This is a genomic window from Burkholderia sp. NFPP32, from assembly GCF_900119325.1.
Lineage (GTDB): Bacteria > Pseudomonadota > Gammaproteobacteria > Burkholderiales > Burkholderiaceae > Burkholderia > Burkholderia pyrrocinia_C.
This window is the reverse complement of sequence record NZ_FPJP01000021.1, coordinates 55,853-108,337: the sequence shown is the minus strand read 5'-3', so window position 1 is coordinate 108,337 and position 52,485 is coordinate 55,853. Positions and strand designations below refer to the sequence as shown.

Here is a 52,485-nt window from a genome sequence, read left to right as displayed (position 1 = left end):
GGCTCGCGCTCGTACAGCTCACGGCCCATCCCCGCGTATTGCGAGCCCTGGCCCGTGAACAGCATCGCCACCCGCGGCCGGCGGTTCCGGTACACCCCGCGCAGCAGCGCCGGCTGCTCACCACCCTCGCCGAATGCGCGCAGCCGCGACACCAGCTCCGAGCGCTCGCGCACGACCCACGCAGCGCGCTGCTCGAACGCGCTGCGTCCCGTGTTCGCCGTGTAGCAGATCGACGCCAGATCCGCCGAACCCTGCTCCACGAACGACGCATAGCGCGTCGACAGCGCGCGCAATGCCTCCTCGCCGCGCGCCGACAGCGTCAGCACCTGCGCGCCGCGACCCGCGACCGCCGCTTCGCGCGCCACCTCCGGCGCCGATTCCAGAATCGCGTGCGCATTCGTGCCGCCGATCCCGATCGAACTCACGCCGGCCACCCGCACGCCGCCCTCGGGGCGCCACGCGCGCAACTGCGTATTGACGAAGAACGGGCTTGCGTCGAACGGAATGTCCGGATTGGTCTGCGTGCAGTGCAGGCTCGGCGGGATCTCGCCGTGAAATACCGTGAGGACCGCCTTGATCAGCCCGGCGACGCCCGCCGCCTGATCGAGGTGTCCGATGTTGGTCTTGACCGAGCCGATCGCGCAGAAGCCGGTGTCCGCGGTCGACGCGCGGAATGCCTGCGTCAGCGCGGCGATCTCGATCGGATCGCCGAGCGGCGTCGCCGTGCCGTGCGCCTCGACGTAGCCGATCGCACGCGGATCGATGCCGGCCGCCGCGTGCGCCTCCATGATCGCTGCCGCCTGGCCGTCGACGCTCGGCGCGGTGTACCCGACCTTGCCCGAGCCGTCGTTGTTGATCGCGGTCCCCTTCACCACCGCGTAGATGCGGTCCCCGGCCGTGAGCGCGTCGTCGAGCCGCTTCAGCAAGACCACGCCGGCTCCGCTGCCGAACACCGTGCCCGCGCCCTGCCGGTCGAAGGCGCGGCAGTGGCCGTCCGGCGACGCGACCATCCCTTCCTGGTACAGGTAGCCGATGCGATGCGGAACGTGGATGCTGACGCCGCCGGCGAGCGCCGCGTCGCACTCGCCGCGCAGCAGGCTTTGCGCGGCCAGATGCACGGCGACCAGCGAAGTCGAGCAGGCTGTCTGCACGTTGACGCTCGGGCCGTGCAGGTTCAGCCGGTAGCTGACGCGCGTCGGCAGGTGATCCTTCTCGTTGCTGATGCGGATCTGGAAGGCCGCCGCGGGCGCCGAGTCCGATTCGAGCGGCGCGAGAACCGACTTGTGATAGCCGCTCGCGTCCGTGCCCGCAAATACGCCGATCCCGTCGCCCTCCTTCTGCGGATCGACGCCCGCATCCTCGAGCGCCTGCCACGCGCATTCGAGGAAGATCCGCTGCTGCGGATCGAGCAGCTCGGCTTCGCGCGGGCTCATGCCGAAGAAGGTCGCGTCGAACGCGTCGATGTCGTCGAGCACGAAGCCCGCGCGCACGTAGTTCGGATCGGCGAGCAGCGCGGGCGAGACGCCGGCCGCGCGCAGCTCGGCTTCGCTGAATTCCGTGCGCGATTCGACGCCTTCGCGCAGGTTGCGCCAGAACGCGTCGACGCTCGACGCGCCCGGCACCCGCACCCCGATCCCCACCACCGCGACGCTCGCCGGGCGCGCCGGCGTCTCGCCCCGGCTGCGTCCGCGCGGCCGGCCGGCGGCGCCGGCCGGCTGGCCGTGCGCGTCGAGATGGGCGGCCAGCCCGGCCACCGTCGGATTGCGGAAGAACTCGACGCGCGGCACGCGCATCCCGAACGCCTGCTCGATCTTCTGCTGCATCTGCAGCAGCAGCATCGAATGGCCGCCGAGATCGAAGAAATTGACGTCGACGCCCACCTCGGGCGTGCGCAGCACGTCCCGCCAGATCGCCTGCACACGTTCGAGCGTCGAGCCGGCCGCCGCGGCCTGCGGCGCGGGCGACGCCGCACGTGCGAGCGCCGGCAGCGCGTTGCGGTCGACCTTGCCGTTGTCGGTCAGCGGCACCCGCTCGATGGACACGAACGCCGCCGGCATCATGTAGTCGGGCAGCGTGCGGCGCAACGCGTCGCGCAATGGCGCCGAGCGGTCCGTGGCTGCGCCGTCGTCGTGCACCACGTAGGCGACGAGCCGCTGGTCTTGCTCGTCGACGCGCTCGACGATGGCCACCGCCTGGCGTACGCCCGGCAGCGCGGTCAACGCGGCCTCGACGTCGCCCAGCTCGATCCGGAAGCCGCGCAGCTTCACCTGGTTGTCGAGCCGCGCGAGCCAGCGGATCGCGCCGCTCGCGCTCGCCCGCACCAGGTCGCCGGTGCGATACAGCCGAACCTTGCGGCCACCGTCGAGCGTCGCTTCGACGAAACGCTCCCGCGTCAGCGAATCGCGGCCGTGGTAGCCGTCGGCAAGGCCCGCGCCGCCGATATACAGCTCGCCCGCCACGCCGGGCGGCACCGGTGCGCCATGCGTGTCGAGGATATGCAGGTGCACGTTGCGCAGCGGCGCGCCGATCGCCACGAAACCGTGATCCCGTACCTCGTGCCAGGTCGCCCACACGGTTGCCTCCGTCGGCCCGTAGACGTTGCACAGGCGGCCCACCAGCGGCCGCAGCGCGCGCGCGAGCGGTTCGTCGAGCGCTTCGCCGCCGCACACGGCGGTCAGGTCGGGCTTGCCGCGCCATTGCGCGGCCACCAGCATCCGCCAGGTCGCCGGCGTTGCTTGCAGCACGCGTGCCTGCGCCGCGTCGATCCGGCTCGCCAACGCCAGCGGGTCCGCCGTTTCGTCGCGGCTCGCGAGCCACACGCGCCCGCCGGCGACGAGCGGCACGAACAGCTCCGCGAACGCGATGTCGAACATCGGCGTGGTCACGGCCAGCCACGTCTCGCCGGCCTGCAGGCCGCTGCGCTCGTGCATCGCGAGCAGCAGGTTGACGGCCGCGCGATGCGCGACGCGCACGCCCTTGGGCTGCCCCGTCGAACCCGACGTGTAGATCACGTAGGCGATCGCGGACGGATCGTCATCGCTGAAATCAGTGCCCGCGGCGTCGCCGGGCGCGCCTTCCAGCAGCGTGTCCAGCGCCACCTGCGGACGCGCCGGCGCACCGTCGGCCGCCGCCTCGGCGATCACGAGCCGGACGTCGGCGTTCTCGAGGATGAAATCGCGTCGCGCGGCCGGGTAACCGGGGTCCAGCGGGACGTACGCGCAGCCGGCCGTCATCACGCCGAGCAGCGCGCCGAGCAAATCGACGCGACGCTCCACGCACACCGCCACGCGCTCGCCCGGCTGGACGCCTCGCGCGCGAATCTCGCGGGCGACCCGCGCCGCCCGCTGCAGCAGTTCGCGATAGCTCAGCCGCTGCGTCGCCGTCTCGACCGCGATCGCGTCCGGCGTGCGCGCGGCGGCCGCCCGGATCAACGCGCTGACCGTCAGATCGGGGATCTCCGCCACCGGGCCGCGCAGCGTGTCGCGCCACGCGGCGAGCGCAGGCGCCGGCCACAGCGGCAGCTCGCCGACCGGCGCGGCCTCCGCATCCGACAGCGCCGTGGCCGCACCAAGCCAGCTCGTCAGCATGCCTGCGATCGTCGCGGCTTCGTAGCGATCCTCGTCGTACTCGCACTCGAGCGACAGGCCCTCCGCGCGGCGGATCAGCATGAAATTGAGCTCGCTGTCGACGAACAGCGCGCCGGCGTCATCCAGCGCCGCCTCGGACAACGCCGCCTCGGGAAGATCGGCGGGCAAACCGGCGAACGACACCGTCACCGGAGCAGGCACGCGCTCGGCGTCGTGCAGCGCGCGCTGGTCGAGCGCGCCACGGGTCGCGCGCAGCAACACATCGGCCGGCGCCTCCGGCGCGACGTCGAGCGTCAGTCGCGTGCGCGCCGGTTCGTCCTGCGCGTCGGCGTGCGTGATCAGGTCGAGCGGCACGCTGCGCTGGTCCGCGTAGCGGGCGAGCGTCATGCCGAGCCCCGCGAGCCAGAGTGTCGTCTCCGCGTAGCCGTCCTGTCGCGCGCGCTTGCCGGCCGCCTCCGCCGCCGCGGCGGGCACGGGCATGTCGTGACGCATCCTGCGGTAGCGGGGCGTGACCGGCGCGGGATAGTCGCGCGGCAGGTCGAGCGGTACGGGCGCGTGCGTCGCGGGCGTCGTCGTGTGTGCGTTCATGGTCGTGTCGTCGTTATCTTCAAGCCTTCAGCACTGCCAGGTAATTACCGATCACCAGCGCGTCGAGGCGCGCTTCGCGGAACGTCTCGACTGCCTCCTCCGCGGTGCGGACGATCGGCTGGCCGCGCACGTTGAAGGAGGTGTTCAGCAGGATCGGGATGCCCGCCGCATGCTCGAACGCTTCGAGCAACTGATAAAAGCGCTGGTTGCGGTCGGCGAACACCGTCTGCACCCGCGCGGAGCCGTCGCAATGCGTGACGGCCGGCAACGCGTCCCGGTGCGCGGCCTTCACGCCGGTCACGTAAAGCATGTGCGCGAAGGTATCCACTTCGCCCGCCCTGACGTCGAAGAATTCCGGCGCGCGGTGGGCCAGCACGGCCGGCGCGAACGGCCGGAAATCCTCGCGCTTCTTCACCAGCGCGTTGACGCGCGCGCGCATCGACGGCGAGCGCGGATCGGCGAGGATGCTGCGATTGCCGAGCGCGCGCGGACCGAATTCCATCGCGCCCTGGAACCAGCCGACGATCTGCTCGCGCGCGAGCAGGTCCGCCGTCACGCTCGCCAGTTCCGCCGCGTCGTCGAAGCGGCGCACGTCGAGCCACGGCTTGTCGAGCGCCGCGCGGATCGCGTCGTCGTCCTCGTGCGTGCCCCAGAACGGCATGCTCATCGGCTGCATCACCGCATCCGGGTCGTGCTCGCTCTGCACGTAGAGCGCCGCGCCGAGCGCCGTGCCGTCGTCGCCCGAAGCGGGCTGCACGAAGGTGCGCCTGAACAGCCGGCTGCGCAGCACGACGCCGTTCGCGGTGCAGTTGAGCGCGACGCCGCCCGCCATGCACAGGTGGCGCGCGCCGGTGCTCGCCTTGAAGGTCCGCAGCGTATGCAGCGTCGTGTTCTGCAGCACGGCCTGCAGCGCGGCCGCGAGATCCATGTGAGCCTGGGTGATCGGCTCGTCCGGCAGGCGCGGCTTGCCGAACAGCTCCTCGATGATGCGCGACGACGCGCGATAGGTCGCCATCTCGAGCGGCGTCTCGTTCAGCTGCAGGACCGGAATCGTGTAGAAGCCATCGTCCTGCAGGCGCACCAGCTCGCTCAGCTTCGCGAAGTACGGGCGCGGGTCGCCATACGGCGCCAGTCCCATCACCTTGTATTCGCCCGAGTTGAAACGGAACCCGAGGTGCAGCGTGAACAGCCCGTACAGCACGCCGAGCGAATGCCGGTGCGACACGCTCGCGACCCGGGTGAGGCGGCCGTTGCGGCCGGTCCAGATCGACGCGCTCTCGGTCTCGCCCATTCCGTCGGAGACGAACACCAGCGCGTCGTCCATGCCGCTCGGGTAGTAGGCGCTGGCCGCGTGCGCGAGATGGTGAGGCACCTGCACGAACTTCTCGTCCCACGGCCCGTCGCCCCAGCGTTCGCGCAGCACGCTCAGTTGCGCGTCGCGCGACTGGACCTGCTCGAACTCCACGCGTGCATCGCCCGACTGCGCCAGCGATGCGGCGACGGCATCGTAGGCAAAGCCGTGCGCGATGCGATCGACCTGGTCGAGCCGCAGGCCCGCCTGGGCCAGCACCGCGTCGATCGCGCCGGCCGGAAAGCGCTCGGTGCCCTTGTGACCCGTGAAGCGCTCTTCCGCCGCCGCGCCGACGATGCCGTCCGGGCCGACGAGCGCCGCGGCAGCGTCCAGCCCTTGCGTGATGCGCAATTCGCGGCGCTGGATATCCGGGTAGTGCTGCTCGCGAAACGCAATGGCGCGGTCCAGCCCGCTAATCCCAAGGACATGCATGACGGCCCCTCGTAAAGTGATTCGAATGGTGTCGGGTCGACACGGACGCCGGGTCAGCGCGCGCCCAGTCTCGTGATCAGATGCTCGTCCCTCTCGAGCGTCGGGTTCTGCGTCGTCAACAGCCGGTCGCCGACGAATACCGATCCGGCGCCTGCCAGGAAGCACAGCGCCTGCAGTTCGTCGCTCATGTGCTCCCGGCCGGCCGACAGGCGGACCACCGATTCCGGCATCAGGATCCGCGCGACCGCGATGGTGCGAACGAACTCCAGCCCGTCGACGCCGTCGGCGTCGGCCAGCGCGGTGCCGGGAATCCGCATCAGCGAGTTGATCGGCACGGACTCGGGATGGACCGGCAGGTTCGCGAGGGTCTGCAGCATGCCGATGCGGTCGTAGCGGGTCTCGCCCATGCCGACAATGCCGCCGCAGCACACCTTGAGGCCCGCGCCGCGCACGTGATCGAGAGTCTCGAGGCGATCGTCGAGCGTGCGCGTACTCGCCACCGTCGGGTAATACGCCGGCCCGGTGTCGATGTTGTGGTTGTAGAAATCCAGCCCGGCTTCCGCCAGCCGCTCGGCCTGCGGCCCGGTCAGCATGCCGAGCGTCACGCAGGTCTCGAGGCCGAGCGCCTTCACGCCCTTGACCATGTCGCACACGCGCTCGAGATCCCGCTCGCGCGGGCTGCGCCACGCCGCGCCCATGCAGAACCGCTGCACGCCGGCCGCCTTCGCGGACGCCGCGGCAGCCAGCACCGCATCGAGATCCATCAGCTTGCTGGCCGGCAGCATCGTGTCGGCATGCACCGACTGGCTGCAATAGCCGCAGTCTTCCGGACATCCGCCGGTCTTGATCGACAGCAGCTGCGAAATCTGCAGCGGACGTCCCGCATGGAAGCGGCGCTGGATCGTCTGCGCGTCGTACAGGAGATCCGTCAGCGGCGCGGCGAACAGCGCCGCGATCTGTTCGTGCGTCCAGTCGTGCCGGACGGCCGCGTCGGCGCTCCGCCCGCCTGCGCACGCGCGAACGCCGTCCGACGACGTGTCATGACTCATGTGAACGATTCCGTTGATTGAAATGAAAATCGGACGGCAGTCAGTTCCGCCCGGTGCTCAGCACCACCTTTCCGGCTACCTTGCGCTGGCGCAGCAGCTCGATTGCGTCCGCCGCCTCCGACAGTTCCATGACGCGCGACACGTGCGGTGCGAGCTTGCCGGCCTCGAACCAGCCGAACAGCGTGGCGAACGCCTTGCGCACCCAGTCCGGCCGGTTCGCCCGGTAGTGCCCCCAGTAGAAACCCATCACGTCGCAGTTCTTGACCAGCAGCAGGTTCGCCGGCACGCGCGGGATCTCGCCGCTCGCGAAACCGATGACGACGATGCGCGCCTCGGGCGCGACCACCCGCAGGCTGGTGTCGAACGCGGCCCCGCCGACCGGGTCGTACACGACGTTCACGCCCTTCCCGCCGGTCAGCGCCTTCACCTGCTCGCGGAAATCGTCCCGGCCGACCTCGATCACGTGGTGCGCGCCGTGGCGACGGGCGGCCGCCCGCTTGTCCTCCGAGCTCGCCACCGCGATCACCGTGGCACCGAGCGCCCGGCCCACTTCGACAGCGGTCAGGCCGGTGCCGCTGCCCGCGCCGTGCACCAGCAGCGTCTCGCCCGCCTGCAGCTTTGCGCGCCACGTGAGCGCGCCGTACGACGTGCCGTAGGCGATGGCGAAGCCTGCGCCGGTCGTGAAATCCATCGACGCCGGTATCCTGAACAGGTTTGCGGCAGGCAGCACGACCTCGTCCGCGAAGCCGCCCCACGCGAGGATGCCCATGACCCGCTCGCCGACCGACACCGACGTCACGCCGGGCGCCGTCTCGACGACCGTGCCCGCGATTTCGAAACCCGGCACGAACGGCAGCGCCGGCTTGGTCTGGTAGCGCCCCTCGACGATCAGCGTGTCCGCGAAATTGATGCCGCACGCATGCACGTCGACCCGCGCCTCGCCCGCCCCGAGCGGCGCCGGCGTCACGTCCCGCAGCGCGAGCGCCCCGGTGCCGTCATAGGCTTCACATACGATCGCGCGCATGATCAAGCCCCCGCCGGCACGTCGTCGGCGCGCGCGCCCTGACGGCCATCCTGCTCGATGCCGGCCGACCCGGCCGACAGCATCTGCTCGACCCGTTCCGCAGCCTCGAGCGCGCATCCCCACGACAACGTCACACCGGCCCCACCGTGCGCGTAGTTGTGCAGGATGTGCGTGCCCGCCACTGCTTCGAGCCGCACGTTGCCGTGCCTGAACGGCCGCAGCCCGGCCCGCACCGGCTCGTCCGGATCGATCTCGACGTTCGCGAGTGCGGGCATGAACTCGATGCCACGCCGGTACATCCGCCGGATCGGCTCGTGATTGTCGAACCCGATGTCGGTGCTCCATTCGTCGGCTTCCGCGATCGCGCCGAGCACGATACGGTCCTCGCCGCGCGGCACGAGGAACACGATCTCGTCGACGCCCGTCACGTGGTCATGAGACACGCAGTGCGCCTGATCAAGGCGCGGCATCTTGCTGCCGTCGTTCACGAGGCGGATCACGGCGCCGCGCAGCGGATACATCGGCTCGCCGCTCAGCTCGGCCGCCCCGAGGCCCGCGCAGTTGACGATCGCATCGACGCCGAAGTCCGCCTTCAGGCGCGCCTCGTTCGCCTGCAGGTCGCCTTCGATCCGCTGCTGGATGACCCGGATGCCCTTTGCGATCACCTGGCCCAGCAGCCAGGCCATGTAGACGTCCGTATCGACCATCGGCGCGAGATGGCAATACGCGTCGACGAGTCCGATGTCCGGATTCACGCCGTTTTCGCGGATCAGCGACGGGTCGCGCCGGAAGCCCGGCACGTGCTCGCGGATCTCGTTCATCTTCTCGAGATGGAGCGCGTGCTCCTCGATCCTGTTGCGGAAATAGAAATTGACCGGGCGGATGTAGACGCCCGTCGCCGGATCAGCCGCGAGCGTCTCGAACTTGCGGAACGACACCATGCACCAGTGCTTCGAGCGCTCCAGCGAAACCTCGTCGTCGTGATAGCCGCAGACGGCGGGCGGCCATTCCCACAGGGCGCCGGCCACCACGGACGTGATGTTCGGCGCGAATTTCTCGCCGACGACCGTCACGCGGATGCCGTGCGCGTGCAGGCACAGCGCTGTCGTCAGGCCGGCCACGCCCGCGCCTATGACGAGCGCGTGCCCCTTCTCTCCAGATACCCTCATGTCTTCTCCATGAATCGGTCGCTCCACGCGACCCCGAGGCGGCCGACAGGAAGCAGCACTGCCGGGCGCGCCGCGCCCGCCGCACGCACTACTGCGGATGATCAGCTGCCGGGCGCGCGTCCGCGCGCGCAACGCGCTGCCGGATCACCGTCGCGAGGCGCTCGATCTCGTCGTCGGGATGGCCCGCGGTGATCAGGACGCGCAGGCGGGCCGTGCCGCGCGGCACCGTGGGCGGACGGATCGCGGTCACGAAGAAGCCTTCGTCGGCAAGCATGCGCGATGCGTCCAGCGTGGCCCTCTCGTCGCCGATGATGATCGGCACGATCGGCGTCTGCGGCTCCGGAATGCCCAGCGACGCCGCGAACGCCTTCGCTTTCGCGAGCGGCCGTCCGACCAGCGCCGGATCGGTCGCGATGATCTCGAGCGACGCGATGGTCGCCGCGACCGTCGCCGGGGGTTGGCCCGTCGTCAGCCCATAGGTACGCGCGCGGTTGCGGATCAGGTCGATCACTGGGGCCGACGCCGCCAGGTAGCCGCCGTAGCTGCCCACCGCCTTGCCTAGCGTGCCCATCTTCAGGGGTACGCGCGCGTCGCGCCCGGTCGCGAAGGTCGCGCCGCGCCCTTGCCCCACCACACCGATGCCGTGCGCGTCGTCGGACATCACCCATGTGTCGAAACGATCGCCAAGCGCGACCAGCGCCTCGAGCGGCGCGATGTCGCCGTCCTGCGAGAACACGCCATCGGTCAACAGGATCGCTTTGCCATGTGCGCGCCGGTGCTCGTCCAGCAGCGCCTCGACGTGGGCGAGGTCGTTATGCCGGAACGCGACGGTCCGGCCGCGCGACAACTGCGCGCCCGCCCACAGGCAGCCGTGCGCAAGCTCGTCGATGAGGATCAGGTCCTCCTTGCCGACGAGGGCCGGAACGATGCCCGAGTTGGCGAGGTAGCCCGAGCCGAACACGCAGGCGGCCTCCGTGCCCATCAGGCCGGCGAGCCGCGCTTCGAGATCGGCGAACAACGGGTGATTGCCCGTCACGAGCCGCGACGCGCCGGCACCGGCCCCATAGCGGCGAATCGCGGCGATCGCCGCTTCCTTCACCGCCGGATGCTGGGTGAGATTGAGGTAGTCGTTGCACGAGAACGAAAGCAACCGGCGTCCGTCCCGGCGGATCCAGATCCCTTCACTTCGATCCGTTTCCGTGAGGACGCGACGCAAGTTCGCTGCGCTCAGTTCCGCGAGCTTTTGCTCTGCAAATGAATCAAGCGAATGAGTCACTGGGCCCCTCTCTTCCCGAAGTTCGGTTCAATGGACATGTGCGCCGCGGTGCCCGTGCGTCCGGCCACAGGTGACGCAGTGCACGCCCCGGCGCCTCGCTGCCACGGAAAAAAACACGGGATATTTCGATGAACACGGATACGTATACACATCGGTGCAAAGCCCCTTCCATCTCTTATTCATTTGCAACTGGCGCATCGACCCCGCAAGTCAACTCATACAGAGGTGCCTTGTTTGCTTTGCGTCGGCAACTTTCGCGCAATAAAAAATTTCGGATTCGATCGTTTTACGACGCATCCTGACGAAAAGCGCTTTTGCAACAAAACAAGATACCGGCAAGACGTCAGGCACTCACCAGCGCTCCGTGGAATCGTGCTTGTCGATGATGTCAGTGTCACATCACTCGGCAATTTTGCTTTTGATATCTCTCAGATTATTGTTTTTTGAATAATTTTTTACGAGTGAACCGGTACCAGCAAGCCACAAACTGCGTTGCCCGGTCACCGTCCCCTGCTCTGTTTAGCGAATTGAAAAACGGGAAATGCACACCAGAACGGCGCGCACCAAAACGCCGACCGATAGACTCCGGGAGTTCTTCAACGGAACATAGCAATAATGAAGCGACCCTCTGGCGATATTTTAAATCTTATTGAACTGCAAACTCATCGAGACGACAAGGTAGTACACAGCGTTTTCAAAGTCAATCTCATTATTAATCTTCATGTCGCGCGCACGAGCGCGAACATTAAACTCAATATTTAGGGGATTTGATTTGAGTTTGTTTTCAATCCTGCATGGCGAAATTACAATTCGACAAGCCCTGCGATAAATAACAGGCAATTGACTTGAAATTCGATTCAAACAGCATGATTGACACCGTCATACGATTCACTTCTTTCCCGCATTGGCCCCGGCGCTCGGCGCCAACAGGCATGTCCGTAGTTCTCGATCGTTGCCTTCGCGCAGCCCCCCCGGTCACGTTCGCGCGTCGTGGGCTGCAAAAGGGCTGACTGTTCTCCGATACGGTCGCCGGCGCGACGGCCAGTCAACCTGTACTCCCTCGTCGAGACCTGCAAAGCGAACAATGTCGAGCCGCACCGCTATCTCGCCTGGCTGTTCGCAACGTTGCCGCTTGCCACGACCGTCGACGGCTACGCATGCACTCATGCGTTGGGTAATGCCCGCCGGCCCCGAACTCCGAGGGACGTCGTTAAAAGAAGTCTACTTCCAGACCAGGACGTCTCAAACGGCTCGCATACCTAAACATCCATGCTTTACAAAAACAAACATCCTCAAGCATCCGGATCCGGAATCCGCGCCGACTGAATCACGACCAGCGTGTCCCCCGCCTCGATCCGGCATGGCGGATCTTCATAAAACGACTGGATCTTCCCGCAGCGATCGAGCCCGACCACGATCGCGCCCGGCACGACATTCGTCATGCAGCCGATCTCGTGCGGCAGCGCCTCGCGTTCGATCAGCGTCGCGCGCCCGCGCGTCGACAGCATGTCGTTCACGAACGGCACGATATAGCGGCTGTGCACCGCATCCGCGAGCAGCAACGCGCCGATCTTCGTCGACGACACGATCACGTCCGCACCGGCCTGCCGCAGTTGCCGCTGGTACAGGTTCTCCTGGATCCGCACGACGATCTTCGTGTCGGGCGCGATGCTGCGCACCGACAGCGTCAGCAGGATCGCGGTCGGATCGTCGGTCACCGAGATGATCACGGCCTTCGCCGCGCGCACCTGGGCCTGCTGGAGCAGATCCTCGTGCGCGGGATCGCCGAGCAGCCCCGTCACGCCGAGCGACGTCGCGGCCTCGAGCGCCTGCTGCTGCGCATCGATCACGATGATCGTCGCGGCATCGACGCCGCTCTCGAGCAGCTCGCGCACGGCGATCGACCCCGACAGGCCGTAACCGCACACGACGATGTGATCGGACAATTGCTTTTGCAGGCGTTTCATGCGGAATTCCTCGATGACGCGCTGGATCACGAACTGATACGCCGTGCCCAGGAAAATGAACCATATGACGATGCGGATCGGCACGATGAAGAACGCATCGATCAGGCGGGCACGCGCGGTGACGGGCACGATGTCGCCGTAGCCGACCGTCGCGACGGTGACCATCGTGAAGTACACGAGATCGGCGACAGTCATCGGCGTGCTCTTGGTCGAGTCGCGCAGGCCGTCGCGATCGAGATACAGCACGAGGAACGCGAGCATGCACAACAGCGCGACCGCGCCGACACGAAACAGCAGCGTGCGCCGCGGCGACGTCGCGGGACGCGTGAACAGCATGCGCGCACGCGGCGCCTGCCACGGGTTGCGGGCGCGACGCAGGCGTGAGCGCAACGAACGGCGCTGGGCGGAAGGCGAGGCCAACGGGGAATCTCCTGAAGGATGCGGGCTCGATTCTACGACGGGAAGGCGGCGATCCGGCCCGACATCATTGCATCGATTCGTCCGCTACAGCATGCTGCGCGGCCGCACCATCGTCCCGTCGACGAAACGCTGCGCACGAAACGCCGACAGGTCGAGCGACGGCGCACCCGTGTCGATCCATTCGGCGAGCAGCCGGCCGACGATCGGCCCCATCGCGAAACCGTGACCGCAGAACCCCGTCGCGATCGCGAGCCCCGACGGCGCGCCCGGTGCATCGATCACCGGAATGCCGTCGGGCAGCACGTCGATCAGGCCGGCCCACGCCTCGACGATCTGCGCATCCTTCAGCGCGGGGAAGATCGCCTTGAGCTTCGCGAGCGCGCGCGGCGCATGCGCGCGATTCGGCTGCGGCTGCGGATCGCGCGGCTCGATCGGCTCGGCCGCGCCGTTGATGCGCGCAAGCACATCGCGCCACGCGGCCGAATTCACGTGCAGCCGGAATTTGTCGCGCTGCGACCAGAACTCCGGCCAGAACAGGCTCAACCCGCGCAGGTGGCCGAGCGTCAGGTCGACGTCGACCTGCATGTCGTCGGCGAGGTTGATCGCGCCGTTCTTGCGCTGCCGGATGCCGAGGCCGTGCCCCCACACCGTCGACGCCGATACCGGCGGCACCACGTTGGTGCGCATGCAGGTGCCGCGCACGGCCTGCTGCGGCAGCCGGATGCCGACGCCGTCGAGCAGCCGGAAGCTGGTCGCGCCGGCCGCGCAGATCACGCGCCGCGTGCGGATCGTGCCGCGCTCGGTCGCGACGCCGACGACCGCGCCGCCGGCCGTCTCGATCGCCGTCACGCCGCAGCCTTCGAAGAAGCGCGCACCGGCCTCGGTTGCACGCGCGGCGAACGCCGCGGCCACGCGGCGCGGCTCGGCCTGCCCGTCGGTCGCGGTATACAGCCCGCCGAGCGTGCGCGCCTGCGGCGAAAGGCCGCTGACGCGCTCGTCGATCTGCGCGCGCGTCAGCGTGCGCGTATCGAGGCCGTGCTCGCGCGCGACGGAGAGCCACGCGTTGAACGACGCCCAGTCCGTTTCGTTGTCCGCAATATAGAGACAGCCGCCCTGCCGCCATTCGAGATCGAAACCGAGGGTTTCCTCTAACCCCTCCCAGATCCGCATGCCGGCCATCATCAGCGGCACTTCGGCGGCTTCGCGCCCCTGCTGCCGCACGAAGCCCCACGCGCGTGTCGACTGCTGTCCGGCGATGCGCGACTTGTCGAGCACGACGGCCTTCAGGCCGCGCAGGCCCAGGTAATAGGCGGCCGCGCAGCCCATGATGCCGGCCCCGGCGATCACGACGTCGGCTTCGGCCGGAAGCGCCGTTTCGGCGCGGGTCAACGCATCGTGCAGCGGATAGGTTGTCGTCATTGTTTCCTGTCGGGCGTTAATACATTCGAGATACGGGCTGCCGCGGTAACGTCGTGACACACCTTTCACACAAACGCACCTTTCGCGACACTGAATGACGCCCATTTTGCGGTAAAGTTATCTTTTCCGCGCGTGGCCGGTCGGCTCGCCACTGGACGTCATGAAGACTGTCCGTCGAGACTGCCGCAAGGCGTCGTTCTGAACGTCACGATCCGTTCCCGTAGCATGACCACTGAAGCAATCACCACGGATTCCCTCGCGGTTGCCGAGCGCGTGCGCGAGCTGATGACCCGCAACGGCATCGGCAAGCGCCAGCAGACCACCGAGCTGTGCCGCATCCTCGACCTGAGTTTCTCGCAAGGCCATCGTAAGCTGCGTGGCAGCAGCCCCTGGACGCTCGCGCAAATCAAGAAAGTCGCCGAAGCATACGGCGAACCCGCCGCCCAGCTGTTCGGCGCGCAAACGCTCGACCCCGGCATGGTCGGCGCCTGTTCGCAGGAAGCCGTACTTTATGCGGGCGTCGCCGAGATTCCGTGCACCGCATGGATCGGCGCGCCGCTCGAAGCCGGCGCGCGCCCCGAGTTCGTCGCGTACGAACAGAACGGCCGCTGGCGCGTGCTGCGCCACACGGGCGTGCTGTACCAGAACGCGTACGACGTGCACAAGATCGAAATCTATCCGCGCCGCGCGGAGAGCGACAAGCTCGTCGTCGCCGTGATCGATCCCGATCGCGTCAGCGCGACCGAGCTGTGCCGCTATCTCGAACGGCAGGGTTTCGCGACGGCCGCGTTCGACGGCCTCGCGCCGTTCGTCGACGCGCTGCAGGGCCAGGCTTTCGATGCGGTGCTGACCGAATGGCTGTTCGACGACGGCACGGCCGCGACCGCGATCAAGGCGGTGCGTACGTCCGACAACCCGGGCGCGCCGATTTTCGTGCTGACGGGCGACCTGCTCACCGGCCGCGCGAGCGAAGTCGACATCAGCGAAGTGATCCGCACGTTCGACGTCGTCTGCTACGAAAAACCCGCGCGCATGGCGATCCTCAGCGCCGATCTCGCGAAACGGCTCGCGCGCGGGTAGCTTCCGTCCCTCTCCCGGACGGCCAGCGTCCGTGCGGCCGTGAACAGGTTCCTCAGTACAATAGCCGCACCTGTTCACGCCTACGCCGCCCGACTCCATGGCCCGCCTCATTCCCGACGACTGGAAAAGCCTCGCCGCGACCGGTGCGGCCGAACGCGAGCGCGAAACGCTCGCCGCGCTCGAACACGCGCTGCCCGACACCTACACCGTGTATCACGGCGTGCACTGGACGCGCGCCGACCAGGCCTTCTCGGTGTTCGGCGAAGCCGCGTTCGTCGTCGTGAGCCCGGCCGGCCGCGTGCTGCTGATCGAGCAGAAGGCCGGCTTCCTGCGCGAAACGCCGAAGGGGCTCGTGAAGGTCTACCTGCAGACCGAGCGCAACGTCGCGATCCAGCTCGCGCGCACGCAGGAAACGCTGCACCGGCGCCTGACGGCCGCGCTCGGCGCGGGCGTCTACGGCGTCGAGGCGCTGCTGTACTGCCCCGACTATTCGATCCGGCAGGCATCGATCGCCGGCGTCGCGGCCGACCGCATCGTCGACGCGTCGCGCAAGGCGCAGCTCGCGCAGGTGATCCTGCAGATCCTGCCCGAGGACGACGAACGTCTCCCGAACGCGCCGAAGCTCCACCATTTCCTCGCGGACGAGCTCGCGCTCACGCCTGACACGAGCGCGCTCGTCGGGCAGGCCGGCACGCTCGTCACGCGGCTGTCGGGCGGCCTCGCCGCGTGGGCGCGCCAGCTCGAATTCGCGCCGTTCCGGCTGCGCGTCACCGGCACGGCCGGCTCGGGCAAGACGCAGCTCGCGGTGCAGGCGATGCGCGATGCGGTCGCGGCCGGCAAGCGCGTGCTCTACGTGTGCTTCAACCGGCCGCTCGCCGACTACATCGCGCGTATCGCGCCGCCCGGCGCGAAGATCGCGAACTACCACCAGCTGTGCGACTGGGTCGCGCGCGACGGCGGCTATACGCCCGACTTCCAGGTTCCCGGCGAATTCGAGCGCCTCGAGACGCGCTTCGCACAGGCGCCGATCGCCGAACGCTGGCGCTTCGACGTGCTGGTCGTCGACGAAGGGCAGGATTTCCATGCGCCGTGGGCGGCCGCACTGGAGCGTTTGCTGGCGCCGGACGGCGCGTGGTGGTGGCTCGAAGATCCGCTGCAGAACCTGTACATGCGCGAGCCCGTCGCGCTGCCCGGCTGGGTGACGCTGAAGGCACTGACGAACTACCGCAGCCCGCGCGACCTGCTCGACTTCGTGCGCGACGTCGTCGGGCGCATCGAGCCGCTTGCCGCCGAGCTGCGCTCGGGCAGCCCGTTCGACGGGTCCGATCCGTCGGTGTCGGCATACGGGGAAGAAGGCATGTCGGGCGACGCATTGGCGCAAGCCTGCATCGACGCGACCAAGCGTGCGATCACGCACGCGCTGTCGCTCGGCTTCCGCAAGCAGGACATCGCGGTGCTGTCGTATCGCGGCCGCGAAGGCTCGGTGCTCGCGCCGCTCGACCAGCTCGGCCCGCACCGGGTCAAGAGCTTCACCGGCAAGTACGACCTGTTCGGCAACCCCGAATATCGCGAGGGCGATGTGCTGCTCGATTCGATCTACCGCTTCAAGGGCCAGTCGGCGCCGTGCGTGATCCTCACCGAAGTCGACTTCGACACGCTCGACGCGCGTGCTGCGCGCAAGCTGTTCGTCGGCGCGACGCGCGCGACGATGAAGCTGCTGATCGTCGCGTCGTCACGGGCGGCTGGGCAGCTCGCGACGGGTTGACGCAACGGGCGGGCAGCCGGCAAGCAAGCGCCCGCCGCGTCGCCGCCCGTTATCCATCAAGCCACCCGGAACGCCCCCACCGCACGACGCAACCCGTCCGCCTGCTCCTCCAGCGACGACGCCGCAGCCGCGGCCTGCTCGACGAGCGCCGCATTCTGCTGCGACACCTGGTCCATCTGCGACACCGCGCGGTTCACCTGCTCGATCCCGTCGCGCTGCTCGTTCGACGCGGCCGCGATCTCGGTCATGATCCCCGTCACGCGCCCGATCGCCTGCTGGATGTCCTGCATCGTCGTGCCGGCCACGCCGACGAGCCGCGAGCCGTTCGCGACGCGCTCGACCGATTCGCCGATCAGCGTGCGGATCTCCTTCGCGGCGGACGCCGAGCGTTGCGCGAGCGTGCGCACCTCGCCCGCGACCACCGCGAAGCCGCGGCCCTGCTCGCCCGCGCGTGCGGCTTCGACCGCCGCATTCAGCGCGAGGATGTTGGTCTGGAACGCGATCCCCTCGATCGTGCCGATGATGTCTGCGACCTTCTGCGAGCTCTGGTCGATCTCGTTCATCGTGCCGATCACCTCGCCGACCACCGTCGCGCCGCGCGTCGCAATTTCGCTCGCGCTGTCCGCGCACGCCTGCGCCTCGAGCGCATGGTCGGCGTTCTGCTTCACGGTCGCGGTCAGTTGCTCCATGCTCGCGGCCGTCTCCTGCAGCGCGGACGCCTGTTCCTCGGTGCGCTGCGAAAGATCGGTGTTGCCGGCCGCGATCTGGTGCGTCGCCGTCGAGATCGCTTCCGAACCCTGGCTGACCTGGCGCACCGTGTCCGCAAGGCTGCGCTGCATGCCGGTCACGCCATTGACCAGTTCGGCCATCTCGTCGCGCGACGACCAGCGCACTTCCGACGTCAGGTCGCCGTCCGACAGGCGGCGGAAATGCGACAGCAGCCGGTTCACCGGCTGCGTGATCGCGTAATGCAGGCCGATCGCGCAGCCGAGGCACGCGGCCAGGCCGAACGCGATGCCCGCGATCGCGCCGGCGCGCATCCAGCCGTAATAGGTCTGCGCGGTGTCGTAGACATCCTTGCCGCGCGCCGCCTGGTACGTATCGAGCGCATCGGTCGCCTGCGTCAGCGCGACCGATAGCGGCGGCGCGACCTGCATCAGCAAGCGGTCGGCCTCGTCGCGCCGGCCGTCGCGGATCGCGTCGATCAGCGGCTTCAGCGCCTGCCCGATCAGCGCCTGGCGCGCGGCGTCGAGACGGCTCGCAAGCGGGCCTTCGTCGCCGTCGTGCGGCATCGCCGCGTAGCCGCGCCATGCGGTGTCGGCCTTCGCGAGATAGCCCTCGGCCTTCTTGACGAGATCGGGCACTTCCGCCGCTTCCGGATGCAGCAGCGCGCGGTCGAGCGTCGTGCGCACGATCGTCAGGTTCAGGCTCGCCGCGGACAGCGCGGTCTTCGCAGCCAGTTGCTGCGTATAGGCCTCGTCGAGCGCGTGGTTCGAGCTCTGCATCCCGGCGAGGCCGATCAGCCCGGACACGACGAGCAGCGCGGCAACGAGACCGAGCGTGGAGAAGATCCGCGTACGGATCGAGAAACGGGAAAACAGGGCGTTCAGGTTCATGGCGGCACGTGAGCGATGAAAAGTGCCGCGGCAATCGGTCCGCGGCACTCTGGATTACGGTTTGCCTGCAGAAAACTTGAGTCCGGCCCCGCTTTCTGTCTGATCCCGATCAATTTTTCGCACCGGCAATCTCCCGTTACGGTTGCAACATATCGAGGCTGGGCAGAAATTGACTAGTCAATCACTGGTCGTTATATTTCGACCAATTCCCTGCCATGGCAGATATCTCGATGACAACCGACACCTTCCTTACTCCGCCGGCCGCCGAGACGGCCCGCCGCGACGCGCCGACCGGGCTGATCGTCGCCGCGCTGCTGCTCGTCATGCTGCTGTCCGCGCTCGACCAGACGATCGTGTCGACCGCGCTGCCGACGATCGTCGGCGAACTCGGCGGGCTCGACCAGTTGTCGTGGGTCGTCACCGCGTACCTGCTGTCGTCCACCGTCGTGCTGCCGCTGTACGGCAAGCTCGGCGACCTGTACGGCCGCAAGATCGTGCTGCAGGCCGCGATCGTGCTGTTCCTCGCGGGCTCGGCGCTGTGCGGCGTTGCGCAGGACATGACGCAGCTGATCGTGCTACGCGCGCTGCAGGGGCTCGGCGGCGGTGGCCTGATGGTCGTCACGATGGCCGCGATCGGCGATCTGGTCCCGCCCGATCGCCGGGCGCGCTACCAGGGGATGTTCGGCGGCGTGTACGGCCTCGCGACGATCGTCGGCCCGCTGCTCGGCGGCTTCCTGGTCGAGCATCTGTCGTGGCGCTGGATCTTCACGATCAACCTGCCGCTCGGTTTTCTCGCGCTCGCGGTGATCGGCATCGCGTTCCGGCCGCACAGCGCACACGTGAAGCACCGGATCGACTACATGGGCGCCACGTTCCTGGCGACGGCCCTCACCTGCGTGATCCTGTTCACCAGTGAAGGCGGCTCGCTGCTGCCGTGGACGTCGCCGCAACTGTGGATGACGCTCGTGCTCGGCCTCGTCGCGATCGGCGGGTTCATCTACGAAGAACGGCTCGCGGCCGAGCCGATCGTCCCGCTCGAACTGTTCCGTCATCGCACGTTCGTGCTGGTCAGCCTGATCGGCTTCGTGGTCGGCACCGCGCTGTTCGGCTCGGTCACGTTCATTCCGCTCTACCTGCAGGTCGTGAAGGGCTCGACGCCGTCGCAGGCCGGGATGCAGTTGCTGCCGATGATGGGTGGGATGCTCGCGATGTCGGTGATCAGCGGCCGGCTGATCTCGCGGCTCGGCTCGTACCGGATCTTTCCGATCGCCGGCACGCTGATCGGTGGGATCGCGCTGGCGCTGCTGTCGACGCTGTCGCTCGATACGCCGCTGCATACGATGTACGCGTACATGGCGCTGCTCGGGATCGGCCTCGGGATGGTGATGCCCGTGCTCACGCTCGCGGTGCAGAACACGGTCGAGTTCCGGCACATGGGCGTCGCGGCGTTCGGCGCGCTGTTTTCGCACGGGCTGCAGGCGCGGATGCTGCGGGCGCTGCCGGCCGGCACGGAGCTGCCGCCCGCGCTCGGCCCCGGTGCCGTGCACCAGTTGCCGGACGCGGTGCGCGACGCGTACCTGCATGCGTTCGCGGGCTCGCTGCACGTCGTATATCTCGCGGCGGCCACCGTGGTCGCGATCGCGTTCGTACTCGCGTGGTTCGTCGAGGATGCGCCGCTGCGCACGCACAACTGATCGGCATGCGAGCCGCACCGCGGCCGGCACCGGAAGCGCGCCACGCCGCGGCCTTCAGGCCTTCGACCCGCATCGCGCCCCATCCGCAGTGGCCCATCTTTACGGCACCAGCACGACCGCGCCCGTCGTCGCGCGCGACTCCAGCAGCCGGTGCGCATCGGCCGCCTGTTCGAGCGGCAGCCGCGCGCCGATCTCGACGTGCATTCCGCCCGCCAGCCGTTCGAGCGTCGCGCGCGCGGCTTCGCGATACCCCGCGACGTCGCGCGCGATGAAACCGAGCACGCTCGGCCGCGCGAGCGCGATCGAGCGGGCCGGCCCCAGTTCGTCGAGATCGACCGTCTGCCGCGTGCCGATCGCGGCAACCTGCCCGATGCTCGCGACCATCCCGAACGGACGGATCGCGCCGAGCGTGCGCGTCAGCACGTCGCCGCCGATCCCGTCGATCGCGTAATCGACACCCGCGCCGCCGCCGAACGCGCGTGCAGCCGCGACGAAATCTTCCTCGCGATAATCGACGACCTCGTCGGCGCCATGCGTACGCACGAGCGCGGCTTTCGCGGCCGACCCGACCGTGCCGATCACCCGCGCGCCGAGCGCGCGCGCCCACTGCGTCGCCAGCAGCCCGACGCCGCCGGCCGCCGCATGCACGAGCACCGTGTCGCCGGCGCCGACCTGCCGGACGCGATGCAGCAGCATGTAGACGGTGATCCCTTTCAGCAGCCCGGCGGCGACCGCGTCGTCGCTCAGGCCGTCGGGTATCGGCAGCACGCGCCCGGCCGGTATCGTGCGCAGGCTCGCATAACTGCCGGTCGGCATGCCCGCATACGCGACCCGCTGGCCCGGCGCGAGATCCGTCACGCCGGGCCCGACCGCGTCGATCACGCCGGCCGCCTCGACGCCGAGCGCGTCCGGCAGCGCGGGCAATGCGTGCGCCCCCGTCCTGAAATAGATGTCGACGAAATTCACGCCGACGGCGGTCTGGCGAATCCGCACCTCGCCGGCGCCGGGCGGCGCGACGGGCGCATCGACGCGGCGCAGCACACCTGCGTCGCCGTAGCGGTCGATCCCGATCCGGATGGCGGTGGCAGTTTGGATCATGACGTTCCTCGCAATCGAATGAAGTGACACGATCATCCCATCGTGCATAATCGATCGGAATTCCCGTTTATCGCCCATCTACTGTGCAAAATTCGACCGATCCTGATTCCGTTCCCGCGTCCGCACTGCCGATGAGCTGGGACGACATCCGCACCTTCCTCGCGGTGATGCGCGGCGGCAGCCTGTCGGCCGCCGCACGCGCGCTGCAGGTCCAGCATTCGACGGTCGCACGGCGCATCGACGCGCTGGAGTCCGCGCTCGGCATCCGGCTGTTCGACCGCCTGCCGCGCGGCTGGCCGCCGACCGACGAAGGGCTGCACCTCGCCGAGCACGCCGCGCGCCTCGAAACCGATGCGCATGCGTTCGCGCGTGCCGCGCAGGGTGCGGCGGCGCTCGACGGCGTGGTGCGCGTGTCGGCGTCGCCGGTGTTCGCCAGCCATTTCCTCGCGCCGCGGCTTGCCCGCGCGCAGCGCGCATGGCCGGCGCTGCGGATCGACCTGATGGGCGAGATGCATGCGGCGAACCTGTATGCGCGCGAAGCCGATCTCGCGGTGCGGCTGTCGCGGCCGAGCGAGCCGGGGCTCGCCGCGCGCCGGCTCGGCACGATGCGCTTCGCGCTGTGCGCGTCGCCGGAATGGGCGGCCGCGCCGCCCGACACCTGGCCGTTCGTCGGCTACGACGACGCGCTCGCGCAGACGCCGCAGCAGCAATGGCTCGAACGCTTCGCGGCCGGGCGCCGTTTCGCGTTCGTCGCGAACGACCTCGCGGCGCTGCACCGCGCGTGCGTCGCCGGCGCGGGGGTCGCGCTGTTGCCGCGGTTTCTCGTCGACGATTCGCTCGCCGCAGCCGGTGCGGCACACTCGTCCGCACCCGCGCTGCTCGTCGAGCTGACTTCCGCGCCGCGCTGCGACATCGAGCGCGAGATCTGGCTCGTCGTCCATCCGGACGTGCGCCGCTCGCCGCGCGTGCAGCGCGTCGCGGACGCGATCGCAGATGCGGTGCGCGCGGCGGACGGGCGGCTCTGACACCGCCGCCCCTTCGGAACCGCCGTTGCGGGCCGGCCGTGATCCCCGCCCCGGTTGCGCCCCGCCGATGCGCCGCTCAGGACTGCCGGACAGGCGACGCCTGACGCTCGCCGGTACTGGCCGGATGATCGCGATGCGACGCCGAGCGCCGATGATCGATCAGGCCGACCGCGACGGCCGCCGCCAGCGCGGGCAGCCCGATCGCCATGAAGTTCTGTTCCAGCGGCAGATCGATGCCCACCAGCAAACCGATGACGATCGGCGCCAGGATCGCGCCGCTGCGACCCACGCCCAGCGTCCAGCCGATGCCGGTCGAGCGGATCGCCATCGGATAGAACTGCCCCGCATACGCGCAATTGACGATCTGCGTGCCGATCGTCGACGCGCCCGCGAGGCCGACCAGCACGAACAGCAGCGCGGTCGGCATCTTGTAGCCGAGCAGCGTGATCGACACCGCGGCAAGCAGATACATCGACACGAGCACCGTCTTGATCGGAAAGCGATCGGCCAGCCAGCCGCCGCCGATCGCGCCGACCATCGCGCCGGCGTTCAGCACCAGCACGAACGTCAGCGCGGAGCCGAGGCTGTAGCCGGCGCTCGCCATCAGCCTCGTCAGCCACGAGCTGAGCGCATACACCATGAACAGGCACATGAAGCACGCGATCCAGAACATGACCGTGCTGAATCCGCGACCGTCGTCGAACAGCTGGCGAACCGGCGCGCTGCCGGCGTTGCCTTCGCGCGGGACGACATAGCAGTCGCCCGGTTGACGCCGGTATGCGGGATCGAGCCGGCGCGCGATGCGCGCGAGCTCGTCCGTCCTGCCGCGCCGGATCAGGAACGGCAGCGATTCCGGCATCCATTTCACGAGCAGCGGAACGAGCAGCACCGGCGCACCCGCGGCGACGAACACGGACTGCCATCCGTATGCCTCGATCATCCCCTTGCCCATCACGGCCGCGAGCATGCCGCCGACCGAATAGCCGCTGAACATCAGCGTCACCAACGTGCTGCGCAAGCGTCTCGGCGCGTACTCGGTCATGTGGGCGATCACGTTCGGCATCACGCCGCCGATGCCGATGCCCGCCAGGAAGCGGGCGGCGCCGAACAGCGCGGGCGTCGGCGCCAACCCGGCCGCCGCGGTAAAGACGCTGAACAGCGTCAGGCAGGCCGCGATGGCCCAGCGGCGCCCGATCCGCTCGGCGACGGTCCCGAACACGATGTTGCCGAACATCATGCCGAACAGCGCCGAGCTGACCATGAAGCCGGCCTGCGCCGGATTGACGCCCATCTCCTTCATGATCGCCGGCAGCGCGATGCCGGCCACCGCGAGGTCGTAGCCGTCGAACACGATGATCAGCGCACACCAGCACAGCACGACGCCGTGCAGCGGACCCAGCCGCGCATCGTCGGAGAGCGCCTGCAGGTTGATTTGACGCATGGAGCTTCGTTCCTTTTTCCAGAGGGGATTCGGCCCGGCGGTAGCCGTCGCATCACACGCGTTCGAAGTAATACGATCGCTCAGCCCATCGATTTAGTAGCTGTACGAAATTTCATCGTGAAATGCGCCGCTTTCCGTCCGGATGCCGGCGCAGTGTAGGAAGCCACAATGATTCTCACTATCCGGAATTTGCACGTGACTCGCGAACTCAGTCCGCTTTTTTTCTGGTGCCGCGTGCCGCGGGCCGCGCGCTATCCGGATTTTTCCCTGGCGGGAGCGGGACTATCCGATTCTTGCGATACTTTCGACAAGTCTGACGAAGATCAATATCATCCTTTCAGGATATCTCGCTCACAAGAGAAACCGATGTGGCACGACGCGCATCCGCGGCCCGCTGGATGCGCTGCACGAAAAACGCCACGCAGGAGACGCCCCCCATGCCCCTCACCCCGAATGCGGAAGTGCTGTCCGCGCTGTACCGGAATTGCGTGTTCCGATCCGGATTGCGCGCGGATGCGCACGAGCAGGTCTCGCTGGAGCTGGCCGAGCATGCGCTGCGCTGGAAGCAGGGCGTGCCCGACGCGGCGCTTTTCAAGGGGCAACTGAATCATCTGAGCGTCTACGCGCTGCAGTACGGCGCCGAAGTCGAGGTCGCCCCGCGGCCGTTCGACGGCTTTTCGCTCGTCCACACGTCGCTTGCGGGCGGCGCCGAGATCGAGTGCGACGGGCACGTGATGGGCGTGTCCGAAGGGCGCACCGCCGTGCTGGCGCCGACGTCGCACGTCCGCCTCCGCTGGCGGTCCGGCACCCGGCAACTGATCGTCAAGGTGCCCGATTCGCTGATGCGCGCGGTCTGCGGCCGCCGGCCCGACGACGCGGCGCCCGGCCTCGCGCCGGGATTCCTGTTGCCGACGGCGCTTGCGTCGCAATGGGATCTGATCGCGCAGTCGCTGCTCAACGTGCTCGCCGTCGCCGACGACGGTGGCATCCGGGCCGAATGGCGCGACCATTTCGAACGAAGCCTCGCGCTGTTCCTGCTCGTGCATTGCCCGCCGTCGCCCGCCGCCGTGCGTGCCGGCGCGGCGCCGCCAGCGCGCGGCGGCGCGCCGGCGCAAGCCGTGTCGCGTGGCGGCATCCGGCAGATGGATGCGCTGCACGAATTCATTCACGCGCGGCTCTGCGCGCCGATCTCGCTCGAAGATCTCGCCAGGGCGGCCGGCGTCAGCCTGCGGACACTGAACGTGCTGTGCCGGCGCTACCACGGCGCGACCCCGATGGAACTGCTGCGCAACATCCGGCTGGACGCCGCGCGCGTGCAGTTGCTGACCGACCCGGTGGCCAGCATCACCGATACGGCGCTGACGTTCGGTTTCGGGCACCTCGGCCGCTTTTCCGCGTACTATTTCGCCCGCTTCGACGAGTTGCCGCGCGACACGCAGAAGAAGCGGCCGCCGAACTGAATGCCGCGGCGCCCGGAATACGGCCACCGCTTTACGCGCCAGGCGATCGCCCGCATAGTAACGGTTTGCCCGCATCCCCGCCCTGCCGCCCCATCGCCATGCCTGATACGCCAGCCGCCTGCATCGTCCGCGATTCGACCGAAGCCGATCTCGCCGCCATCCACGCGATCTATGCGCACCACGTCCGCCACGGCGTCGCGTCGTTCGAGGAAACGCCGCCCGATGCCGCCGAGTTGCGCGCGCGCCGCGACGCGGTGCTGGGCCACGGGCTGCCGTATCTCGTCGCTAAGGATTAGCAAGCGCACATTGACATCCAAGCATGAAGAACTATGCTATGGACACATCCTACGGTCTCCATTTCGAGCGCTGAACCTATATGGCCACGTTAGAGCGAATCACATACACGCCACATGTGGTCTCAGCCAGCGACGGTACCATTAGGTATGAACCGAGCAGTCGAAAGGTTATCGAAAACCTGCCGCAGATTTTTTGGAGTGACTCGTTACCATGGCGCGAGGCAAACCTCTGGGCAGTCGAACGCGCTAGCAGTAGGGACACATCTCTGCGAACTGTTAACAGCAACCTCAGTAACCTTCTAAACTACGCGAACTTCTTGGAGACACACGACTTACTCTGGTTTGTATTCCCTGTGCGCAAGGCCGACCGGTGCTTAGTGAGATACCGCGGCTGGCTAATCGATGAGCGAAATGCCGGGCGTTTGTCCCCATCCACTGCCTCGGAATTCATGCGAAACGTCGTGCTGTTCTATCGATGGCTTGTTTCACGTGGGTTGCTTGTTACTCACGCGCCACTGTGGCGCGACCAGGTTGCCTATCTTCGGTTCTTCGATTCCGTTGGCTTCGAGCGAACCGTGGTACGAGTATCGACCGACTTGGCGATTCCCAATAGGAAAAGCCCAGGTGAACGACTCGAGGATGGATTGCTTCCAGTCTCGGCAAACGATAGGGATGTGCTCCTGTCCTTTGCCAAAGCAAACACGACGCCTGAGCTATATAGGATGCTCGCCGTCGGATTCTTCACCGGCATGCGCATCGGCAGCATCAGCGACCTGAAGATTCGAACCCTACAAAATGCTGTGCGCGACCCTTCTGCGTCAGGTCTATACAGGATAAGCATTGGGCCTGGCGCCAGCCCACCTGTCCACACCAAGTTCGGCGTGACCGGTCAAGTCTGGATACCGGAGGCGCTTCTGGAGGACCTGCTGGACTATGCTACGTCCGTGCGTCGCTCCAAACGTCAAGCAGCCGCTCGCCGCGAGGACAAAGACCTGCTTTTCCTAACGCGCCAAGGCAATCCGTACTGTCGGCGCGATAGCGAACAGTCCACGGCCATCAACACCGAGATGGCGAGCCTCAGGCAAGCGGGCGCTGCAGCGGGCGTACACGTACTCACGGCGTTTCATTTTCATCAGTCGCGGTGCACCTTCGCCACGGAAATTGCCACGATTGCCCTACGGTCAGGCGACCCATTGAACGCAATTGCACTGGTGAAAAACGCCTTGCTTCACCGTGATGAGGCAACGTCGTTCAGGTATATCAAGTTTGCGTCGACCGCGCCCGCAAAGCAGGCAGCGTCCAACGAATTCATGCGTGTCTTTTCGGGACTTTCTCATGAACATCGATGAAATCCCTGACCTCTCCTTTCCAATGGTCAAGTTCGGTGCGAAACAAGAACCATGGGATTTGAGGGTACTGCTCTTTCGCGCAGACGAAATGCCGATTACGCCGCACAGGGTCGATGTGGTAAATAGTTACCCCGTGAACGCGCCGCTCCGCGAGCGGATTACTCTGGTCAAACGCTTGCACGATGAAATAGTTGCCGACTTGGTTAAAGGTAAAAGTCGGACGACAGCCTTAACCAGAATCACGCAACTGCGCAACTTGTTCAAGTGGGCTGATGGGCAGAATATACCGCTTCGACTCCAGGACATCGAAAACACGTACATCAAATGGAGTGAGTATCTAATAAATCGCAATCGAAGCCGCGAAATTTGTGAGGCCACGGTACATTCGACGGCGTCGGTTGTTGGTACCCTCCTTGACCGAGTCTTGGACCGAAAACACCCTCTTTTAAGACACACACGAATTAGCAAGCCGAAGGACAGCGGTCGATTCCACAAAAGCGCAGGTGACAAACTGCTTCTTACCGAAATAACAACATTCGGTACGGCACTAACTTCGCTCTGCGCGCAGCTATCATCACCAGCTGTGCGCAGCACACTCCCAGTTGCCATTACAGTCCAGGGGCACTTGGTAAAACTCTGGGCAAACCTAGAACCACCCGGTGCAAGAAAGCGTCAAAGTCCCAAGCGGAAATCCGAAATACATAAGCGGAATGCAGATTTGAATGATGTATCGCTACGTCGGCGTTCGCCTATTCTCAACCTTCGACTTGAAGCCGAACTGCTCACGTTCATCGCGCAAACCGGAATGAATCTGGCACAGGCATTCCAGTTGGAGTTGGATGATTTTCGGTACACAAGCCATCTCGACGGCTACGAAGTTCGGGCCTACAAGGCCCGACGGAGTGGGCCCGTGCTGTTCGAGATTTTCAGCGAGTACCGCTCGCACTTCGAGCGGTTCCTTCAATGGAGACTCGATTGGTTCTCGGAGACCGGTGAAAAGCGACTGTTCCCTTTCGTACGAGACGGCTCCACCGCGGACGAGGCTCCTGAATTCCACCGGTTGCGCCGGTTATTTAACAGCCTAGGGTTGAAGTACGTTGGCCCTAAGGCTCTCCGCAAGGCGCGCATCAACTGGTTCTTGCGCGAAATGAACGACCCGAGGTTGGTTGCCGACCTTGCACAGCATGACCTGCGCACTCTATTACGTGTATATGCCGAGCCCCATCCTCAACTTGCGATGGTGGAAATCAGTCGTTTTCATCAGAAAACCGACCCATCGTTTTCCCCTCCTGCACCTGGCATCTGCGTATCCCCTACCCCGGACGCACTCACAGAAACCCCTTCCGGCTCCCCCCAACCCGACTGCGTAACTGCTTCTGGATGCCTCTTCTGCAGTAATCATCGGGATATCGATAGCTGCGACCATGTGTGGTCCCTAGCAAGCTATCGCCACTTGAAATCAATTGAATTAGCGTCGTATCGTCCATCACAAAGGGAGGTGGCGGAGCCGTTCACTCATCCGGCGGAGCTTTCTATCAATCGCTTAACGCAAAAACTCCATTTTTTCGAGGAATCAAGCGAAGTCCGCCGGCTCTGGGTTCGCGAATCACTCGCCCGCGTCGATGAGGGTGACTATCATCCGCTCTGGGACGGATTCATCCGATTGTTTGAGGCATCAGTATGAAAGTTCTCGCATTCCCAGGGCTAGCCATTCAGTCACCACTTATTTCACCAACCAGTGCAAACTTCAGCCCTACCAGTTGGCCGCCGTCTAGAGACTGGCCGGTGACAATCGACGCCAACGGGTGCGTTGTTTCGCGATGGGGAGACCCCGTATGGGTACTCGATGCTTGGGCTGAGAAGCGCTGCGTTCTGAATTTTGGCGATGGACAAGATAGCGGAAAGGCATCTTCTATCGACAGGGTCAACGCCGACATTCTACGGACTGTTACAAGTTGGTGGCTCTATGGTGTGCATGGGATGCGTTCAGCGAAAACCCTCCAGCTTAGGTTCAACACTTTGCGGCCGATGTTCGCCTTTTGCTCAAAACAAGGTATCGCAGCCACCGATTTAAACCGCTACCCTCTAGTTGCAGAAAGATTGCATACGGTCTTCATGCCATCAGGAAGCGAAATGGTACTTTCCTTATTGCACGAACTCCATGCGTTCTCGAGCGACATTGGATTCGAACTACTGGGACAACAGGCGCTAGCAAGGCTCGCTGCGGCCCTGCCTAGTCATAATACACAGCAAACGCCGTACATCCCGCCGCGCATCTGGAAGTACCAGCTAAGTCGCCTTCGCGAATGTCTTGACGACTTTCTGGAAAACAAAACGTCGGTCGAGAGTTTGTTCGAGTATTGCCTCAACGCTTACGTCCACAACTACGGTTCGCTCGAGGAAGCCACACGCATTCGCAAAAACCCTACCTATTTACCGTTCATCGCTAAATACAAAGGTCAATGCCGAAACGGAAGATTCCATCCGGGCACATTTGAAGCCGCCGCCGACCGATTCGGTGTTGCGACCTTGCTCAACAAATGGGTTGGTATCTCGTCGGCTAGGGCCTTGGCCCCCCTCACCGTCGACCTCTTGTCGCGCTATTTCACACTCGTCAGTTGGGCCGGCATCGGTTATCTACTGAACTTCACACTCATGCGAAGCGATGAGGCAATGACGCTCCAGGATGACTGCCTGAAGTTCGATGAAGACCCTCGTTTCGGCCGCATCTATCTCATCGAAGGCGGGACTTCGAAAACGTTCAAAGATGACACCGCTCGTTGGGTCACGTCAGAGTCGTCGTGTATTGCTGTAGAAGCGTTGACGGCAGTCACGGCGCTGCGTCGCCAATGCAAGCCGACCACTGGACACCGGCTCATTCAGCATCCCACCGAACCGTGGGCGAGCGGAATCCTTCAACATGACGAAAGAAACCGGCTACACCCCCTACCGTACGCCAAGCTCATAGAACGCTTCCCGTTGCTGTTTGACCTCGAACAACTGCGAATCACGCCGCATGACCTAGAACTAGCGAGACTAGCCACACCGACATTAGACGCAAGCTTCCAAGTCGGGGCTATCTGGCCCTTGGGCTGGCACCAGCTTCGCAGAACCGGTGCGGTCAATATGCAGGCCAGCGGGTTGGTGTCTGACTCGTCCCTGCAGTTTCAGCTCAAGCATCTGTCGCGTGTAATGTCCTTGTACTACGGTCAAAACCATGCACAAGTTCGCCTCGAAGAGTCTGCTCGTGCTTTCTATGTGCAGACGATGTACGAAACGCTCGGACGTGAGCTTCAGACTCTGGCGAGCGAACGATTCGTCAGCCCGCACGGTTCAAAGCGCAAAGAGGAACTCGTCCGCGTCATTTCGTTGAGTGACCTGAAGCAGTCGGTACAGCTCGCGAAACGCGGTGGCGTGGCATGCAGGGAAATCGTCTTGGGCGCGTGTATGAACCGGGAGCCTTGCACCTATGGCGGCATCGAATCCGTCGCACATTGTGGAGGCGGCGATTCAGATAAGCCATGCCCCGAGGTTCTATACGACCGCTCGAAGGCGTCCCAAGTAGAGCATCTCGACCGCCTCCTGACAGAGCGACTCAGCCATGCGCCAACCGAGAGCCCCCTGCACGAGGCGCTGAGCGCACAAAAGCGCAGCGTGCTCAACTACTTCTCCACCATAAAGACAACGCCGCGACACTATGAAGGCTGAACAGCAATACCGGGATGCGTTCGAGCGTCTCAAGACCAACAAGCCCACGAGACTGCCGAAGGGCACTGCCGTCACACAGAACAACGTCGCTCGTGAAGCCGGTACGGACCCAAGCGCCCTACGCAAGAGTCGCTTCCCGTCGCTGATTGCCGAAATCCAGCGTCATGTAGCGACAACTTCACATCCTAAGGCGCAGTCGAAACGTCAGTCTTTGCTGAAACAACGCAAGCGCAATAGGACATTGAAAGAGCAGTTGGTGGATGCGTCGAAGCAACGCGACAAGCTGGCCAGCCTCTTACTCGAGGCCGATGCGATGATTTTAGAGTTGCGAGACCGGTTGGCTGCTTTCGAGAAGCAGGCCCCCCCGAGTAACGTCGTGCCGCTTCCACCGAGGACATCATGACTCTACGGCAACGGTCTCGAAAACTAGGTATGAAAGCTCTGCGAACTGTTGTCGATTACAGCGCTCGCTAGAAAAGAACACGGGCTGAAGCCTGGTATCGTTCCCGCTTGTGGCGAAACCCATACGGTAAGATTTTCTGCTCAGTAGCATATGGCTCGGTGCGACGGTGGTGTGTGTCGGATGAAATTTTGGGAAGCATCGCGTGGGATTTTCCACCTCCCCGCCGAGCCCGCGTCGTCACCGGAGGCTTGTCCCCGTGATGCTGCTAACATTGTCTGCCACGGCACTTTCGCTTTGATTGCCAATTGAAGATTCCATTTGCACTTGATGGGAAAGGACGCATCGTCGATATCCACGACGTGCCGCCATCCGTCGAGGGCACTTTTCTCTGCGCTGAGTGCAAACAACTCGTGACGCGAAAGCAGGGTGACGTCCGTGTCTGGCACTTCGCGCACAAGGCCGAGACCGCCTGCAAAGGCGTTCGAGACGGCACTACATCTTCTTGCCAAGCAGATTCTGGTTGAAAGCGACACTCTGCGCGCGCCCGCACTGGTGTGCCAGTTGCACAAACAACCGAGCCGTGAAGACATCACGCTGTGCGTCGAACACACGCTCCACTGGGACGTGGCGGGTGAGGCAGAAGTCTGGGTCGACGGCATCCGGCCGGATTTTCGGGGTATCTGCCAGGACAAGGTCATTTTCGTCGAGGTGACGGTCACGCACGAGCCGGACCTTCCAAAACTGGGGGCGCTGAAGCGCCTTCAAACACCGACCCTAGAAATCGACCTGTCGGCTGTACCGCGCGATGTAACGGCGCCGGAAGTCCGGCGACTCGTGATTGACGCGACGGAGGGCAAGCGCTGGCTGTTCTATCCAGGAGAGGCCGAGGCAAGAGCCCGGCTGACTGCCTTGCGGACCCAGCGCGATGCCGCAGCGTACGCCGAGCTCGACGAGGTGTACTGGGAAGAACGTCGACTTGACGCCGCACTCAACGCCTCGCGTGCCGACGCAATAGCCGACCGCCTCGTGAAGATTGAAAAGAACAACGCCCGTTTCCGGTCCGCCACACCCACCCAGAAGCTGGCGTTCCTCACGGCAAAACTGGGCAAACCCGTCACGGCGTGGCCGGCCATCCTTGGGCACGACGTGAGAGGTGCGCCTGCTATCAACGTGTCTACGCGCATCTGGCAGGCTGACGTGTTTCGCAGGCACATCCTCCTGCAGCTCGCGCGCAACCCAAATCAAAGAGTGACGGTCGAGACGGTGGCCGACTGGCTGATTGAGCGTTACGACATTGCCTCGTCCAAATCGACCTCCGTGCGCGTCGCCGTCTGGGATTTTCTTTCCGTGCTCGAGCGAGCGGATTATCTGCGCCGGCGCGTGCGGCAGGAATTCGAAATCCTTCGGGACGTACTCGGTGACGAGACACAAGTGCCTAGCACGGAGGCCAAAGCCAGGGCCCTGGAGACCGCCACCCGCGGATACTGCTGGGCGCGCGGCGGAGCCGATGCATCGCAGTTCTGGTCCGCAGTGCGCAAGACCGGCGTCCATGTTGCACCCAGCGAGGCGACAATGCTCCTGCGCGCGTGGCAAGAACCAAGGCTCCGGATGTCGAACGAGGCGGCCTACGTTCAAAGCGTCGCAACGAGGTTGCGCATCCCCGTCGAGAAGGCTGTCGAGCTTCTGGTGGCAGCCGGCGTGTTCGTGCAGGCTGCCGCCTAACGCAGCCCAAAATCGCACGTATTGGTTCCCGCGACACCGATGTCGCCGGCTACCCTCAAGTCCCGAACCGAAACGCTGACCCTCACTCCTCCGCTGGCGCGTTACTTTTCTTCTTCCGTCCGCGCTTCAGCTCAAGGGGAGCCTCATCCCTGCCAACAAGCAAATCGAGTTCGTCGATACCCAACGCTCCCGCCAACAGCACGAGCGTATCCATCCGAGCGCTGGCCAGCCCCTTCTCAATTAGACCAATGTGTGTGCGATGCACGCCAGCATGGTCCGCAAGCGCTTCTTGGGACATACCGAGTTTGCCGCGGAATAGCTTCAGGTTCTTCGCAATTCGCTCCCGGAGCAGCGCCTGACGCGGAGTGATGTTCTCTGCCATATGGGGCTGGAGCATTACGCATCGAGCGCCCGAAATCTACAGCCAAAAAAGTGGCATTAACTAAAATGGCAGTATTTACACGACATATTTTACCCGTTACACTGCGCTCGCAATCGAGCCAGCAGTCCGTTCGTATGCTGCGGTACCGTTGATTGTCAAGGTCACGCGACGCACGCGTCGACCGCAAACTTCATTTTCACAATCGCTAACACGGAGGATGTGTTCGTCCTCCGGCAAGGCGATGATGCCGGAGAATTCTTGGTGACTGCTCCTCGAGCACTGCGTCGCGCACGACCAGTCGAAAACTCGCCGGCGGTACGTCGGCTGGTGAAGACGGTTGAACCCGTGGACACCGAACTGCACCCTAAGCCCCGCTTGTGGATGGCGAACAGTAGCCAGCGTGAACTGTTTTCTCGCTTCCCGCTTTTTTTCCGCGCGGTGCACCATCCGGAGTCTTACCTTGCGAACATCTCGCATTTTGGTATTCAGTGCGGCGTTGGCTGGTACCCAATCATTGAAGCGCTGGCGCGCGACATTGAAGTCGAGCTTCGCACTTTGTGGCGAGAGCAACTCCAGTTTCCGGAGCAAATCGCCCAGATGGATAGAGCTCTCCTGAACGGCCGCGCCGCCTACCCCACGCTTCCCCTGTGCACCGACATCACACAAGTCGGTGGCGAACTCGAGGTTGTTCTCCTCAATGGACAGCTGTGCCCCCCAGATGTGGAGTCGCGTATTCGAGCGCAAGTGCAAATCGCTGTAACCGGCGCCCAGCACGTATGCGAGAGCTGCGGCAAGCCAGGCGAACTCAGGACGGGCTATTGGTATCGCGTCTATTGCAACGGATGCATCACACCTGCCGCCGACCTCGCCCCCCCAGAATCGCACGCGTAGAGCAGCGAAAACTGCCCGCCGGAGCACGCGATTGCACTTGCAACGTTTATGAGCAGCCTCCCATGACCACCGCATATGAGCGCACGAAAGCCGTCATCGAAACACGCAAGCTTTTGCAACTGCTTGGCTGCCCCACCAGTACCGCCACGCGCGACGCGGTCCAGGACGCCGCGCTATTGCTCCTCCGGCACTACCCGCTGGACATCGACCTTGAGATATCGGCCGCGGCTTTTCCCGGAATCTGGGCCGCTCCTCCTCGGCAACTCACTGGTGCGACAGGACTCCCAAATAAAATTGTGGTCTCTTGTTAAGCTGGGTGATGCTGCGGTGCGCTGCGAGTTGACTCGCCCGCCACCGATGCAGTGCACAGAATCAAATTCCCAGGAAGTGATATGGCGCAACGCCTTCAGGACGTCGTTGGTCACTCGAGGCCATGTGCCATAGCACTCGGACTTCATTACCCATATGGGCGCCGGCGACTAGCTCAATGAGCCGACTGGGCGCAGCAAGATGACGCGGCGGTACCAGGCATCCTCGGCAAGCTATACGGGCCAAAATCGCATCAACTTCGCCCGCGCGTTCTTATCCTTTCAGTCGCGAAATGTTAGGTCTACGGAGGACTACAAGGTGCATTCAAACAGTCACATCGACCTGGAGATTGCCCTCCGCAAGATTCACGAGCTGGCGATGGCCGAAGGTGATTTAGGCTACGCGTATTGGTACGAGGTCGGACGGCTTCTACAACGAGCTGCTAACATGCAAGCTGAAATAGATTTGCTTTGCAAAGAGTTGGAACGGTGTCGCGCAACGCGCGCCAAAGCTAACAGAGCCGTTAAGCAGCGCCGGCCGAGTGCGAGCAAGGCGAGATGACGCAGCGACTTCGGGATGTCTTGGGCAAGTTATACAGGCCGCCGGCGAATGGCATGCGCCAAGTATTCGCGCTGTCGCGACGTGACGCCGAGAAACTGCCGCGGCTGCCCTCGATTGCCGTCATCTCAGTCACCGCACCGGAGCGCCCGCCTGCCAGCGTCGATGGCTTCACCCATCTGCTGCGTCTGAGCTTCGCAGACGTGGACTTCTTGAAGCCTGACCTGTCCAGAAAGGCGACGGAAAACCTCACTCATGCGTTCACCCCAGCGCACGCTGACATGGTTCGCTCGTTCGTCGAATGCCTGCCCGACGAAATCACCGCGATTGTCATTCACTGTGAGGGCGGCTACTCGCGGTCATGCGCCATAGCACTCGGACTTCATCGGCTATATGGGTACAACGTGGAAATGGAGCATCTCGCTCATGCGAATTCCTCAATACTTCGTGTGATGACCGGGGACAACCGCATGGACCGTAGTCAAGCAGAGCACGACCAGCTGGTCATGTCGGATGATGCAGAGAAGGGACTAAAGAACGCGTTTTCAGGCAGGACGCGGTCCGAAAGAAAATTCCGCAAATCGCTGCGACGGTCTGCCCCTCGGAAATGAAGCGGGGCGCCGTCTCAAGAACTGGCTAGCGATTAAAAATTCGGCTTACGGTCTGTATCAACTGAACACGTGCGTTCTCAACCTCGAGCCACATCTCATCCTGCTCGACGGCCAGCGCGGTATTGCTGATGCGTAAGCACAACAGCAGATTCGGGACTGGTTGACCGAGCTACCCGTTCAATTGGTCATGAACAACGTCGCGCCGACGCTATTCGTCGATTTCGACGGAACGCTCCACGTCGGCAACACATACATCGGCGAGGATACTCGCAGTGTGTTCCGGCGCAGCCTCTTACCTAATGTAGCGTCTATTTTTGTGATAGTTGCGGAAAGAATTCGCAACATACGGTAAATTCGTCCAATCCGCAATGTGGAAATATGGCAGGAATCACTGCACGATTTCGCGCGTGTCGTTTATGGTTCAGGGCACAACTAGCCGCATAGCCATTTCGCAATGCGCAAAAAACTCTATCATTGTTCAAAAATTGAAACAAACGCAGTCAAATTTGCACTACATGGACTTGATTTATGCCTTTGGAATGGACTCGAAACACGGTGCCTTCCGCTGAACGCGAGGGAATACCGAACGAAGATTTTCCTATAATGGTGATTTGGTATGGTGCCTTGGACGCTCAATTGGACGGGAAAACGCGCCGCGTACAAGTCGCGTTTCAGCGGGTGGATGGTGAACCAGAAGGACCGTTCTTCCGTGACGTCGCCTTCAGCCACCTAGATGCACTTCAACTCGGTTCCGTGTGGCAACGTCGGCGTCGTATAGGCGAAGCCAACCTCATACTGCTTCAGCCGACGGCCGCAGACTTCTCCGCAGGTGGCTGGCGCATCATGTCGGCAAAATCAGAAGCCGATAACGGCCGGCCAGCCCCACTTAACGGGAAGTACCCGGTGTTTCATGAGGACGAGCGCGAAGAGCGCAGCAAGCTCCTCGAACTCAGCTTGCTCGATGGTCGCAAGCTCATCGTACCGTGTATGGAGTTCTTGCTGCGCGGCTACGGCGAGTCCGCATTGATTCCGCGCGCACTCACCAGCATGAATTGGGAAGACGCACTTGGCATGTTTCTGACGAACACAACGCCCGAGAAGAATTCAGATGGCGCATGGATGGTTCGCTTGGCAGACAGAATGCAACTCGGTGACATTGGGTTCCTCGGTCACATCCAGCATGTCGGCTACTCACGCGCGGCTGCCCAGAGCATCGTCCAGCAATGCACCCAGCAAGCTACGAAACGAAAGTGGATTCACCTCGAAGTCGCGCCGTGGTTCTCCGGACCGGTGCACGTCAGCGCGGAGGGAATATGGGTCCGCAAAGGAACGTTCCTTGCCCTGCGCTTCGAGTTGAACGGTCATCCGGAGGCTGACGGCCCCGAAATTGAGGTAGTCAAGAGCAGGAAGGAAGAAGTAACGCGCTCTGAGTGGGAGAACAGCGATAACGTCGCTCGTGAAGGCAGCCCCGTTTATACGTTATCTCCGGAATCGAAGATGGCCGTGCGGTCGTTCGATAATTTTGATAACGCCGGGCTTGCTCCACCGGAGGCCAATGGTGGTCCCAAACGAAAGATAATCCTCGGGCCGCGCCGCAAACATACGGTTACCTACGAGAATAGGCCTGACGTCATCATTCCACCGACGCTCTCTGGCACGCCCGACGTCCGGCTGGACCCGTCCAACATCGAGGATATCGCTGAAGCTCATCGAATGGTTGTCGCGCACGGCACGCTGCTTGAAATGTGGAAAGAGTTGCGTCGACTGCAGCTCGAACACCGGGAGACCTTCCATAGCTTGGAATGGCTGCATGTCAAACGTGGCTTCGTCAACGACGAACCGCCAGAGCTTGTGGGGTTACAGCCGTTTTCCGATACGGAGCCAGCGGAGCCCAAAGCCCGGAAATTCGTGACACGAGATATCAAGACTGAGGAGCCTCGCGGGGTGCTCGTTTTGCGATTTCGCGTCACAGACCCCGGCGCCAAAGGATGGAGGGAATTTTATCTGCTTGAGATTGAGCGCCGATACGAGCAAGTTAAAGTGGACGGCATCGTCATTCGCAAAGAGGAAGATGGCTGCCAAGGACTAGTGGCGACATTAGCTCCCGAAACACAATTTCGCGAATGGCTAGCGAAAACCCTTTCGGACATTCGCCACGTCGTCGGGCAGGTAGCCAAGCTTCGTTCGACTGAGAAGGCGCAACTCGTTACGTTCAAACATGTACCGTCCAGAAAGGACCTCCTTCACCCGCTCCGAACGTCTGCCGCGCTGGTGTTCACAAAGGCCAACGTGACACTGTAAGCACCCGCAGCCCGTGCAACTGCATGCCCCTGCGGTACCATGAACATCGTGAGCCGAGCGGCATAACCGTGGCCATTGACAATGCATTTTCTCTTGAAGCGTTCCAGAAGGCTGAACCGGGGAACCAACCTGATGCAAACTAGCAGCCTTTGAGCATCGCCGAAAAGAAAGGTGCTTCGCCAACCGCGGAGCGCCATATTTATTTTCAGGGATATGTCTCCACAAATTCCTTCAGATTTCTATAGGTTGACGACCTACTGCTGCTCGAGCTGAGTCACAGCGTAGCGTTCGTGCTTCGGATATCTCAATTCAGAGTTTATCGCTTCGGAGACTTCGCGACGACGGCGACGAAACCTGCGAAGACTAGGCTCAAGTAGCAGACCGGCGATGGCCGTCAGCTTACTGCGTTTCAGTAGTTCATCCACCACGTCGACATGCCCGAAGAACAACAACGAGTTCAATACATGCTCCAATGCCGCCGGCTTGCTCATGAGGTAGAAAGCGGTCTGACGCAGCCTTGCTTCGCCTGCATCACGGGCCGCCAAGGCGTCGCGAACGGCTATCTGCCGCTCTCTTTCGAAATCCTCGCTATACCTCAAGCTACTTCTTGAAAAATAGTGCAAAGCTCTAATTTCCCCGAACGCTTCCGGCGATATATTGTCCCTAAGCGTTGGCCAGATTTCAGTTCGCAACGTCGCGTCTGCAGTCATTTCCTCGATACTCCATGAACTAGCGCTGCTGACCTCAGCATCGACAAGCGCAGCACGCCCCTCTGGACTCTGGGCATATCGCCTCTTCACATCGTCGATGCCAACAATTTTGCACCACGAATCGAAGAACAGATTGAGTTGCACGGGAGTTAGATATTTGAATTCGCAAGGAGCATCAATAATGGCGGCTAATTCTATGTTTCCTTCGATGAGCTTCAACGCCCGGGAGAACTCGTTGGAACTTAGGTTGAAGTGTCCTCGAAGTACGACCTTCGCGGCTTCGAACGTATTCGAGCCCCACTCGGCTCTCGGCGGCAGTTGATAGCCGATACAGGCAAGGTCAAAGCGCGAAAGGTGTGCGGTGTATGTCTGGTGCCGATACTCATCACCAAGAAATTCACCGTGGTAGTTCAACGTTTTTAGGTCTGCAACCAACGCCCGGAATTTACTCCATAGGACCAGGAGGTTGATTATCGCAAGCTCTGTCAGGTGCTTTTGATTCTCACGCCCAAACGGGTAGCGAAAGACCTGCCCAGTGGAATCTACCTCTGCGAAATCTGATATGGCTGTATCCAGAAGCTCGATGACATTTTTATAGCGCCAATCTAGTGCAACCGAGTGCTCTTTTAAATAGCGCCACAGCATCCCGATATCGTGTGATGTCTGAGTGTCGATATTGGGAAGACGATAGCCGTGGTGAACAAGCGGGCGCAAAGATTCGATAGCCGCCTTGATGTACAGTTCTATCGCGTGACGCATGTTGAAGCAAATAGGATACACAAAGGTGTCCGTCGGATGCTTCAAACCTCGGTGATGTATAACCTGCTCGAGCAGCACCTGCGCGGCATTTGCAAAGCCTGCGGCATAATCCACGATGTCGGGCGAGCCGTTTTCACCCACGCAAGCATTCGCCCACGACGGTTCTGCGCTTCTGAATGTTTCGTTGGCAAAGTTCTTTGACATGTCGTACTTCAATAGTTAGCGGTCGGAGCGTGATTTTACGCATCAGCCTCAACTTCGCCATGGCCGAATGCGCTTCAATCCCCTTCCCCCTGCTCCCATAACGCCCGAACGTCACGAGCGCCGAAGCGCAGTCGAGGAAACTCGCCAAGTTCGCGCGCGGCGTCGAAGACCTGAAAATAGGCTCCGAGGAAACTCCCTTGATTCGGACAGAAAGTCGTATATTTATGCAACTCGGCATAGTCGAGCGCGATACATGGCAGGTTCGTCTCGTCGAACGCACTGAACAAAGACTTGCTGTACTCGGCGTAGGTGTCGATGAATAGCTCTCGAACAATAACCAACGACAGAAGATGGTGCTTGCTGATGTCTGCACAGACCTCGCGTTCGCCAACAATCATGCGAAACGGCCGCGTGGCATCCGCGTAACCCACTGCGCCTACAACCTGCTTCAGGGCATCGTTTACCTGATGCACCGACATCAGCTTCTTTCTTTTCAGGGTGCGCTGTAGCGTTTTCTCTGTATTCGGTGAGTCCTTCGCCTGCACAATCAGACACAGGTCGTCGGTTATGACGATGACGTCCGCAATTTCTTCCTTGTCGTAGTGACGCCTCGGCGCGTGGTAAATCTGCTCAGGCTTGAAGACCCGCTGGAGCATCAAAATGATGTCAAGCTCTTGGAACGCTCCTGGCTCCTCCCGCTCCAGCGAAGTGAATGCGTACCCCTGGCCGCCGTGAAACTGGTACATCTGTGACCGTGTGTCGGCTATCGTCAAGTCTTCTGGAAACAAAGGCTCCTCGAATCGCACCGCAATCGCGTCAGCGTCGTCGGCCGCTGTTCTGAGGCCAAACCACATGTTCGCCTGCTCATGTGCGCGACCGAAGCTTGAGTCACTTAGCGACGGAAACCTCACGTGCTCCAGGCGCATCTGCGCCATGAGAGGAACATCGACCTCGGCTCTATAACCTAACAGCTCACGATTCTGCTCGTCAAATATGTGGACCAGAATCTCGCGCCTGCTCAACAGATGCAGAAGGTCGAGGGATGGGTCGTCATCCGCCAGGAGACGCCATAACGTCAGCGGACAATCCTCGTCGTCAAAAAATGCGCTCATCAGCCCTATCGTTGACTGCCCGTTCAGTTCAACAGGGACGACGTAAATCTTGAACCCTCGATTCATCTTCGCCGGCAGGAGATAGGACACTGACATCTTCAAGATGAGCCGCATCGTGCCCTCTTCCCGCGCACGTACACAATGGATTCCGTCGGGATAACCAAGGACCTCTCGATAAAGTTCTGGTCGTTCTATCGAAAGCATTATTCAGTACCCTCGCAGTTCAGAATCTAACTTCCGTACGCACAAAGCGCGCACCCCAAGAGAATCGCAGTTCGCTCGAGAGCACTCGCGTCGATGCCGCTGCAGGCTGAAGCACGGCAATGTGTGTCACTCACCTCGGCCATCAGCCACTCCCGCCTTCTTTTCTGGTTTGCTCCTAGAAACAGCTCGTCGCGCACCACTGACCTTCTTTGCTGAATGGATGCAAAGAACGTTCTGGACGAAGCGAATTCCGGAGTTACGTGCTGCCAGCACCGCAATCAGATACTGGACTGCGAAGACCACCGCAGACCATACGATAGCCCTGACCGTGTTGCCGAACAGAAAGAGCCCAAGCGCTACCAGCGGCACAAGCAACAGCGACATCGCAGCGATGTCCCGGAACATCAGATATTTCTGGTGGCTCTCGAGCACCGACGCTTCGTTCTCCACCTGCTTGTAGAGCCTGTACCACATCGAATTTTGGTCGCGCTCGTCACTCGGGAAAGCCCCCACATTTTTCTTCAGCGCGTCGACGTCAATCCGCGTATCGCTCTGTGCATGCACGGAAAAAGCTCGCGAACCGGGCATCGGGTTACGAAGGCGCCAGAATACGAGAATCGCCTTCTGCGAGTGCGAGAGCAAGTACGAAAGAAAAATAATGGGAACGGGCAGGAAAACCGACAGGCCCGTTCGTAGCGCCATGCCCTTATCCGCGGTGAAGTCGTCGATTGGGTGATGAAACGCGATGACCAGCAATATGATGACATCGAAGACGCCAACACCGACGAGCCAGACCATATTGCGCGCTTTCAACGACTTTCCAGATGATGCTACTTGTGCGACCTGCTGTAGAGCATCCATGTGTTTCCCCGTCGTGTCGAGTATCGAAGCCGTGCGACCTTTAAGCTGGCGTGGCATCACGGACCAGTGCAGCGTAACCTTGCGGGTGGCGAATGAGCAAAACTGCCGCGTGACGTATTTGTCCATCGAGCGATTTCGCGGTATCCCTGTCCATCTGTGATGGACCACTCACCGCCAAATGGCTATGCCATGTCCCCAGGCACCAGAGCGTGTGTCCACCGAGCGCTTCATAGCCGCGAATCGTGTCGAGAGTTCCTTCAACCCCGAGCACGAAACGCGCAGGCGAGCGTGTGCTGTCAGGCGACGCAGGGAGGATGTCGGTGATGAATATCTCTCTCGTGAGCGCGGAAACATTTCCCACGATAATGCCGCCAGTTTCGACCGTAGGATGCTCTGCAACATCGGCGACAATTTTTTTATGGGCCCTATCGAGCACACGCACAGTCCACGTCTTCCCGTCGAACACCTCCGCCACGTGCGTTGCGCCAACCTCATCGTGAGTCCACGTGATTGACATTCCGTCGTCACCAACAGAAGCGACGGACGCCATGCCGGTCCCTAGCAAGCCGACCTCATCGTATTGATGCAGTCTCTGACCGATTCCAGCTGCGACGAGCGAGACTCGCGCGTCAGACGTGGGGATAGTGACCGAGTGGCAGCCGATACCGATTTCGAGAATATTCGCCACTGCTGTTACACCCGCATCGCGCAGAAGCCCGAGCGAGCGCAGTCGCTCGTATGCGTGATACAGCAGGTCGACGGTTGAGGGATTTCTGCCTTTTCCTTCCACGGTCATGAATGCTGCGTCGCCATGATGGACAAGAGCCCCCTCGATGACACGGGCGTCAAATTTCGCTTTCGCGAAAAAGTCGCGCACAGCAGGCGAGCCAGTCGTGTTCACAACCACCGATTGCTCGCCGCAAAAAAAATCTCGATACTTAGCTGCATTGAAGTCCAGGCCGCGAACGTCAGATGCGACAAACTTCGGGCGCTTTGAAGCAAAGCTTCCCATAATCTGCGCCAGCCGCTCTGCCTTTCCGTGCAAGTTAGCCACGTCGTCAGGCAAGAGTGCATGGCGCGCCACGTTATGCGCGACAGCAAGCTTGTCGTCTATAAGCAGCGCCGCCTTGCCGCCCGCGCGCGCGACGTGCATGGCAACCTTCGACCCGAGGCTCCCGCAGCCGACAAATGTCAGTTGCAACTCCTTGGATTGTTCTTGCAGCCCCGACGTCCGCCTCAACAGTTTCGAAGAGATGGGAGATGAGAAAGCAACGGCACTGACCGCCGTAGTATCGTCCACTGACAGCTTGGCCGGCAGCGAGAGTTGCATCTTGTAGCCCAACATCTCAAACTGGCTCTGGGTACCGATAATGTTTGTGGGCCTGCGCACCGGGAAGGCAAAATACAAGAGCACATCAACCTTGTATTTCGACGTTGCAAGGGTGCGGTTGAAGTTGCTCACGAAATCGTCTAGTGCAACTCGACACCCCCACTCGGAAGCCTGCTCGGCAAGCTCTGCAAATGTCGTGACCGTATCGGCCTTGTATCGCTCATGAATAGCGGATTGCTCACCAGGAGCGGCTTGTGGCCAGCAGAAAACCACAGGTGCTCGCCCGCGATAAGCCTTTTCGTTCACCCCAAGCGTGTTCAGCCACTCACGCATGAAGGCCTGGTCGCCGACCGGGAACTTCTGCTGCGGGTTACGCGCTAACGACCAGCGGCCGTCTTTGCTCCAGCACGCCATGCACATGAATAGGCGCCACCCGCCAAACGGTGGCTTGTCGAAATGTTCTGCGGGGTCCATCTCGACAAAGTGGGAGCCGACGTCCCTTCGGCTCGGCTCCCAGCCTTTCTCGTTGATGGCCAGCTCATCGACCGCAGCTTTGTTAAGCCAATCCGACATCTGGTCGACAAGGCGAAAGAAGCCGTCTGAATGCATTACATCAAGCTTGTCGCCGAACGTAATGCACGGGGGCACCCGACTTCCGCGCTTGTGCAGATAGATATGCGGCAACGCATCCGGAAAATTCTCGCGCAACGTGAATCGCGGTGCCCTACCCGGGAAACCGGACGGAAATTCGACGAGCACTTCCTCGCGCGCTCGGACGCCGTTCGGACTTGCACCCGCGGCAGCCCAGCGTGACGGCAAGTCAACGAGAAACGTCGCGTAGACGTTTGCGCCACCGCCGGAAGTTTCTTCGACCTTTACCGACTCGACCGCAGGATGCGCCTCGAGCAACTGGATTGCACCGTGCAGTAGAGCGCTCATGGCGACCTCAGTCTTAGCCGTGCGATAAGGGCTTCGAGCCGAATGCTGCGGCAGCACCCGCCGCTGCAGGGGCCGCGGCAACCTTCCATTTCGCCTTGACGCCACCTGACGTGACTTCGAACACCATCGGCTCGGGATTCTTCTCGTTGGGATGGGCCGAGGTGTTCACAAACTTGCCTGACGCCTCCTTCGCGATAGCTTCGTACTCGCGCTTTGCGCGAATGCAAGGAGGGTCATTGTCGTCGTCGAGAATCAGGTTGCTGCTAGCGACGATGTAAGCGCCCGCGCGCGTCTGCGACAGCGCTTTGCGCGCGTCGGAAGACACTTCAGCATCCTCCTTCTTCTTGCTCCAGCTGTGCCACGAGAGCGTGTGCCACGAGCAATGGTGAGGCGTCGACAGCAAGTCGTATTCGAGCGCCGTCGTGTCGCCCTTGTGGCGTTTCCACTGTTTTTCCCAGATGTACACCTCTGCATCGCCGCCCGACAGAAATTTCACGGCGTCTGCGACCGCTCCCGTGCCGATGGAATAATTGATGATGATGCTCGACTCGTTTTTCGAAAGTTCGTCGGCATCGTGCTCGTCGTCAGCAGGCATTGGCGCCAGGAGCAACGCACTGAAGTTTTCCTGCTCTTTCCCGGCCACTGCCGTGACGCGCTCATCGGTCTTCACGACGATGTCGAGGATGTCGTCGGTCTTGCCGTCCGTGTCCTCGCCCATAATCAAGATGCGGTCGCCATCTTCCAGTTGCCCTTCTTCGCGAAAGAGCGCAACGCGACGCTTTGCTTCCGTGTTCCACGCGCGGGCGTCATCGCTCAGCGTGTGGTATTTCGAGGCGCGGCGGAATACGAGCGGCGACGACCACATCTCATGAATGACGATTTTCGACGGCTCGCCCTTCGTCGGATAGTCCATCAACGAACCCAGATAGAAGTGCTCGCGCAGGCCGCGGCAATGGTCCTGGTCCGGATGGCTCAGCACCATCACGTCCACGTACGGGCGCCCTTCCTCGTCGACGGCAAGTTTCTCGCGCAAATCCTTGAGCACGTCGCGCACGCCATCACCGGGCTGCCGGATGTTGATGTCGATAAGAATCGTCCGGCCGCTGGACACTTTGATAAGTGTCATGTCCCCATTGCCCACGGGGAAAAAAGTGATTTCTGGCGTTGCCATGGGTGACATCCTTCAAACAAGTGCGTGAAAATGCCGCCAACCATTGGCGGCAACTTTTACTGCTCAAGACATGAGGGGGAACATTTTACAAAGACACAATATATAGAATATTTCAAACAATTAACACAATATCTTGTGCCGCATCGCAATATTTCTTTCATTTGAAAGGAGCATTGCGATGCGCACGGCATCGCACCGGTCAATACGACCGCTTTCAAAATGTCCCTGGCGCGAGCGACGCATGCATTCGACTACGCAGCGCTTGCGGAGGGGCGAGCCAGGATTTCCGCCAAGGCGTCGAACCAGTTGCGGTCGTGAATCAATCGCGCGTCGTGCGCCGACGCAGACAGGATTTGCGCCTTGGTCATCTGCGAGACGATTTCCCAATTCGCATGAGCGAGCGCGTAGGTGGCGTTGTTGGTGAATCGGCTTTCCAGGATGCAGATACCCCTACGCGGGAAGCCGAATACGACGTAGTCGTCGAATCCACCCAAACCGACGGCGATAAATTCCGGGCTGTATTTGCCGATTTCCTTGAAGCGCGCCGCGACCACTTCGCGGCTCTTTCCGCGGCTCTTTTCGATAACGGTCTCGAGCGACGGCCACGCGGTCTGCCAGAGGTTCTTCCCCGGCGGCAAGAGCTTCCAGTTGAGTCGGCGGACCGGCACACCCACCGACGGGCTCATCGACGTGTCAAGCACCTCGAAAGAGCCGAACTGCTCGACGAGCATGTTGGCCGTGTTCGTCGCAGCGGCCGCCTGCGCGTCCGTACGTTTGAACGGTCCGGCCACAATGCAGTGCGCGCCACCCGGGTCTGCCGAGACAACGACCTCGATGGAATACGGCGGAACCTTCGTGCGCGGATAGCGGTAGTACGGAACATCCTTGACCTCGGTCACCTCAACCTCACGGTCGCCGTGCCGCTGCGTATACGTCCAGCTAATCTGGCGGTACGCCGTCTCCTTCTCCAGGTCACGATGCACGATGTCGAAACCATTAGCGTTTCGACGGCTTGCCGCACCCCGCGCCGGCGGCAGCAGGCGTTCGCCGATAACCAGCGGGCTCGAGAAGCCCAGAGCCTCCAGACGGCGAGCATGCTCAGGGAGCACACGCACGCCGAGGTAGTATTTTTTACCTTCAGGGAGATGCGACAGGTAACGATTGATGTCGCGCGTCTTGCGTTCTACTATCATCGAATAGTCCTCGCTCACTGGAGCGGCGAAGCACCGAATGCTTCGCCCATACCTAGTAAGACTCTTCAGAACGGTCGCACGGACGTCTCAACATAAATTTCCTTCGGCAGCGTCCGTAGAACGCGCCCGAAGAGTCTTTACCAATATGGGGAGTTCGGGAGCTATGAAAACGGCCTCCGATACAGACCACCGCCTGAGTCCGGCGGAGGTCAAGCTGGAACTTGAGAATATGTCGACGGCCGACCGGGTTCGGGTCGAGCGGCTCGCGCAATATGCCTTTGCCGGTGTATCTGGCATATCTCACGAAGACCTGCTTCAAGAGGCATACATGAAGCTGCTTAGCGGGGAACGCATCTGGCATCACGGCTTTGCCGCCGTGCCGGCGATTGCGTCAGTCCTAGACAGCATGGCCAGCAACTACCGGAAGCGCGAGACAAACGGTCCCATCGAGTCCGGAATGATAGTTGCTGCTACCGAAGCGATGGAGGACGCCGACGTGCTGGTTCGCAACGTCGAACCCGTCGAAACAGTGACCCCAGAGGACGTGGCGTACGACGCCCAGAAGTTGAAGCGGCTCGAGGCGCTCCTCGCCGATGACGAGGACGCAACCTTGGTCGCTTGGGAATGGGCGATGGGACGGCGCGGGCAAGAAGCCATCGAAGCGCTAGGTATGAGCGAAAACCAATATGAAGCCGCCCGAAAGCGGCTGCTCAGGAAACTGGAAACGATGGAAGACGAAAGGAGGAACGGATGAGCGCATCGCGCAAGCCTGAGTTCTCATCGAGCTTTCTCGAGTCGTACATGTATGAGTTGATGTCGATGTCGGACGAGGAAATCCTCGAAGGTCAAGATATCGACAAGGTGCAAGAGCGCGCTGCCACCCGCATCGCAGCAGCAAATCGCGAAGCTGGTCGGAAGCGGTTGGCAGCTGCGAAGGCGCGTGTTCAGCGGCGAGAGGATATAGCTCCATCACACTCGTCGGCATCATTGGAGGAAGTCAGGGCCTATATAAACGAAGCGGCCAATGATGGCCGCGTCACCCTTGCTGCCCGCCAGCTCAGTGAAATGTCAGAAGCAGACGCGCGACGACTCTACTCACAGCTCAAGCAACTCAGGACTGGCCAAGGGGATGACGAATGACGCCCGGCCAGCGCGCCGAGGTCCTCATCTCTGAATTCGGCATCTCGTCACCATCGGAACTCGATGTAGAAGCCATCGCCTGCGACGCGGGCATGGACGTCCGCTATGAGGCGCTTGATGGCTGCGAGGCAACCCTCGTGGGTGTCAAGAATCAGGCAATCGCGACCATACGCCCGTCAGGGAATCGTGGCCGCGAACGATTTTCAGTCGCGCATGAGCTTGGGCACTGGAATCTCCACCGGGGAAAATCGTTCCGCTGCCGAGTCGACGACCTGACCGAAAACCTGGCCTCTGACACGACACTGGAAAAGGAAGCCGACAGCTATGCCGCACATCTGTTGATGCCGCGGATTCTGTTCGACCCCGCCATCCGGTCGGGGGCAAAATTGCCTACGTTCAAACACATCGAAGAAGTCGCTCAAGCGTTTGAAGTTAGCATGTCGGCAGCCGTAATTCGGATGGCCGAGGTCGACTCCTTGCCGGTCATCATCGCTTGCTATAACGCCCGAGGGATTCGATGGCGAGCGGCCGCGCCGCATGTCCCGCGTCGATGGCGGCTACATCAAACGCTTGATAGTGACAGCTTCGCCTATGACGTTGTCAATGGCGACAAAGTGCAGCAGTGCGCAGGAAAGCAGTCTGCAGACGCGTGGTTTTCAAATGAGGGCGCCGACGAATACGAAGTTTATGAACATGCCATGCCCGGGCGCGCCGGAGAGGTGCTGGTGATGCTCTACCTGACCGATACCGAGATGTTCGAAAACTCGTTCGAAACAAATCGATTTGAGCGACGATATCCAAGGTAGCCTGATGCAAACTTGCCCTCCATCACCCCGCCTCTAATTCAAGAGTTGAATTAGGAAATCAACGTCAAATTCTAAAAATCCAGACATCACCCTTTCTTATATTTATCCAACAATTTAGAAGGAAAGTATCCGGCAATTGCTTCCGACGCGATTTCAAAGCGCGCTCACTTGAAGCTGCGCTGCCTGCCCCGGGTTTACGGAATCAACGTAACCCAATATAGCCAGCTGTCGCAACTCATTATCGGTCTCGCGCATCGCGTCGAGAAACCTCAGCCAACGCTCCGGCAATATCTGCAGTGAATTCTGAGACAACTCGATGTTGAACGCATTAATTCTTTCAGCCGGCCGCTGTTCTTTATCTTCATTTAAATCGAACCCGCTCTTCTCGGCAGACTTTTTCAAGTCGCCAAAAATTTCCTCTGCCCGCTCCGGCTCATTCAGAGAAATTACTATATCATCAACGTAAACGCTGACCACCACACCGTCTTCCACTGAGATACGCTTCAGGAAATTACCGAGGGCGCTTTTGCGGAGACAGACACTAGCGAGAAGCGTCGACTGAACGAAACCGTAAGGCAAAATAAATCGCCTTTCTCGGCCTTCCGGATGCCGGACAGTCGAGAGATTTGCAATTTCCCGTGCTTCGTCGTAGCTGTATAGCCCTTTCAAGGCGCGCGTTACACGGCTTCGGTTGATACTTCCGAAAAAATCTCTAATGTCAACGTGAATGAAACGGCTTTGCCCCAAGTGGGATTTCAACGCAGCGACGTGACCACCATCGCGCAGATGATAAAAATACGAAGGAGCTTTCCAGCGTCGCTGCAGGTCGTCCTTAATTTCCCGACCGAGCTCAATTGCTGTGTTGTTTGGAACGAAAACCCATTTCCCAGGTTTCAGCTCAAACTTGGAATCCCATCGAGCATCCATTTTTTCTATAATTAATGGTCACGTTCTTGACGATAATCTCTGCAAGTCGAACAAGTTCGACCCCGAGAGGAATCAGTGCAAGAACTAGACGCTGTACGAAAGTAAATTTTTTCATAGCAGCTTCTCCATTCAATCCCGGCTTGTCTAGCGCAGTGCGCAATGACCACAAATCAAACAGATATGACATGTAGGAATTCAATGATTCCGCAATGCTATATCGCGATATCACATAGTGACGCAATGGAGGATAGGCGCCAACAGACCGCCTATCGCCGGGAAACAAAACGGTATCAAATTGTAACGAAAAGCGCAAGGCAAATATCGCAACCTCGATGCTGATGTCGGACAGCACGCATAGCCGACTTAGTGCGACCGCGGTTTGCGTCGTGGTGCGGCCTCGCCGAGCGGAACAAAACCACTATTGCAACAGCGCCGAGAGTCTGCTCCGACACAGGTGCTATGGACAAAACAGCCTACCGTGCTAGCGAAATGCCCACTTTCTATGGACATCGGGTAAAAGCATGAAAGTCGCATCCGTACTACGTTGCCGGCGTGTCCATACCATGCTTCCTCATCCTTGGATTGCAGAATGCGACGGCCGCGTGGCCGGCTACGCGTACGCGACGCCGTACCGCACGCGCAGCGCATACCGCTTCACGATCGAGGATTCGATCTACATCGACGATGCGCAGCGCGGGCGCGGGATCGGCCGCGCACTGCTCGCGGCGCTGATCGCGCGCTGCGAGACCGGCCCGTGGCGGCAGATGATCGCGGTGATCGCCGACGGCGGCACCGGCGGCTCGACGTCGCTGCATCGCGCGTTCGGCTTCGAGCCGGCCGGCACGCTGAAGGCGGTCGGCTTCAAGCACGGCCGCTGGATCGACACGGCGCTGCTGCAGCGCCCGCTCGGGGACGGCGCACGCACGCTCCCCGCCTCGCCCGGGCCTGCCGCGTCGCGCTAGAATGGCCGCATGTCAAAACAGACTCATTCCACCCCCGACGAGGCCGCGGCGGATTCCCGCAACGAGTACACGGTCGACGAGCTGGCGCGCGTGTCCGACACGACCGTGCGCAACGTCCGCGCGTACCAGGATCGCGGTTTGCTCGCACCGCCCGAGAAGCGCGGGCGCGTCGGCATCTACGACGACACGCACGTCGCGCGCCTGAAGCTGATCAACCACCTGCTCGCGCGCGGCTACACGCTGTCGAACATCCAGGACCTGATCAAGGCGATCGACGAAGGCCACGACCTGCGCTCGATCCTCGGCCTCGAAAACGCGATCGGCGGCCGCTGGTCGCATGAACTGCCGAAAACCTATTCGCTCGCCGCGCTCGCGCAGATGTTCGGGCCGCAGGCGACCACGCAGCTTTCGCGCGTGACCGAGCTCGGGCTGCTCGAACGGCACGGCCTGTCGTTCGTCGCGAAGAGCCCCGCACTGCTCGAAGCGGCGGCCGCGATGACGAAGGAAGGCATCCCGCCGCGCGAGCTGCTCGACGTGATCAGCCTCGCGCGGCCGCATTTCGACGCGATTGCGCGGCTGCTCGTCGATCTCGTCGTGAAGCGGCTCGACCGCTACGACGCCGGCACGCTGCCGCCGGCCACCGACGTGCCCGAACTGGTCGACGCGATCTGGCGCCTGCGCCCGCTCGCGGCCGTGTTCGTCGAAGGCGAGACGAACCGCGCGCTCGAAACCGCGGCGGGCGCGTATCTCGGCGGCCGCGTCGCGACGATCCTCGACAAGAAGCTCAGCGACGAAGCGGCGCGCCAGTCCGGCACGCCCGATACGCAAGGCGACGACGACAAAGCATAGGGCCGCCGCCGTCATATTCTTATCGGCAATGCTTCGTTTGCGAGCGCAACCGCCCATGCGACGATTCTTCCAACCGAGCGGCACCGGCCGCTCTCCCGAAGACGTTTCGCATGGAGTCCGTTCGATGATTCGTTTCACCCGCTGGATCACCCGCACCGCCGCCGTCGCGCTCGTCGCGCTGTCCGCCGCGTCGGCCTTCGCGCAGGGCGGCGCCGACAAGGTCGTGCGCATCGGCTATCAAAAGGCCGGCCTGCTGTCGATCATCAAGGCGCAGGGCTCGCTCGAAGCGCGGCTCAAGCCGCTCGGCTACAACGTGCAGTGGTTCGAATTCCCGGCCGGCCCGCAACTGCTCGAAGCGCTGAACGCGAACAGCATCGACTTCGGCTATACGGGCGCGCCGCCGCCCGTGTTTGCGCAGGCAGCAGGCGTGCGCTTCGTGTACGTCGGCGCGGAACCGCCGTCGCCGCACAACGAAGCCGTGTTCGTGAAGGCCGATTCGCCGATCCGCTCGCTCGCCGAGCTGCGCGGCAAGAAGGTCGCGCTGCAGAAAGGCTCGAGCGCGAACTACCTGCTTCTGGAAGCGCTGAAGAAGGCCGGCGTGCGCTACGACGAGATTCGCCCGGTGTACCTACCGCCCGCCGACGCACGCGCCGCGTTCGAAAGCGGCAACGTCGATGCGTGGGCCGTCTGGGATCCGTATTACGCGGCCGCGCAGAATTCGCTGAAGATCCGCACGCTGTCCGACTACACGGGCCTCACGCCGGCGAACAACTTCTACGAGGCGACGCGGGATTTCGCGGAGCAGCATGCCGACGTGGTCGGCGCGATCCTGAAGCAGGCGCGCGAGACGGGCCTGTGGGTCAACGGGCATCCGGCCGAGACCGCCGCGCTGATCGCGCCGAAGGTCGGGTTGCCGCTCGCGCTCGTCGAGACGTGGATCAAGCGCGTGCCATTTGGGGCGGTGCCGGTCGACGAGAAGATCGTTGCGGTTCAGCAGGGTGTCGCGGACGCGTTCTACGCGGCGAAGCTGATTCCGCAGAAGCTGAGCGTCGCCGACAATGCGTGGAGCGATAAACGCGTGGCGAGCGCGCTTGCGGCGAAGTAACGCGCGGCGCGCGCAGTCGAGAAAGGCCGACGGGCACCCTGCCTGTCGGCCTTTTTTGGTTCTTCTCGAATTTTCGGGGAACGGGGGGGCGCACTGTTGGTGTTCGGCCAGTTGCAACCGTTCGCTATCCGCCGAAGACGATCTGCGGATAGCGACATCGAGAGACTACCATCTGGAAACGGCACCGCCCTAAGCCTTGAGATCTGTTGCCGCGAAATCCGG

39 protein-coding genes and 4 pseudogenes (1 of these 43 running past the window's edge) are annotated in these 52,485 nt (G+C 62.7%); 23 read left to right on the top strand and 20 right to left on the bottom strand.

Annotated features, from left to right (window positions below):
• From BT264_RS29445 to BT264_RS29420, 6 genes are all read right to left on the bottom strand, one after another.
• The coding region (locus BT264_RS29445; RefSeq protein ID WP_143156750.1) for a hybrid non-ribosomal peptide synthetase/type I polyketide synthase at positions 1–4,175 on the bottom strand (4,175 nt) is incomplete at its 3' end.
• Positions 4,176–4,194: 19 nt separating this feature from the next.
• Positions 4,195–5,958 (bottom strand): carbamoyltransferase family protein, encoded by a 1,764-nt coding sequence (locus BT264_RS29440; protein WP_072443232.1) that lies wholly within the window; start codon positions 5,956–5,958, stop codon positions 4,195–4,197.
• A 53-nt stretch (positions 5,959–6,011) separates the two neighbouring features.
• Positions 6,012–7,007: a biotin synthase BioB gene (gene bioB, locus BT264_RS29435; RefSeq protein ID WP_177318418.1), complete on the bottom strand. Its 996-nt coding sequence runs from the start codon at positions 7,005–7,007 to the stop codon at positions 6,012–6,014.
• Between the two features lie 40 nt (positions 7,008–7,047).
• Positions 7,048–8,031 (bottom strand): NADPH:quinone oxidoreductase family protein, encoded by a 984-nt coding sequence (locus BT264_RS29430; protein WP_072443234.1) that lies wholly within the window; start codon positions 8,029–8,031, stop codon positions 7,048–7,050.
• Positions 8,032–8,033: 2 nt separating this feature from the next.
• A complete protein-coding gene (locus BT264_RS29425) occupies positions 8,034–9,200 on the bottom strand; it encodes an FAD-dependent oxidoreductase (protein WP_072443236.1) in 1,167 nt (388 codons plus the stop codon).
• A gap of 88 nt (positions 9,201–9,288) precedes the next feature.
• Entirely contained in the window at positions 9,289–10,350 is a 1,062-nt protein-coding gene (locus tag BT264_RS29420; RefSeq protein WP_256260733.1) for an aminotransferase class I/II-fold pyridoxal phosphate-dependent enzyme, read from the bottom strand.
• Positions 10,351–11,486: 1,136 nt separating this feature from the next.
• Here BT264_RS29420 and BT264_RS29415 point away from each other — a divergent pair.
• Positions 11,487–11,662 (top strand): annotated as a pseudogene (locus BT264_RS29415) (transposase domain-containing protein); the annotation flags it as partial.
• Positions 11,663–11,768: 106 nt separating this feature from the next.
• Here the strand turns inward: BT264_RS29415 and BT264_RS29410 are convergent.
• Together BT264_RS29410 and BT264_RS29405 are read right to left on the bottom strand one after the other, a co-directional pair.
• Positions 11,769–12,863 (bottom strand): potassium channel family protein, encoded by a 1,095-nt coding sequence (locus BT264_RS29410; protein WP_072443240.1) that lies wholly within the window; start codon positions 12,861–12,863, stop codon positions 11,769–11,771.
• An 84-nt stretch (positions 12,864–12,947) separates the two neighbouring features.
• Complete coding sequence (locus BT264_RS29405) at positions 12,948–14,282, bottom strand: NAD(P)/FAD-dependent oxidoreductase (protein ID WP_072443242.1); 1,335 nt, start codon at positions 14,280–14,282, stop codon at positions 12,948–12,950.
• Positions 14,283–14,507: 225 nt separating this feature from the next.
• On the opposite strand from BT264_RS29405, the gene BT264_RS29400 reads away from it, so the two are divergent.
• On the top strand, positions 14,508–15,362 hold the full coding sequence (locus BT264_RS29400; RefSeq protein WP_072443244.1) for a helix-turn-helix domain-containing protein: 855 nt from the start codon (positions 14,508–14,510) through the stop codon (positions 15,360–15,362).
• Between the two features lie 97 nt (positions 15,363–15,459).
• Positions 15,460–17,127 (top strand): ATP-binding domain-containing protein, encoded by a 1,668-nt coding sequence (locus BT264_RS29395; protein ID WP_072443247.1) that lies wholly within the window; start codon positions 15,460–15,462, stop codon positions 17,125–17,127.
• Positions 17,128–17,183: 56 nt separating this feature from the next.
• Here BT264_RS29395 and BT264_RS29390 read toward each other — a convergent pair whose 3' ends face one another.
• Positions 17,184–18,743 (bottom strand): methyl-accepting chemotaxis protein, encoded by a 1,560-nt coding sequence (locus tag BT264_RS29390; RefSeq protein ID WP_072443249.1) that lies wholly within the window; start codon positions 18,741–18,743, stop codon positions 17,184–17,186.
• A gap of 230 nt (positions 18,744–18,973) precedes the next feature.
• On the opposite strand from BT264_RS29390, the gene BT264_RS29385 reads away from it, so the two are divergent.
• Positions 18,974–20,437, top strand: coding sequence for an MDR family MFS transporter (locus BT264_RS29385; protein WP_072443387.1), 1,464 nt, complete (start codon positions 18,974–18,976; stop codon positions 20,435–20,437).
• A gap of 99 nt (positions 20,438–20,536) precedes the next feature.
• Here the strand turns inward: BT264_RS29385 and BT264_RS29380 are convergent, their stop codons facing one another.
• Positions 20,537–21,535, bottom strand: coding sequence for a quinone oxidoreductase family protein (locus tag BT264_RS29380; RefSeq protein ID WP_072443389.1), 999 nt, complete (start codon positions 21,533–21,535; stop codon positions 20,537–20,539).
• Between the two features lie 131 nt (positions 21,536–21,666).
• Here BT264_RS29380 and BT264_RS29375 point away from each other — a divergent pair, with 131 nt between their 5' ends.
• Positions 21,667–22,560, top strand: coding sequence for a LysR family transcriptional regulator (locus tag BT264_RS29375; protein ID WP_072443391.1), 894 nt, complete (start codon positions 21,667–21,669; stop codon positions 22,558–22,560).
• Positions 22,561–22,636: 76 nt separating this feature from the next.
• On the opposite strand, the gene BT264_RS29370 is transcribed toward BT264_RS29375, so the two are convergent.
• Positions 22,637–24,001, bottom strand: coding sequence for an MFS transporter (locus tag BT264_RS29370; protein ID WP_072443251.1), 1,365 nt, complete (start codon positions 23,999–24,001; stop codon positions 22,637–22,639).
• A 437-nt stretch (positions 24,002–24,438) separates the two neighbouring features.
• Here BT264_RS29370 and BT264_RS29365 point away from each other — a divergent pair, with 437 nt between their 5' ends.
• The 8 genes and pseudogenes from BT264_RS29365 (at position 24,439) to BT264_RS29330 (ending at position 32,939) form a co-directional block, all read left to right on the top strand.
• The gene (locus BT264_RS29365; protein ID WP_072443253.1) at positions 24,439–25,461 is read left to right on the top strand and encodes an AraC family transcriptional regulator; all 1,023 of its coding nucleotides are present in this window, start codon (positions 24,439–24,441) and stop codon (positions 25,459–25,461) included.
• A gap of 98 nt (positions 25,462–25,559) precedes the next feature.
• A pseudogene (locus BT264_RS29360) lies at positions 25,560–25,751 on the top strand (N-acetyltransferase family protein); the annotation flags it as partial.
• Between the two features lie 455 nt (positions 25,752–26,206).
• Positions 26,207–27,106: a site-specific integrase gene (locus BT264_RS29355; protein ID WP_256260732.1), complete on the top strand. Its 900-nt coding sequence runs from the start codon at positions 26,207–26,209 to the stop codon at positions 27,104–27,106.
• Entirely contained in the window at positions 27,093–28,790 is a 1,698-nt protein-coding gene (locus BT264_RS38640; RefSeq protein WP_072443257.1) for a site-specific integrase, read from the top strand. Before BT264_RS29355 ends, BT264_RS38640 begins: the two co-directional genes overlap by 14 nt.
• Before the next feature lie 101 nt (positions 28,791–28,891).
• A complete protein-coding gene (locus tag BT264_RS38635; protein ID WP_256260731.1) occupies positions 28,892–30,814 on the top strand; it encodes a hypothetical protein in 1,923 nt (640 codons plus the stop codon).
• Positions 30,804–31,217 (top strand): hypothetical protein, encoded by a 414-nt coding sequence (locus BT264_RS29340; RefSeq protein ID WP_060304243.1) that lies wholly within the window; start codon positions 30,804–30,806, stop codon positions 31,215–31,217. Before BT264_RS38635 ends, BT264_RS29340 begins: the two co-directional genes overlap by 11 nt.
• Before the next feature lie 359 nt (positions 31,218–31,576).
• Positions 31,577–31,645: pseudogene (locus BT264_RS40580) on the top strand (hypothetical protein); the annotation flags it as partial.
• A 7-nt stretch (positions 31,646–31,652) separates the two neighbouring features.
• Complete coding sequence (locus BT264_RS29330) at positions 31,653–32,939, top strand: hypothetical protein (protein WP_143155778.1); 1,287 nt, start codon at positions 31,653–31,655, stop codon at positions 32,937–32,939.
• A gap of 82 nt (positions 32,940–33,021) precedes the next feature.
• Here the strand turns inward: BT264_RS29330 and BT264_RS29325 are convergent, their stop codons facing one another.
• The gene (locus tag BT264_RS29325; RefSeq protein ID WP_063903884.1) at positions 33,022–33,321 is read right to left on the bottom strand and encodes a helix-turn-helix domain-containing protein; all 300 of its coding nucleotides are present in this window, start codon (positions 33,319–33,321) and stop codon (positions 33,022–33,024) included.
• A gap of 345 nt (positions 33,322–33,666) precedes the next feature.
• Here BT264_RS29325 and BT264_RS29320 point away from each other — a divergent pair, with 345 nt between their 5' ends.
• From BT264_RS29320 to BT264_RS29295, 4 genes are all read left to right on the top strand, one after another.
• Entirely contained in the window at positions 33,667–34,212 is a 546-nt protein-coding gene (locus tag BT264_RS29320) for a hypothetical protein (RefSeq protein ID WP_143155779.1), read from the top strand.
• Positions 34,213–34,274: 62 nt separating this feature from the next.
• Entirely contained in the window at positions 34,275–34,523 is a 249-nt protein-coding gene (locus tag BT264_RS29315) for a BPSL0761 family protein (protein WP_072443265.1), read from the top strand.
• Positions 34,524–35,135: 612 nt separating this feature from the next.
• Positions 35,136–35,690 (top strand): hypothetical protein, encoded by a 555-nt coding sequence (locus BT264_RS29305; RefSeq protein WP_256260730.1) that lies wholly within the window; start codon positions 35,136–35,138, stop codon positions 35,688–35,690.
• Positions 35,691–36,218: 528 nt separating this feature from the next.
• Complete coding sequence (locus tag BT264_RS29295; protein ID WP_143155780.1) at positions 36,219–37,991, top strand: hypothetical protein; 1,773 nt, start codon at positions 36,219–36,221, stop codon at positions 37,989–37,991.
• Between the two features lie 254 nt (positions 37,992–38,245).
• On the opposite strand, the gene BT264_RS29290 is transcribed toward BT264_RS29295, so the two are convergent.
• The 6 genes from BT264_RS29290 to BT264_RS29265 all read right to left on the bottom strand — a co-directional run bounded on the left by BT264_RS29290 (position 38,246) and on the right by BT264_RS29265 (position 46,474).
• Positions 38,246–39,664: a hypothetical protein gene (locus tag BT264_RS29290; RefSeq protein ID WP_143155781.1), complete on the bottom strand. Its 1,419-nt coding sequence runs from the start codon at positions 39,662–39,664 to the stop codon at positions 38,246–38,248.
• 74 nt (positions 39,665–39,738) lie between these two features.
• The gene (locus BT264_RS29285; RefSeq protein WP_143155782.1) at positions 39,739–40,866 is read right to left on the bottom strand and encodes a hypothetical protein; all 1,128 of its coding nucleotides are present in this window, start codon (positions 40,864–40,866) and stop codon (positions 39,739–39,741) included.
• Between the two features lie 240 nt (positions 40,867–41,106).
• On the bottom strand, positions 41,107–41,967 hold the full coding sequence (locus BT264_RS29280) for a hypothetical protein (protein WP_256260729.1): 861 nt from the start codon (positions 41,965–41,967) through the stop codon (positions 41,107–41,109).
• Complete coding sequence (locus BT264_RS29275) at positions 41,882–44,110, bottom strand: Mov34/MPN/PAD-1 family protein (RefSeq protein ID WP_072443276.1); 2,229 nt, start codon at positions 44,108–44,110, stop codon at positions 41,882–41,884. The genes BT264_RS29280 and BT264_RS29275 overlap by 86 nt, the downstream gene beginning before the upstream one ends.
• Before the next feature lie 13 nt (positions 44,111–44,123).
• A complete protein-coding gene (locus tag BT264_RS29270) occupies positions 44,124–45,281 on the bottom strand; it encodes a ComEC/Rec2 family competence protein (RefSeq protein ID WP_083534237.1) in 1,158 nt (385 codons plus the stop codon).
• A 251-nt stretch (positions 45,282–45,532) separates the two neighbouring features.
• Positions 45,533–46,474 (bottom strand): hypothetical protein, encoded by a 942-nt coding sequence (locus BT264_RS29265; RefSeq protein ID WP_072443397.1) that lies wholly within the window; start codon positions 46,472–46,474, stop codon positions 45,533–45,535.
• Between the two features lie 163 nt (positions 46,475–46,637).
• On the opposite strand from BT264_RS29265, the gene BT264_RS29260 reads away from it, so the two are divergent.
• From BT264_RS29260 to BT264_RS29250, 3 genes are read left to right on the top strand one after another with little or no spacing between them, the layout of a single operon-like run.
• Positions 46,638–47,228 carry a hypothetical protein gene (locus tag BT264_RS29260; protein ID WP_072443280.1) on the top strand — a complete coding sequence of 197 codons (591 nt, stop codon included), beginning with the start codon at positions 46,638–46,640 and terminating at the stop codon, positions 47,226–47,228.
• Positions 47,225–47,614, top strand: a complete 390-nt coding sequence (locus tag BT264_RS29255; RefSeq protein WP_083596251.1) for a hypothetical protein — start codon at positions 47,225–47,227, stop codon at positions 47,612–47,614. The genes BT264_RS29260 and BT264_RS29255 overlap by 4 nt, the downstream gene beginning before the upstream one ends.
• Positions 47,611–48,420 (top strand): ImmA/IrrE family metallo-endopeptidase, encoded by an 810-nt coding sequence (locus tag BT264_RS29250; protein ID WP_072443282.1) that lies wholly within the window; start codon positions 47,611–47,613, stop codon positions 48,418–48,420. Before BT264_RS29255 ends, BT264_RS29250 begins: the two co-directional genes overlap by 4 nt.
• Before the next feature lie 153 nt (positions 48,421–48,573).
• Here the strand turns inward: BT264_RS29250 and BT264_RS29245 are convergent, their stop codons facing one another.
• Positions 48,574–49,347: a reverse transcriptase domain-containing protein gene (locus BT264_RS29245; protein ID WP_072443284.1), complete on the bottom strand. Its 774-nt coding sequence runs from the start codon at positions 49,345–49,347 to the stop codon at positions 48,574–48,576.
• Between the two features lie 539 nt (positions 49,348–49,886).
• Here BT264_RS29245 and BT264_RS29240 point away from each other — a divergent pair.
• From BT264_RS29240 to BT264_RS29230, 3 genes and pseudogenes are all read left to right on the top strand, one after another.
• A pseudogene (locus BT264_RS29240) lies at positions 49,887–50,309 on the top strand (N-acetyltransferase family protein); the annotation flags it as partial.
• Between the two features lie 9 nt (positions 50,310–50,318).
• Positions 50,319–51,158 carry a MerR family transcriptional regulator gene (locus tag BT264_RS29235; protein ID WP_072443286.1) on the top strand — a complete coding sequence of 280 codons (840 nt, stop codon included), beginning with the start codon at positions 50,319–50,321 and terminating at the stop codon, positions 51,156–51,158.
• 124 nt (positions 51,159–51,282) lie between these two features.
• Positions 51,283–52,263, top strand: coding sequence for a sulfonate ABC transporter substrate-binding protein (locus tag BT264_RS29230; RefSeq protein WP_072443288.1), 981 nt, complete (start codon positions 51,283–51,285; stop codon positions 52,261–52,263).
• Between the two features lie 189 nt (positions 52,264–52,452).
• Here BT264_RS29230 and BT264_RS29225 read toward each other — a convergent pair whose 3' ends face one another.
• On the bottom strand, positions 52,453–52,485 hold the end of the coding sequence (locus tag BT264_RS29225) for an SDR family NAD(P)-dependent oxidoreductase (RefSeq protein WP_072443290.1). Its footprint extends 795 nt past the window's final position; 33 of the gene's 828 nt are visible here — the last part of the coding sequence; the start codon falls outside the window, past its right edge; the stop codon is at positions 52,453–52,455.

Bases quoted from the DNA above. Each gene is read 5' to 3' on its own strand.
- BT264_RS29440 (WP_072443232.1), bottom strand. From the start codon at position 5,958: ATGCATGTCCTTGGGATTAGCGGGCTGGACCGCGCCATTGCGTTTCGC.
- bioB (WP_177318418.1), bottom strand. From the start codon at position 7,007: ATGAGTCATGACACGTCGTCGGACGGCGTTCGCGCGTGCGCAGGCGGG.
- BT264_RS29430 (WP_072443234.1), bottom strand. From the start codon at position 8,031: ATGCGCGCGATCGTATGTGAAGCCTATGACGGCACCGGGGCGCTCGCG.
- BT264_RS29425 (WP_072443236.1), bottom strand. From the start codon at position 9,200: ATGAGGGTATCTGGAGAGAAGGGGCACGCGCTCGTCATAGGCGCGGGC.
- BT264_RS29405 (WP_072443242.1), bottom strand. From the start codon at position 14,282: ATGACGACAACCTATCCGCTGCACGATGCGTTGACCCGCGCCGAAACG.
- BT264_RS29400 (WP_072443244.1), top strand. From the start codon at position 14,508: ATGACCACTGAAGCAATCACCACGGATTCCCTCGCGGTTGCCGAGCGC.
- BT264_RS29395 (WP_072443247.1), top strand. From the start codon at position 15,460: ATGGCCCGCCTCATTCCCGACGACTGGAAAAGCCTCGCCGCGACCGGT.
- BT264_RS29390 (WP_072443249.1), bottom strand. From the start codon at position 18,743: ATGAACCTGAACGCCCTGTTTTCCCGTTTCTCGATCCGTACGCGGATC.
- BT264_RS29385 (WP_072443387.1), top strand. From the start codon at position 18,974: ATGACAACCGACACCTTCCTTACTCCGCCGGCCGCCGAGACGGCCCGC.
- BT264_RS29380 (WP_072443389.1), bottom strand. From the start codon at position 21,535: ATGATCCAAACTGCCACCGCCATCCGGATCGGGATCGACCGCTACGGC.
- BT264_RS29375 (WP_072443391.1), top strand. From the start codon at position 21,667: ATGAGCTGGGACGACATCCGCACCTTCCTCGCGGTGATGCGCGGCGGC.
- BT264_RS29370 (WP_072443251.1), bottom strand. From the start codon at position 24,001: ATGCGTCAAATCAACCTGCAGGCGCTCTCCGACGATGCGCGGCTGGGT.
- BT264_RS29365 (WP_072443253.1), top strand. From the start codon at position 24,439: ATGCCCCTCACCCCGAATGCGGAAGTGCTGTCCGCGCTGTACCGGAAT.
- BT264_RS29355 (WP_256260732.1), top strand. From the start codon at position 26,207: ATGCGAAACGTCGTGCTGTTCTATCGATGGCTTGTTTCACGTGGGTTG.
- BT264_RS38640 (WP_072443257.1), top strand. From the start codon at position 27,093: ATGAACATCGATGAAATCCCTGACCTCTCCTTTCCAATGGTCAAGTTC.
- BT264_RS29340 (WP_060304243.1), top strand. From the start codon at position 30,804: ATGAAGGCTGAACAGCAATACCGGGATGCGTTCGAGCGTCTCAAGACC.
- BT264_RS29325 (WP_063903884.1), bottom strand. From the start codon at position 33,321: ATGGCAGAGAACATCACTCCGCGTCAGGCGCTGCTCCGGGAGCGAATT.
- BT264_RS29315 (WP_072443265.1), top strand. From the start codon at position 34,275: ATGACCACCGCATATGAGCGCACGAAAGCCGTCATCGAAACACGCAAG.
- BT264_RS29305 (WP_256260730.1), top strand. From the start codon at position 35,136: ATGCGCCAAGTATTCGCGCTGTCGCGACGTGACGCCGAGAAACTGCCG.
- BT264_RS29295 (WP_143155780.1), top strand. From the start codon at position 36,219: ATGCCTTTGGAATGGACTCGAAACACGGTGCCTTCCGCTGAACGCGAG.
- BT264_RS29290 (WP_143155781.1), bottom strand. From the start codon at position 39,664: ATGTCAAAGAACTTTGCCAACGAAACATTCAGAAGCGCAGAACCGTCG.
- BT264_RS29280 (WP_256260729.1), bottom strand. From the start codon at position 41,967: ATGGACAAATACGTCACGCGGCAGTTTTGCTCATTCGCCACCCGCAAG.
- BT264_RS29275 (WP_072443276.1), bottom strand. From the start codon at position 44,110: ATGAGCGCTCTACTGCACGGTGCAATCCAGTTGCTCGAGGCGCATCCT.
- BT264_RS29270 (WP_083534237.1), bottom strand. From the start codon at position 45,281: ATGGCAACGCCAGAAATCACTTTTTTCCCCGTGGGCAATGGGGACATG.
- BT264_RS29265 (WP_072443397.1), bottom strand. From the start codon at position 46,474: ATGATAGTAGAACGCAAGACGCGCGACATCAATCGTTACCTGTCGCAT.
- BT264_RS29260 (WP_072443280.1), top strand. From the start codon at position 46,638: ATGAAAACGGCCTCCGATACAGACCACCGCCTGAGTCCGGCGGAGGTC.
- BT264_RS29255 (WP_083596251.1), top strand. From the start codon at position 47,225: ATGAGCGCATCGCGCAAGCCTGAGTTCTCATCGAGCTTTCTCGAGTCG.
- BT264_RS29250 (WP_072443282.1), top strand. From the start codon at position 47,611: ATGACGCCCGGCCAGCGCGCCGAGGTCCTCATCTCTGAATTCGGCATC.
- BT264_RS29245 (WP_072443284.1), bottom strand. From the start codon at position 49,347: ATGGATGCTCGATGGGATTCCAAGTTTGAGCTGAAACCTGGGAAATGG.
- BT264_RS29235 (WP_072443286.1), top strand. From the start codon at position 50,319: ATGTCAAAACAGACTCATTCCACCCCCGACGAGGCCGCGGCGGATTCC.
- BT264_RS29230 (WP_072443288.1), top strand. From the start codon at position 51,283: ATGATTCGTTTCACCCGCTGGATCACCCGCACCGCCGCCGTCGCGCTC.